This is a genomic window from Streptomyces sp. NPDC006476 (assembly GCF_040612015.1).
Lineage (GTDB): Bacteria > Actinomycetota > Actinomycetes > Streptomycetales > Streptomycetaceae > Streptomyces > Streptomyces griseorubiginosus_B.
Genome location: NZ_JBEXPK010000021.1, coordinates 1 through 57,671, shown reverse-complemented (window position 1 = coordinate 57,671; position 57,671 = coordinate 1). Strand labels below are relative to the sequence as shown.

47 protein-coding genes (1 of these 47 running past the window's edge) are annotated in these 57,671 nt (G+C 68.0%); 39 read left to right on the top strand and 8 right to left on the bottom strand.

Annotation, left to right across the window (positions count from 1 at the left end):
* The 10 genes from mrdA to ABZZ74_RS24230 form a co-directional block, all read left to right on the top strand.
* Positions 1 to 1,431 carry the 3' portion of a penicillin-binding protein 2 gene (gene mrdA / locus ABZZ74_RS24275; RefSeq protein ID WP_356768200.1) on the top strand. It extends 822 nt beyond the left edge of the window, so only the last 1,431 of its 2,253 coding nucleotides appear in the window; its start codon lies beyond the left edge, outside the window; the stop codon is at positions 1,429 to 1,431.
* Positions 1,428 to 2,627 (top strand): rod shape-determining protein RodA, encoded by a 1,200-nt coding sequence (gene rodA / locus ABZZ74_RS24270; protein ID WP_356768198.1) that lies wholly within the window; start codon positions 1,428 to 1,430, stop codon positions 2,625 to 2,627. Before mrdA ends, rodA begins: the two co-directional genes overlap by 4 nt.
* A gap of 86 nt (positions 2,628 to 2,713) precedes the next feature.
* Entirely contained in the window at positions 2,714 to 4,222 is a 1,509-nt protein-coding gene (locus ABZZ74_RS24265) for a CYTH and CHAD domain-containing protein (protein WP_356768196.1), read from the top strand.
* A 103-nt stretch (positions 4,223 to 4,325) separates the two neighbouring features.
* Entirely contained in the window at positions 4,326 to 6,305 is a 1,980-nt protein-coding gene (locus ABZZ74_RS24260; RefSeq protein ID WP_356768195.1) for a TIGR03960 family B12-binding radical SAM protein, read from the top strand.
* Positions 6,306 to 6,656: 351 nt separating this feature from the next.
* Positions 6,657 to 7,214 carry a hypothetical protein gene (locus ABZZ74_RS24255; RefSeq protein ID WP_356768192.1) on the top strand — a complete coding sequence of 186 codons (558 nt, stop codon included), beginning with the start codon at positions 6,657 to 6,659 and terminating at the stop codon, positions 7,212 to 7,214.
* Positions 7,211 to 7,999, top strand: a complete 789-nt coding sequence (locus tag ABZZ74_RS24250; protein ID WP_356768190.1) for a hypothetical protein — start codon at positions 7,211 to 7,213, stop codon at positions 7,997 to 7,999. Before ABZZ74_RS24255 ends, ABZZ74_RS24250 begins: the two co-directional genes overlap by 4 nt.
* Before the next feature lie 202 nt (positions 8,000 to 8,201).
* Complete coding sequence (locus ABZZ74_RS24245; RefSeq protein ID WP_356768187.1) at positions 8,202 to 8,690, top strand: hypothetical protein; 489 nt, start codon at positions 8,202 to 8,204, stop codon at positions 8,688 to 8,690.
* A gap of 771 nt (positions 8,691 to 9,461) precedes the next feature.
* Positions 9,462 to 11,609 carry an ATP-dependent endonuclease gene (locus tag ABZZ74_RS24240; protein ID WP_356768185.1) on the top strand — a complete coding sequence of 716 codons (2,148 nt, stop codon included), beginning with the start codon at positions 9,462 to 9,464 and terminating at the stop codon, positions 11,607 to 11,609.
* Positions 11,606 to 13,492, top strand: coding sequence for a UvrD-helicase domain-containing protein (locus tag ABZZ74_RS24235; RefSeq protein ID WP_356768183.1), 1,887 nt, complete (start codon positions 11,606 to 11,608; stop codon positions 13,490 to 13,492). The genes ABZZ74_RS24240 and ABZZ74_RS24235 overlap by 4 nt, the downstream gene beginning before the upstream one ends.
* Positions 13,493 to 13,675: 183 nt before the next feature.
* Positions 13,676 to 14,590: an aminoglycoside phosphotransferase family protein gene (locus ABZZ74_RS24230; RefSeq protein ID WP_356768181.1), complete on the top strand. Its 915-nt coding sequence runs from the start codon at positions 13,676 to 13,678 to the stop codon at positions 14,588 to 14,590.
* A gap of 3 nt (positions 14,591 to 14,593) precedes the next feature.
* Here the strand turns inward: ABZZ74_RS24230 and ABZZ74_RS24225 are convergent, their stop codons facing one another.
* Positions 14,594 to 15,970 carry a sporulation protein gene (locus ABZZ74_RS24225; RefSeq protein ID WP_356768179.1) on the bottom strand — a complete coding sequence of 459 codons (1,377 nt, stop codon included), beginning with the start codon at positions 15,968 to 15,970 and terminating at the stop codon, positions 14,594 to 14,596.
* A gap of 200 nt (positions 15,971 to 16,170) precedes the next feature.
* Between ABZZ74_RS24225 and ABZZ74_RS24220 the strand changes: the two genes are divergently transcribed.
* Entirely contained in the window at positions 16,171 to 16,725 is a 555-nt protein-coding gene (locus ABZZ74_RS24220) for an ATP-binding protein (RefSeq protein ID WP_356768177.1), read from the top strand.
* A gap of 314 nt (positions 16,726 to 17,039) precedes the next feature.
* Positions 17,040 to 17,345 carry a hypothetical protein gene (locus tag ABZZ74_RS24215; protein WP_356768175.1) on the top strand — a complete coding sequence of 102 codons (306 nt, stop codon included), beginning with the start codon at positions 17,040 to 17,042 and terminating at the stop codon, positions 17,343 to 17,345.
* Between the two features lie 407 nt (positions 17,346 to 17,752).
* On the opposite strand, the gene ABZZ74_RS24210 is transcribed toward ABZZ74_RS24215, so the two are convergent.
* On the bottom strand, positions 17,753 to 18,532 hold the full coding sequence (locus ABZZ74_RS24210; RefSeq protein ID WP_356768173.1) for a GntR family transcriptional regulator: 780 nt from the start codon (positions 18,530 to 18,532) through the stop codon (positions 17,753 to 17,755).
* Between the two features lie 165 nt (positions 18,533 to 18,697).
* On the opposite strand from ABZZ74_RS24210, the gene ABZZ74_RS24205 reads away from it, so the two are divergent.
* The 4 genes from ABZZ74_RS24205 (at position 18,698) to ABZZ74_RS24190 (ending at position 22,215) form a co-directional block, all read left to right on the top strand.
* The gene (locus ABZZ74_RS24205) at positions 18,698 to 19,045 is read left to right on the top strand and encodes a hypothetical protein (protein WP_356768171.1); all 348 of its coding nucleotides are present in this window, start codon (positions 18,698 to 18,700) and stop codon (positions 19,043 to 19,045) included.
* Entirely contained in the window at positions 19,045 to 20,346 is a 1,302-nt protein-coding gene (locus tag ABZZ74_RS24200; protein WP_356768169.1) for an FtsK/SpoIIIE domain-containing protein, read from the top strand. Before ABZZ74_RS24205 ends, ABZZ74_RS24200 begins: the two co-directional genes overlap by 1 nt.
* Positions 20,343 to 20,540 carry a hypothetical protein gene (locus tag ABZZ74_RS24195; protein WP_356768167.1) on the top strand — a complete coding sequence of 66 codons (198 nt, stop codon included), beginning with the start codon at positions 20,343 to 20,345 and terminating at the stop codon, positions 20,538 to 20,540. The genes ABZZ74_RS24200 and ABZZ74_RS24195 overlap by 4 nt, the downstream gene beginning before the upstream one ends.
* A gap of 304 nt (positions 20,541 to 20,844) precedes the next feature.
* Positions 20,845 to 22,215 (top strand): replication initiator, encoded by a 1,371-nt coding sequence (locus ABZZ74_RS24190; RefSeq protein WP_356768366.1) that lies wholly within the window; start codon positions 20,845 to 20,847, stop codon positions 22,213 to 22,215.
* A 201-nt stretch (positions 22,216 to 22,416) separates the two neighbouring features.
* On the opposite strand, the gene ABZZ74_RS24185 is transcribed toward ABZZ74_RS24190, so the two are convergent.
* The 3 genes from ABZZ74_RS24185 to ABZZ74_RS24175 all read right to left on the bottom strand — a co-directional run bounded on the left by ABZZ74_RS24185 (position 22,417) and on the right by ABZZ74_RS24175 (position 25,878).
* The gene (locus ABZZ74_RS24185) at positions 22,417 to 24,036 is read right to left on the bottom strand and encodes a recombinase family protein (RefSeq protein ID WP_356768165.1); all 1,620 of its coding nucleotides are present in this window, start codon (positions 24,034 to 24,036) and stop codon (positions 22,417 to 22,419) included.
* 217 nt (positions 24,037 to 24,253) lie between these two features.
* Entirely contained in the window at positions 24,254 to 24,412 is a 159-nt protein-coding gene (locus ABZZ74_RS24180) for a hypothetical protein (RefSeq protein ID WP_356768163.1), read from the bottom strand.
* Positions 24,413 to 24,792: 380 nt separating this feature from the next.
* Complete coding sequence (locus ABZZ74_RS24175; RefSeq protein ID WP_356768161.1) at positions 24,793 to 25,878, bottom strand: hypothetical protein; 1,086 nt, start codon at positions 25,876 to 25,878, stop codon at positions 24,793 to 24,795.
* Between the two features lie 242 nt (positions 25,879 to 26,120).
* Between ABZZ74_RS24175 and ABZZ74_RS24170 the strand changes: the two genes are divergently transcribed.
* The 8 genes from ABZZ74_RS24170 to ABZZ74_RS24135 all read left to right on the top strand — a co-directional run bounded on the left by ABZZ74_RS24170 (position 26,121) and on the right by ABZZ74_RS24135 (position 37,394).
* Positions 26,121 to 26,729 (top strand): alpha/beta hydrolase, encoded by a 609-nt coding sequence (locus ABZZ74_RS24170; protein WP_356768159.1) that lies wholly within the window; start codon positions 26,121 to 26,123, stop codon positions 26,727 to 26,729.
* Between the two features lie 66 nt (positions 26,730 to 26,795).
* On the top strand, positions 26,796 to 27,752 hold the full coding sequence (locus ABZZ74_RS24165) for a hypothetical protein (RefSeq protein ID WP_356768157.1): 957 nt from the start codon (positions 26,796 to 26,798) through the stop codon (positions 27,750 to 27,752).
* A 48-nt stretch (positions 27,753 to 27,800) separates the two neighbouring features.
* Positions 27,801 to 28,562: a TIGR03936 family radical SAM-associated protein gene (locus ABZZ74_RS24160; RefSeq protein ID WP_356768155.1), complete on the top strand. Its 762-nt coding sequence runs from the start codon at positions 27,801 to 27,803 to the stop codon at positions 28,560 to 28,562.
* 271 nt (positions 28,563 to 28,833) lie between these two features.
* Positions 28,834 to 32,880 carry an Rne/Rng family ribonuclease gene (locus ABZZ74_RS24155; RefSeq protein WP_356768153.1) on the top strand — a complete coding sequence of 1,349 codons (4,047 nt, stop codon included), beginning with the start codon at positions 28,834 to 28,836 and terminating at the stop codon, positions 32,878 to 32,880.
* A 205-nt stretch (positions 32,881 to 33,085) separates the two neighbouring features.
* Positions 33,086 to 34,153, top strand: a complete 1,068-nt coding sequence (locus ABZZ74_RS24150; protein WP_356768151.1) for a glucose-1-phosphate thymidylyltransferase — start codon at positions 33,086 to 33,088, stop codon at positions 34,151 to 34,153.
* Complete coding sequence (gene rfbB / locus ABZZ74_RS24145) at positions 34,150 to 35,145, top strand: dTDP-glucose 4,6-dehydratase (RefSeq protein WP_356768149.1); 996 nt, start codon at positions 34,150 to 34,152, stop codon at positions 35,143 to 35,145. The genes ABZZ74_RS24150 and rfbB overlap by 4 nt, the downstream gene beginning before the upstream one ends.
* Positions 35,142 to 36,032, top strand: a complete 891-nt coding sequence (gene rfbD, locus ABZZ74_RS24140) for a dTDP-4-dehydrorhamnose reductase (protein WP_356768147.1) — start codon at positions 35,142 to 35,144, stop codon at positions 36,030 to 36,032. Before rfbB ends, rfbD begins: the two co-directional genes overlap by 4 nt.
* 51 nt (positions 36,033 to 36,083) lie before the next feature.
* Positions 36,084 to 37,394, top strand: coding sequence for a VCBS repeat-containing protein (locus ABZZ74_RS24135; protein WP_356768145.1), 1,311 nt, complete (start codon positions 36,084 to 36,086; stop codon positions 37,392 to 37,394).
* 54 nt (positions 37,395 to 37,448) lie between these two features.
* On the opposite strand, the gene rfbC is transcribed toward ABZZ74_RS24135, so the two are convergent.
* Positions 37,449 to 38,042, bottom strand: a complete 594-nt coding sequence (gene rfbC, locus ABZZ74_RS24130) for a dTDP-4-dehydrorhamnose 3,5-epimerase (RefSeq protein ID WP_356768143.1) — start codon at positions 38,040 to 38,042, stop codon at positions 37,449 to 37,451.
* A gap of 49 nt (positions 38,043 to 38,091) precedes the next feature.
* A complete protein-coding gene (locus tag ABZZ74_RS24125; protein ID WP_356768141.1) occupies positions 38,092 to 40,122 on the bottom strand; it encodes a glycosyltransferase family 2 protein in 2,031 nt (676 codons plus the stop codon).
* A 347-nt stretch (positions 40,123 to 40,469) separates the two neighbouring features.
* Here ABZZ74_RS24125 and rplU point away from each other — a divergent pair, with 347 nt between their 5' ends.
* From rplU to ABZZ74_RS24070, 11 genes are all read left to right on the top strand, one after another.
* A complete protein-coding gene (gene rplU / locus ABZZ74_RS24120) occupies positions 40,470 to 40,790 on the top strand; it encodes a 50S ribosomal protein L21 (protein WP_004931419.1) in 321 nt (106 codons plus the stop codon).
* Between the two features lie 14 nt (positions 40,791 to 40,804).
* Positions 40,805 to 41,059, top strand: a complete 255-nt coding sequence (gene rpmA / locus ABZZ74_RS24115; RefSeq protein ID WP_023550764.1) for a 50S ribosomal protein L27 — start codon at positions 40,805 to 40,807, stop codon at positions 41,057 to 41,059.
* 135 nt (positions 41,060 to 41,194) lie between these two features.
* Entirely contained in the window at positions 41,195 to 42,616 is a 1,422-nt protein-coding gene (gene obgE / locus ABZZ74_RS24110; RefSeq protein ID WP_356768138.1) for a GTPase ObgE, read from the top strand.
* Between the two features lie 560 nt (positions 42,617 to 43,176).
* Complete coding sequence (locus ABZZ74_RS24105) at positions 43,177 to 44,673, top strand: bifunctional cytidylyltransferase/SDR family oxidoreductase (RefSeq protein ID WP_356768136.1); 1,497 nt, start codon at positions 43,177 to 43,179, stop codon at positions 44,671 to 44,673.
* A gap of 136 nt (positions 44,674 to 44,809) precedes the next feature.
* Positions 44,810 to 46,909 (top strand): hypothetical protein, encoded by a 2,100-nt coding sequence (locus ABZZ74_RS24100; RefSeq protein WP_356768134.1) that lies wholly within the window; start codon positions 44,810 to 44,812, stop codon positions 46,907 to 46,909.
* Between the two features lie 150 nt (positions 46,910 to 47,059).
* The gene (locus ABZZ74_RS24095) at positions 47,060 to 48,304 is read left to right on the top strand and encodes a glycosyltransferase family 2 protein (protein ID WP_356768132.1); all 1,245 of its coding nucleotides are present in this window, start codon (positions 47,060 to 47,062) and stop codon (positions 48,302 to 48,304) included.
* Between the two features lie 141 nt (positions 48,305 to 48,445).
* Complete coding sequence (gene proB / locus ABZZ74_RS24090; RefSeq protein WP_356768364.1) at positions 48,446 to 49,552, top strand: glutamate 5-kinase; 1,107 nt, start codon at positions 48,446 to 48,448, stop codon at positions 49,550 to 49,552.
* Positions 49,553 to 49,686: 134 nt separating this feature from the next.
* On the top strand, positions 49,687 to 50,163 hold the full coding sequence (locus ABZZ74_RS24085) for a hypothetical protein (protein ID WP_356768130.1): 477 nt from the start codon (positions 49,687 to 49,689) through the stop codon (positions 50,161 to 50,163).
* Positions 50,164 to 50,224: 61 nt separating this feature from the next.
* Complete coding sequence (locus ABZZ74_RS24080) at positions 50,225 to 51,511, top strand: glutamate-5-semialdehyde dehydrogenase (protein ID WP_356768128.1); 1,287 nt, start codon at positions 50,225 to 50,227, stop codon at positions 51,509 to 51,511.
* A gap of 102 nt (positions 51,512 to 51,613) precedes the next feature.
* Positions 51,614 to 52,207 (top strand): hypothetical protein, encoded by a 594-nt coding sequence (locus tag ABZZ74_RS24075; RefSeq protein WP_356768126.1) that lies wholly within the window; start codon positions 51,614 to 51,616, stop codon positions 52,205 to 52,207.
* A gap of 100 nt (positions 52,208 to 52,307) precedes the next feature.
* Positions 52,308 to 53,378 (top strand): hypothetical protein, encoded by a 1,071-nt coding sequence (locus ABZZ74_RS24070; protein WP_356768124.1) that lies wholly within the window; start codon positions 52,308 to 52,310, stop codon positions 53,376 to 53,378.
* A gap of 57 nt (positions 53,379 to 53,435) precedes the next feature.
* Here the strand turns inward: ABZZ74_RS24070 and ABZZ74_RS24065 are convergent, their stop codons facing one another.
* Entirely contained in the window at positions 53,436 to 54,545 is a 1,110-nt protein-coding gene (locus ABZZ74_RS24065; RefSeq protein ID WP_356768122.1) for a M48 family metallopeptidase, read from the bottom strand.
* Positions 54,546 to 54,672: 127 nt separating this feature from the next.
* Between ABZZ74_RS24065 and ABZZ74_RS24060 the strand changes: the two genes are divergently transcribed.
* From ABZZ74_RS24060 to ABZZ74_RS24045, 4 genes are all read left to right on the top strand, one after another.
* The gene (locus ABZZ74_RS24060; protein WP_133041023.1) at positions 54,673 to 54,834 is read left to right on the top strand and encodes a hypothetical protein; all 162 of its coding nucleotides are present in this window, start codon (positions 54,673 to 54,675) and stop codon (positions 54,832 to 54,834) included.
* A 109-nt stretch (positions 54,835 to 54,943) separates the two neighbouring features.
* Positions 54,944 to 55,096: a hypothetical protein gene (locus tag ABZZ74_RS24055; RefSeq protein WP_356768120.1), complete on the top strand. Its 153-nt coding sequence runs from the start codon at positions 54,944 to 54,946 to the stop codon at positions 55,094 to 55,096.
* Positions 55,097 to 55,176: 80 nt separating this feature from the next.
* The gene (nadD, locus tag ABZZ74_RS24050) at positions 55,177 to 55,863 is read left to right on the top strand and encodes a nicotinate-nucleotide adenylyltransferase (protein ID WP_356768118.1); all 687 of its coding nucleotides are present in this window, start codon (positions 55,177 to 55,179) and stop codon (positions 55,861 to 55,863) included.
* A 16-nt stretch (positions 55,864 to 55,879) separates the two neighbouring features.
* The gene (locus tag ABZZ74_RS24045; protein ID WP_356768116.1) at positions 55,880 to 57,580 is read left to right on the top strand and encodes a LytR C-terminal domain-containing protein; all 1,701 of its coding nucleotides are present in this window, start codon (positions 55,880 to 55,882) and stop codon (positions 57,578 to 57,580) included.
* Positions 57,581 to 57,671: the final 91 nt, after the last annotated feature.

Genomic DNA, 57,671 nt, shown 5'->3' with positions numbered 1-57,671 from the left:
AACACCGCGATGAAGAAGGCCCGCGAGCAGTTCGACTCGATCACCGGCGAGAACTACAAGGCCGACTCCGGTGCCGTCGTGGTGATGGAGGCCAAGACCGGCCGTATCGTCGCCATGGCGTCCGCGCCGACCTACGACCCGAACGTCTGGGTGGGCGGCATCTCCGCCAAGGACTACAAGCAGCTCACCGGCAAGGACTCCGACTACCCGCTGCTCAACAGGGCCATACAGGGTCAGTCCGCGCCCGGTTCGACCTTCAAGGTGGTCTCCACGGCCGCCGCGGTCGAGGCCGGCTACGCATGGGACGGCGGCTACCCCTGCACCAGCTCGTACTCGGTGGGCGGCCAGGTCTTCAAGAACTTCGAGGGCGAGAACTTCGGCCCGATCTCCCTCGGCCGCGCCCTGGAAGTCTCCTGCGACACCGTCTTCTACGGCCTCGCCGACCAGCAGTGGAAGAAGGACGGCGGCATCAACCCCAAGAAGGGCCAGCCCAAGGACTACTTCTACAAGGCCGCCCACCAGTTCGGCCTCGGCAAGGAGACCGGCGTCGACCTGCCCAACGAGGTCACCGGCCGCGTCCCCGACCGCCAGTGGAAGGAGTCCTACTGGAAGGCCAACAAGGACGCCTGGTGCAAGTCCGGCAAGAAGGACGGCAGCTACGTCGAGAAGATCGCCTACGAGAACTGCCTCGAGGGCAACAAGATGCGCGAGGGTGACTCGATCAACTACTCCATCGGCCAGGGCGACACCCTCGTCACGCCGATCCAGGAGGCCATGATCTACGGCGCGCTCGCCAACGGCGGCACCGAGTACGTGCCCACCATCGGCAAGGCGGTCATCAGCGCCGACGGCAGGACCGTCCAGGAGATCAAGCCCAAGGTCAAGGCCAAGCTGCCGGTCACCCAGGCCACCCTCAAGGGCATGGACAAGGCCCTCGCCGGCGTCATCACCAGCGGTACCGCCGCCTGGAAGTTCCAGGGCTGGCCCCAGGACAAGATCGAGCTGCACGCCAAGACCGGTACCGCGGAGGTCTACGGCAAGCAGACCACCTCCTGGCTCGCCACCTACTCCAAGGACTACACGATCGTCATGACGATCGCCCAGGCCGGTACGGGTTCCGGTGCCTCCGGTGAGGCCGTCCGCAACATCTACAGCGCCCTCTACGGCGTCCAGCCCGACGGCTCGATCGACAAGGGCAAGGCGCTGCTGCCCAGCCCGCAGAAGGGCCTGCCGAAGGTCAAGGCGGACGGCACGATCGCCTCCCCGAAGGTCGCCAAGGACCCCGTCAAGGACCTCCAGAAGGCCACCGAACAGAGCACCACCTCCCCGGACGGCACCCAGCCCGCCGGGACCACCCCCTCACCGACGGCCACCAACCGCACCACCCGCAGGCGACCTCGTAAGAGGGGGAGCCGGAGGATGCCGACATGACCGGAGCCAACAGCTTCTCCGTCTCCGGGTACGGGCCCCGGCCCGCGGGCTGGACCCGGCTGTTCGCCCGCGACTCGCTCACCCGCCGGCTGGACTGGCCGATGCTGCTGTCGGCCCTCGCGCTGTCCGGGATCGGCTCGCTGCTGGTCTTCTCCGCGACCCGCAACCGCACGGAGATCAACCAGGGCGACCCGTACTACTTCCTGATCCGGCACGTCATGAACACCGGCATCGGGTTCGCCCTGATGGTCGGCACGATCTGGCTCGGCCACCGCACCCTGCGCAACGTGGTGCCCATCCTCTACGGCATCTCCCTGTTCGGGGTGCTGCTGGTGCTCACCCCGCTCGGCGCCACCATCAACGGCAGCCGCAACTGGATCGTCCTCGGTGGCGGCTTCTCCCTGCAGCCCGCGGAGTTCGTGAAGGTCTCGATCATTCTCGGCATGGCCATGCTGCTCTCGGCCCGGGTGGACGCCGGCGACCGGCCCTACCCCGACCACCGCACGGTCCTGCAGGCGCTGGGCCTGGCTGCCGTACCGATCATGATCGTGCTGCTCATGCCCGACCTCGGCACGGTCCTGGTCCTGGTGACGATCATCCTGGGCGTGCTGCTCGCCTCCGGTGCCTCCAACCGGTGGATCTTCGGCCTGCTCACCGCCGGCATCGTCGGCTGCATCGCCATCTGGCAGCTGCACATCCTGGACGAGTACCAGATCAACCGCTTCGCCGCCTTCGCCAACCCCAGCCTCGACCCGGCCGGTGTCGGCTACAACACCAACCAGGCCCGTATCGCGATCGGTTCGGGCGGACTGACCGGCGCCGGGCTCTTCCACGGCTCGCAGACCACCGGCCAGTTCGTCCCGGAACAGCAGACGGACTTCGTCTTCACGGTCGCGGGGGAGGAGCTGGGCTTCCTCGGCGCTGGACTGATCATCTTCCTGCTCGGTGTGGTCCTGTGGCGGGCCTGCCGCATCGCCCGCGACTCCACCGAGCTGTACGGCACGATCGTCGCGGCCGGGATCGTCGCCTGGTTCGCCTTCCAGTCCTTCGAGAACATCGGCATGACCCTCGGGATCATGCCGGTCACCGGCCTGCCGCTGCCCTTCGTGTCGTACGGCGGCTCATCCATGTTCGCGGGGTGGGTGGCCGTGGGACTGCTGCAGTCGATCAAGGTGCAGCGACCCATGTCCGCATAGGACACCCCGTGTTGCCCCTGGGTCTGCCCGTCATTCATGTCCGATGGGCCCTGCCGCCGGGAGCGGAATCCCACTAGATTCAGGTCATGGCGGACACAAAGCGCGAGATCGAGCGAAAGTACGAATCCGACGACAGCGGCCTGCCGGACCTGACCGGCGTGGCCGGTGTCGCGGCCGTCATCGACAAGGGTGTCGCCCACCTCGACGCCACCTACTACGACACCGTCGACGAGCGCCTCGCCAGGTCCTCCATCACCCTGCGCCGCCGCACCGGCGGCTCCGACGCCGGCTGGCACCTGAAATTCCCCGTCGCCCCCGGCGTCCGCGACGAGATCCACGCCCCGCTGTCCGACACCCTCCCGCGCGCCATCGCCGGCCTGGTCCGCTCCCGGATCCGCGACGCCGAACTGCTGCCGGTGGTCCGCCTGCGCTCCGACCGCGACCTGCGGGACCTCGTCGACGCCGACGGCCGTCTGCTCGCCGAGGTGAGCATGGACGCCGTACAGGCCGAACGGCTCACCGACGCCGGCGGCAGCGCCCAGTGGACCGAACTGGAGGTCGAACTCGCCGACGACGGCGACCCCACCTTCCTCGACAAGGTCGACAAACGCCTGCGCAAGGCGGGCGTACGGCCCTCGAATTCCGCGTCCAAGCTGGCACGGGCGCTCGCGGAAACGGCACCCCGCGGCAAGAAGAAGCGCAAGCAGGCCGCGGCGCAGGCCCCCCTGACCGCCGGCGACCACGTCCTCGCCTACCTGCGCGAACAGCGGGACGCGATCGTCGAGCTGGATCCGGCGGTACGGCAGGACGCGTACGACTCCGTGCACCGCATGCGCGTCGCCACCCGGCGCATGCGCAGCGCCTTCCGCTCCTACGGCAAGGTCCTCGACCGCGAGATCACCGGCCCGCTCGGCGAGGAGCTGAAGTGGCTGGCCGGCGAACTCGGCGTGGACCGCGACCGCGAGGTGCTGACCGAGCGCCTCACCGCCGCCCTCGCCGAGGTGCCCCGCCCCCTGATCCACGGCCCCGTCCGTACCCGGATGCGCCTGTGGGCGAACGCCCGCCGCGGCGGCTCGCGCCGGAGGCTGACCGGCGTCCTGGACTCCAAGCGCTACCTCGCCCTTCTCGACGCCCTGGACGCGCTGGTCGACGCCCCGCCCCTGCTGAAGGCGGCCGGCGGAAAGCCCGAGAAGGTGATCTCCAAGGCCGTACGGAACGACTTCGGAAAGCTCACCGAACTCGTCGAACAGGCCGTGGCCCTGCCACCCGGCCAGGACCGCGACCTCGCCCTGCACGAGGCCCGCAAGAAGGCCAAACGGACCCGCTACTCGGCCGAGGCGGCCGTCCCCGCGCTCGGCGACCCGGCGACCGCCCTGCTGAAGTCGATGAAGTCCCTCCAGACCCTGCTCGGCGACCACCAGGACAGCGTCATGACCCGCCAGACCCTGCGCGAGCTGTCCGCCGTGGCGCACGCGGCGGGGGAGAGCTCCTTCACGTACGGCCTGCTGTACGGGCGCGAGGAGCGGCGGGCCGAGCGGGCGGAGACGGAGCTGCCGGGGATGTGGGCGTCGGTGAGGGACGGTGCGGAGGTCTGAACGTACGGAGGGATGCCCGGCCCGCGTTAGGCTAGATGGTCACCCCTGTCAGATCACTGCTGTCAGTCCTGTCAGATCCGTCCGACCCACGAAGGTTCGCGAGATGCCTGCCGAAGTCACTGCGGCCGCCGAGTCTGTGTTCCCGCAGCTCGAAGCTCTGCTCCCGCACGTGCAGAAGCCGATCCAGTACGTCGGCGGAGAACTCAACTCCACGGTCAAGCCGTGGGAGTCCTGTGACGTCCGCTGGGCGCTGATGTACCCGGACGCCTACGAGGTCGGTCTGCCCAACCAGGGCGTCATGATCCTCTACGAGGTGCTGAACGAGCAGGAGGGCGTCCTCGCCGAGCGCACCTACAGCGTGTGGCCGGACCTGGAGGCGCTGATGCGGGAGCACGGCGTCCCGCAGTTCACCGTGGACAGCCACCGCCCCGTGAAGGCCTTCGACGTGTTCGGCCTGTCCTTCTCCACGGAGCTGGGCTACACGAACATGCTCACCGCCCTGGACCTGGCCGGCATCCCCCTGGAGTCGAAGGACCGTACGCTCGACGACCCGATCGTCCTCGCGGGCGGGCATGCCGCCTTCAACCCCGAGCCGATCGCGGACTTCATCGACGCGGCGATCATCGGCGACGGCGAGCAGGCCGTCCTCGACATGACGAAGATCATCCAGGGCTGGAAGGCGGAGGGCCGCCCCGGCGGCCGCGACGAGGTTCTCCTCCGCCTCGCGAAGACCGGCGGGGTCTACATCCCGGCGTTCTACGACGTCGAGTACCTCCCCGACGGCCGTATCGCCCGCGTGGTCCCCAACCGCTCGGGCGTGCCCTGGCGCGTGTCCAAGCACACGGTCATGGACCTCGACGAGTGGCCGTTCCCCAAGCAGCCCCTGGTCCCGCTGGCCGAGACCGTCCACGAGCGCATGTCGGTGGAGATCTTCCGCGGCTGCACCCGCGGCTGCCGCTTCTGCCAGGCCGGCATGATCACACGCCCGGTCCGTGAGCGTTCCATCACCGGCATCGGCGAGATGGTGGAGAAGGGCCTGAAGGCGACGGGCTTCGAGGAGGTGGGCCTGCTGTCCCTGTCCTCGGCGGACCACTCGGAGATCGGCGACATCGCCAAGGGCCTCGCCGACCGCTACGAGGAAGACAAGATCGGCCTCTCCCTCCCCTCCACCCGCGTCGACGCCTTCAACGTCGACCTGGCGAACGAACTGACCCGCAACGGCCGCCGCTCCGGCCTGACCTTCGCCCCCGAGGGCGGTTCGGAGCGCATGCGCAAGGTCATCAACAAGATGGTCTCGGAGGACGACCTCATCCGGACCGTCGCCACGGCCTACGGCAACGGCTGGCGCCAGGTGAAGCTCTACTTCATGTGCGGCCTGCCCACCGAGACCGACGAGGACGTCCTGCAGATCGCCGACATGGCGACCAAGGTGATCGCCAAGGGCCGGGAGGTCTCCCGCTCCAACGACATCCGCTGCACGGTCTCCATCGGCGGCTTCGTCCCCAAGCCCCACACCCCCTTCCAGTGGGCGCCCCAGCTCTCGGCCGAGGAGACGGACTCCCGCCTCGAGAAGCTCCGTGACAAGATCCGCGGCGACAAGAAGTACGGCCGCTCGATCGGCTTCCGCTACCACGACGGCAAGCCGGGCATCGTCGAGGGCCTGCTCTCCCGGGGCGACCGCCGCATCGGCGCGGTCATCCGCGCCGTCTACGAGGACGGCGGCCGCTTCGACGGCTGGCGCGAGCACTTCTCCTACGACCGCTGGATGGCCTGCGCCGACAAGGCCCTGACCCCGCTCGGCGTGGACGTCGACTGGTACACCACCCGCGAGCGCTCCTACGAGGAGGTTCTCCCCTGGGACCACCTCGACTCCGGCCTGGACAAGGACTGGCTCTGGGAGGACTGGCAGGACGCCCTCGACGAAACGGAGGTCGAGGACTGCCGGTGGACACCGTGCTTCGACTGCGGGGTGTGTCCGCAGATGGATACGGCCATACAAATCGGCCCGACGGGCAAGAAGTTGCTGCCGCTGACGGTCAAGAACGCGGGTCAGGCGCCGTCTTCGAGCAGTCACACGCACTGACGTGGGTGAGGCACTCGATCGGGTGATTGAGGCGCTGGCTGGGGTGAGTGAGGAGGAGGTGGCTGCGCTGATGGTCACGACCGGTGCTCGGCGTCCGCGTCCGCAAGCACTGTTGGCCTCCTCCCGTACGCCCTTGCCCTCGCCTGGGAGTGGAGCGGCCATTCAGTCTGAGGTGGAGTGGGTCTGAAAGATGTCCCGGGCCTGCATGGCTGAACCCCTCCTCGCATGGAGGGAGGGGGGCATCATGTCCTGCTGTCGGCGATTCGCCCACAGGTTGCATATTGATCGAGTTGCCCACTGTGACTCTCTGGATCTATTCCTTTACTCAGATGTACCTCTTATGATCGCAACATGGTCGTGGCGGGCGAATGCACAGATGAGGTAGCAGAAAAGATCTTGGGTGCTTCCGTAAACGCCCAGCTCAATGCGCCGATTCAGTGGAAGTCCAAGAGCGTTCGCAAGGATGGACGACCATCACAGCTTGAAGGCAACGTGCCAGTCCGTAGCGACTTGCCGGAACGTTTTGATCTTCTGCTGCGGATCAAGGTGGATCTGCCATGGGAGTACACGCTCATCCTCAGGCATCTGCCTAGCGGTACTAACATTCGGCGTCTCGACGTTCGGGGTACGCACCGAGACCGAGCCGGTGAAGACTACATCTGTCGTACCCACAAGCACCGTTGGAGCGAGGCGCGCGGAAACAAGGACGTGTACGCACCCACAGACATACGGCACGATCCGGATGTCCCTGTGGATGCATCGCTGGCAGGTTTGGACGAGGAGTACCGTCGGGTCTTGCACGACTTCATGGGCGAGTGCAACATCGCGATCGGCTCTGGGTACACCTGGTATAGCCCGCCGGCGCCGCCCGACACGCTACCGCTTGAGGGACTGGAGGAGTATCCATGATTAGGGATGACTTGCTGCCCTCCTCGGTCCGTGATCAGCTCCCCGGATGGACAGTTGCCCCGGGCGGGAAGCCGGGAACGGTTGCGCTCACCGGAGGCCTGTTCTTCAGCGACGGTGATGGTGTCACCGTCCTCCTGCGTGTCTCCGGCGAGGAAGTTCTGGCCAGCGACGCTGGTGTCGCGGGCATGCGGTTGGTCGATGCCGGCGTAGACCTTGCCGGAGGACGTGCGGCCAAAGCCTGGGCAGAGATCCTCGATGGCTACCATCTGAAGGAGATCCACGGCCGAATCACGGGACGTCGTTCAATCCGTTGTGCTGGCGCGCTTGTAGCTGATGTTGCTGGAGCAGTGCTGTCCACAGATAGCTTGAGATGGCTCGCCCAGGGTGGGCGCGAAAGTCCCCTGGAGAAGTCCCTCTACGCCTTCCTCAACTCGGCCCACCTTGAATACCAGAAGCGTCCATCTGTGCGCCTCCCGCGAGGTGGCGAGGTGCGCCCCACTGCTCGTGTGAACGCTCCGAAGCGTGAGGTATTGGTACAGGCCGCGAGTAGCAAGCAAGCAGCGGAGCACGCTCTTGTCTTGGTGCAGCAGCTTGCGCGAGCCCGCTACTCCCTGGATCAGCGGTTTGTGCTCCTCGATGGCAATGTTGATCAGTGGAGCCCGGACCAGCTGGATCTCCTAGCCGACAATGCCTCGGTCGGTTTCGCCTCGGACATGCGTATGGTCGACGGCTTCCTGAGAGAAGGTAAGAACCCGCCCCGGCTCTGGGCGCAGACACCCGACTAAGGTGCTGGCATCCGTCCGACTGCTTTGACAGTTGGGTGCAAGTGGGCCCGACAAGCAAGATTCTCCTTGATACCAATGCCCCCTGTTGCTGAGGGCGTTGCACCCTGGGGGCGCTCCTCCGAGAGTTACAAGCCTGGCTCCGCAGCCGCCAGCCGTATATTCGAGTGTCCCCACGGGGGGCTGTCCTGCCAGAATCCGGGGCATGAGCGACACCCCCGAGCTGCCGTGGCCTGTACCCGACGAGCGCTTTCGCCACTGGGCTAGCCAGTTCGCTGACATGCACGACTTGGTCCGTGACCTCGTGATCCCGTGTGGTCTGCCCCAGGCTGCGGAAAGCGTCCTGACCACGGCACGCGAGCTGATCCGCATGAGCTATTACCGCTACGAGTTCATGATGATCGGCGCTGCAACCTCCATCATCGCCATCGAGACCGCCCTCACTGACCGCTACGGCAAGGGCACTCTAGCCAGCCACCTCGGGAAGGCTCGCGCTGACCGACTCCTCACTGAGGAGCAGTACGACCTCCTCGATAGCTACGGTCGGCCGATCCGGAACAGGTATGCGCACGGAGATCTCACCCATGCCGTGCTCACGCCGCCTCTGGCAATTGGGATGGTCCGTACATCGATTACGGTCCTCGCTAAGTTGCATGCCACTGCCCGTCCCGGGACCGCAGCTGCGAGCGAATGAGTACCTCAGTGTGGCCGCGGATTGACACGGCTATACAAATCGGACCCAGCGGCAAGATGTTGTTGCCGCTGACGGTCAAGAACTCGGGTCCGTCGCTGGCTTCAGATGAGCGAGGCACTCGGTCGGGTGATGGAAACGCTGGGCGGGGGAGCGAGGAGGAACTGGCGGCTACGCTGGCTACAGTCGCCGCCTCCGTCTCTCGTGTGTCGGCGCCGCCGGCATCTTCTCGAATACCGCTGCCGGGGACCAAAAGCACACCGCACGTCGTCTCCAGGGTGGGTTGGGCCCGAGCCGCTATAGGGCATCTGAGTCTCCGTCGGGGACATGCATTCGCGCCTGCAGGGAGGGCGAATAGCACTGTTACTTGTTCTTGTGCTCGCCGCGGCTGTGCGATAGCTGCGGGGAAGCAGGTCCGCCGGTTGTGGATTGCCCGACTGAGGTGACCTGCCGAGAGAGGCCAACTCTCCGGGCTTGGTGAACCGTCCTGCGGGGGAGCTTCCAGAGCCACAGATGATGCCCGGCGGGCTCGCTTTGGTCGCGATGGAGTGGCTTTGTTGGATACGGCACCGAACTGGTTCCAGCTCGGCTAGCCTGGTCGTCCTGTCCATAGGGAGGGCAGGGCAGATCGAGAGAAGCTGTTTCACTGGCGAGATTATCGAACGTCTGATCGAGTCGCGCGATGGGGCATCCGTAAAGCCCTCAGCGACCCCGAAGTAGTTGGTAACTCGACCGGAGATCCGTACTTAAAGGACAAACACGCCGGGGGGTTCCGTGCACATCAAGGCGTTTCGGGTTCAGAACTTTCGCCGGTTGAAAAATGTTCGAGTTGATCTCGACGAGAAGACGACGATCTTCGTAGGCGCCAATAATAGTGGGAAGACGTCCGCGACCCATGTCTTCCAACGCTTCTTGGACCCCAAGGTCAGATTTCAAATCTACGACTTCACTGCTGACTGTTGGGAGGTGTTTAACAGTCTCGATACTGCCCCAGCCAGTGCAGGTGTAGAACTACCAAAGATCTACTTTGACCTATGGTTCGAGGTGGACGACCATAACATTCACCGTGTGCTTGACTTGCTCCCGGGGCTCGATTGGGACGGGGAACCGGTTGGCCTCCGGATGGTGTATGCACCGAGAGATTCTGTCTCAGTTTTGGAGAACTATCGGAAGGCTCGCAAGGACAGGAAGATCGGCTCAGATGCCCCGGACGCCGCTTATAAGCCGTGGCCTATGGACCTGACGGACTATCTGAGCAAACGACTGACTAGCGAATACGAGATTAAGTACTACATCCTCGATGAGCGGCAATGTGACGCTGACTTGAATCCTAAACCTGGATATGAGCCGTTCTACTTGGGCTCTAGTTCCACTGGAGCCAGCGCGAAGGTCAGCGCACTCATCAAGGTTGATTTCCTAAACGCGCAGAGGCACCTTACAGATGCGGAATCGCACGGTCGAGCCGAGGATTTGTCGAGGCGACTCAGTAGGTACTATCAGCGCAATTTGCAGAAGTTTGAGACGGATCTGGAGGCGCTGAGCGCCATCGCCAATTCAGAGTCCGCTCTCAACGAGCACTTTGAGCAGGCTTTCGGTTCTATCTTCAAAAGTATTGAGCATCTAGGCTATCCGGGAGCTACGAATGCTGGGCTAGTGGTTAAGGCCTCCTTCAATGTGCAAAGCATGCTCAGCACAAGCGCTCGCGTACATTACATGCTACCTCCTATTAATGGCGAAAAGGCGCAAGTTCTACCAGATCAGTACAACGGTCTAGGTTTCAAAAACCTGATTTACATGGCCGTTGAGATTTTGGATTTTCATCACGCATGGGAAGACGTGGAAGGCCAGCGCCCGCCAGTGCACCTCATCATGATTGAGGAGCCAGAGGCGCATCTTCATGCGCAGCTTCAGCAAGTTTTCATTCGACGCGTATTTGAACTACTGCCCGAGGTGAAAGACGGGTTTCACACTCAAATGGTCGTTACCACTCACTCGTCACACATTCTTTACGAGAGTAGCTTCCAACCAATCCGGTACTTTTGTCGAGACAGCACCGACGGGGTTCTGCACTGTAGTGAAGTGAAGAACCTTTCAGATTTTTACAACGGAGAGGAAAAGGAAACGCGCGAGTTCCTCCAGCAGTATCTCAAATTGACCCATTGCGATCTATTCTTCGCGGACGCCGCTGTCTTGGTCGAAGGGAATGTTGAACGTTTGCTACTGCCGCTTATCATTGAGCGGCAGTTCCCTCAACTGAAGTCGTGTCATCTCACGATCCTGGAAGTAGGAGGTGCATTTGCGCATAAATTTCAGGAGCTGCTTGAATTTCTGAGTATCACAGCCTTGATTGTCACTGACCTGGATAGCATCGCGCCTTCCGAAGGGGACATTATTGAGCAGGACGAAAAGGGGCGCGTGTGCAAGACGAATGAACCTGGAGCTGTGACCTCAAACGAGACTCTTAAGCACTGGTTCCCGAAACTGTCGTCGATCGATCAATTGCTCGACCTGACGGACCATCAACGCGTGATCAGACGGGAGGGTCAGGATGTCGGCAATATTTGGGTTGCCTGCCAAACTCGACAGCTAGCCGAATGGGGCTCGGAAGCGGTTGAACTCGCCGGGCGAACGCTTGAAGAAGCCTTCGCCTTGGAGAACTTGCAGTGGTCTCAAGATTCCTCGCGCAGAGTCATCGGTCTCTACATCATGAAATCAAATCAAATGACTCTCCGTGAACTGCACGAGGCGATCTTCAAACGCGTCCGGAATCTCGATAAGACGAGGTTTGCTCTCGGCCTTATTGCCGAGCAAGACAGTTCCTGGAAGGCGCCACGATACATCTTGGATGGGTTGATTTGGCTCAGTAACCGTTTGTCGCCTACTCCAGTGACCATTCCTCTGACCACTGGGGAGGGTAGGTGACCGAGCGGCTTTCTGCACCGGACACCGCTGCCGACATCGAACTGCGGAGCCTTCTTGACGGAGATGAACTCGGATGCTTCGTTATGGTAGCCGGCGCTGGTTCTGGTAAGACGACTTCTCTTGTCAAGGCGCTAAACCACGTGGTGGTGAAACATGGCGCGCGCCTTAGAGCTCGGACTCAGCAGGTAGCCTGTATTACGTACACCGAGGTGGCTGCTCGGGAGATTCACACTGATGTAGGGAGTAGCCCTCTTGCCGCTGTCTCTACTATCCACAGTTTCCTGTGGGCTCTAATTAGTCCGTTCCAAACTGATATCGCGAAATGGGTGCGATGTCGCATTGAGAGCGAGATGCAAGAAATTAAGGAAAGGCAGGAAAAGTATTCGTCACGCACGCGAGATACCACTATCGCTAAGGATGCGTCTGCACTTAAAAAGCTTGGCACTCAACTTCAGCTCCTCAATGAAGTCAGCCGCTTTACCTATGGTACTGGTAGTGACTACGCGAAAGGGGTTCTCGGACATGAAGACATTGTGTCGATGGTTCCCGAGTTGATCTTGAGTAGGCAGTTGCTAGCGCGCATTGTCGCCAGCAAATATCCGTACATTTTTGTCGATGAGAGTCAGGATACTTTTCCAAACGTCGTCCAAGCGTTGAAGCGAGTTGCGGCTCAAGCACGTGGCGCCGTGGGGCTTGGCTTTTTCGGGGACCCTATGCAGCAGATATTCCAGCGTGGGGTGGGTGCTATACCTCTTGAGGAAGGTTGGAGGCGCATCGAGAAACCGGAAAACTTCCGAAGTTCGAGCAAGGTGCTAAGTGTTGTCAACCATGTGCGATCGGAGGCTGACGGTCTGGTTCAGGTACCCGGCCGCCCAGCGAACGAACAAAAGGAAGGGGAGTGCTTCTTCTTCGTCCTCCCTGCGGATGACCATCGAAGTGAACGTCTGGATCAGGTACGACTCTGGCTGAGTCGACACAGTAATGCTGGCAGCTGGTCCGCAGACTCGGCCGATACTGGTGACGGCGCGAAGGTTCTCATGATCGTCCACCGTATGGTTGCGAAGCGCATGGGATTCGAGCAGTTGTACGTCGCCTTTCACGACGGTGATTCGAAGAGTTTGAAGGATGCTTTCGATGAGGGGTCGGCTTGGCCGCTTAGGCCGTTTGAGGAAGTCATCCTTCCCGTATCTGCGGCCGATAGTGTAGATTCCCCGGCCGTGATTTCCCTACTGCGAGAGCGAGGAGGAGTGCTCAACGCGGAATCATCAGATTCTGACGTCAGGGAGAGTTTGAACCTTGCACGTGATGCTGTAGCGAAATTGCGTAAGGTCGTAGCCGACGCTGGTCCTGGATCTGTGCGTGATTCTCTTCGCCTTGCTGTAACTAGAAGGCTCGTAGTCCCGGATCCTCGACTCTCTGTCTACCTCGAACCAGAAGGAGTGCATTCAGAGGTCGTTTTGTCGTCGGAGGCCAGGGAAACGCTAGACGCATTCATGGCGTGTGACGTGACAGAACTCCGGTCATATTTCAAGTACATGCATCAGCAGTCTCCTTACGCGACTCAGCATGGCACTAAGGGTTCAGAATTTTCCAAGGTTGTAGTGGTCGTGGATGACGAAGAGGGGAGGTATAACCTCTACTCATATGAGAAGCTGTTCGGAATAAAGGACCTATCGGAAATCGACAGAAAGAATTTGGCTGCCGGTAAAGACTCGGTGTTGGAGCGAACAAGGCGTCTGCTGTATGTGTGCGTGTCGCGGGCGGTTAACTCTCTGGCGGTCGTTATTTTCGCTGCGGATGTTGCTGCTGCTCGGCAGGCTATTGAAGAGTCTAAAACCTTTCCTCACGGTCAGGTTCTCGCCGTGAGTGATCTAGCTCTGTAGTACTCCACTGTGGCGCTGAGGCCCTGAGATGCAACGTACAGCCGCTCCGTCGCTCCTCAGCCAACGCTCTCGCCGTAATGGCCCGCGCATGGGTACCGTCAGAGCCGTCCGGCGCGTACCGGGGTTGGTCACCCGTAGGCGTGCGCCGGTTGATCGCGCGCGACTAGGGGAGCTGGTACAGGCATGGCGGTTGACGCTGCTCGATGGGAAGAGGGGTTCACGTCGACAAGGGCTACGCGGGTGATGGAGGCCGCGTGCGGAGCTGCGGGACTCGATGCCAGAGGCGCTGAGCTGATCAGGCTTGGAGAGAACGCATTGTACCGACTGGCCTCAGCGCCGGTGATCGTTCGAGTGGCTCGTGGCGAACCGTGGTTGCCGAAGGCTCGTGTCGAGGTTGCTGTTGCCAGGTGGCTGGCCGCAGAGGGGTTTCCGGCGTCCCGTCTGGTTGACGGCCTGGACCAGCCCTTCCTAATCGACAGCCACCCCGTGACTTTCTGGCGCCTCATCGTGGAGGGCCAACGTAAGGCCACTTACGGCGAACTGGGTGGCATCCTGCGAGACCTGCACTCCATGACTGTGCCCGCGGGCCTGGAACTGCCTGCCTTCGATCCCTTTGACAAGCAGGAGCTGCGGATCAATAAGGCGCTGATCCCAGAGGATGACCGTATCTTCCTCCGCAAGCGCTGGCAGGAGCTGCGTGGGCAGTTCGAGGAGTTGAGGTTCGAGACTCCGAAGGGGCCGGTACACGGGGATGCTCACGTGCAGAACCTCATGGTGAACGATCGAGATGAAGTGATCCTGATCGACTTCGAGGCTTTCTGTTTCGATCACCCCGAGTGGGATCTGATGGTCACGGCAGTCGAGCATCACAGCCTTGGGTGGCAGAGCGACGAGCAGTACGCGGACTTCGTGCGGGCGTACGGGCGGGACTTGTACCACTGGCCTGGCTATGACACGCTCCGGCGGCTCCAAGAGTTCGGCATGACGACGTGGCTCATGCAGAACGTGCAGGAGAGCGAGGACACGGCGACCGAGTACCGCCGGCGCATCGCTGGCTTGCGCAACGACGATGCGCCGCGCGACTGGCGTCCCTGGTAGCTGCTACTCGTCCTCGTCGTCCAGGCGGGCGAGTGCTTCACTCACCTGCTCGTTGAAGGCGACGACGGCGGGGTGTGCAGCGTGTGCGCTGACCTCGGACTGGAAGTCAATGACGTAGCGTTGGAAGCGGGAGGACTGGAGAGAGTCGCCGCCGTCCACGGCAAGGCTCGCTGTGGTGACGGCGGCTTCCAGATCACCGTTCAGGAGCTGGCTCTGGGCGAGCACCATACGGCAGAAACCCAAGGTGCGGGCGTACTCCGGGTCGGTGCTGTCCACGGCTCGCTGTGCGTGCTCGACGGCTTCGCGTCCCATCTTCAAGTCCCGGAAGCAGTGACAGAACTCGCCCAAGAGTTCGGCGTCATCGAAGTAGCTGAGCCATGCCGGGTCGTCGGCGCTGTCGGCGCGCTCGAAGTGTCGTTCTGCTTGGTTCATAGCCTCTGCCGCCCCGGTCCGGTCGCCGGCGTTGGACAAGGCGCGGGCTTCCATCGCCCAGTAATTCGCCATGGCTCGCGGGGTGGCCCGGCCTTTGGCGCCCTCGACGGCTGAGCGGGCAAGCTGGATGGCTTGGGTGTGGTTGCTCAGGTAGTTGGCCTGGTGGCTCAGGTTGCCCAGGACGCGGGACCCGAACATGCGGTCATCGATGACCTGGGACAGCCGCAGTGTGGACGTGAGATAGCGGTGCGCAAGCCGGTGGTTGCCGACGTCGTACGCGGTCCATGCGAGCAACTGGGAGACCTCGGCGGCGGCCCCGAACAGTGCCGTGCCCACCTTCTCGCTGTAGCTGGCGTTTAGCAGGGGAAGGACCTCGTGGCGGAAGTAGTGGCGTAATGCCTTGTGGCCGTGGCCGCCGCCATACTTGAAGTCGAGCTGCATGAACATCGAGGCGGCATCCCTGATCGCGCGTACGTCGCGCATACCGACTCGTTGGTGTGCGGCCCGGTCGGCCTGGACGCCGTCGGGGCGGGCGATCATCCATGACAGGACGGCTGAGCTGAGGTCGGTATCGGCGATGATCAGTTGGTCTGTGGCGGGCTCGTCGGCGCGCTCCTGGGCAAGGTCGTCCAACATGGACAGGGCCTCCGGGACGGTGGTCGGGTAGCCGATCGGCTCCGGGGCTGTTGGCTGGGTGTGGTGGAAGAAGCCAAGGTCGCCTGGCGTGACGCGACGGCCCAGCTTGGCGCTCAGGGCGTCGGCCATGATCGCTGCCGTCTCCGGTTTGATTCCGGCGCCGTCTCGCCAACGCTGCACGGCGACATGTGTCGTCCCGAGACTGATCCCCCGCTGGGCGGCAGCGTCCTTCATCCGCTTAGCCAGCCCTTTGTTGGAGACCTCCGCCTCGTCCATGACCGCGATCAACTGGGCGTTCGTTTCTCGGCTCATGCTCCCCTGCCAACCCGAGAATTACGGCGAGTGTTCATCGTGTCACAGCAGTCTCGCGTTGGGGGGTTCATTCGTGAACCCCCTTCGCGTTTGCCGGTGTTCACGTGAACCCCCTGGTGAACGCTCCCGATCGGAGCGCCGACGCCGTGTACTGGCGTTGCACAAAGCAATCGGTGCTACGAGAGCTGGGAAGGGACGCGATGGACGCGGCGAAGACCAAGCATCTGAGCGGAGAGCTGGACGCCTACGCTCACTGGTTCGTAGCGCCGGATCCGGCTGAGGGCGGGCATTTTCTGGCGGTCACCCTGTTCGCCGAGTTCGATGACACGGCGAGGCTCGCGCGTGAGGTGACGGCGGTGTTCCTGCGGGGCGCTGGCGCGGGTGAACTCGTGGACGACGCTCAGTTGGTCGTCTCGGAGCTGGTGGCGAACGTTGTGAACCACACCGTTCCGGATCGTCGCCTCGCCCAGCCCGGTAGCTGCCGGCGCATTGACGTGACCTTCAAGAAGTACCCGAAGTGGGTCTTCCTGGGCGTCGCCGACGAAGACTCGACACCACCACTGCTTCCGGTGGGTGATGCGTTCCCTGCCGCCCTTGTCGGCGAGTTGTCGGAAGCAGTGCTGCCGGACAGTGGGCGTGGGCTGCTGATCGCTCAGCGGCTCGCCACGTCGGTCTGGTGGTCGCCGGAGGAACGGGGTGGCAAGACGGTGTGGTGCCGTTTCGACCTCGACCGGCCGGGCGTCTGCTCGGCCTGACAGACGCCGGGTCGTCACCCCTGTTCTCTCCTTCGCGATCGGGAGTGAGGTGGCGGCGCGGTTACTGGCTGGAGCCTGACCACTCCGGCCGAAGGGACGCGGTCTCTCGGACGACCCGGGGGCTCCCCTCCCGAGCGAGAGTCCGCGTTTTACATCCCCACATAGGCCGGGCCACCCCGTCAGCCCTGGAAAGCGAAGGGTGGCCCGGCTGGGAACACGGCGGTTCCCGGTGCCTGATGGTACCGGGGCCGCCGTGCTGCGTTTCGGCCCTGGTCCAAGGAAGTTGATGATCCGTTACCTAGATCAGGGCAGAGGTGGGCAAGGTGACCGGCTTCGGTGAGGACTGGCTGAACGATGGTCTCGACGCGCCGGGCGCGGACTCCGGGCTTTGGGTGGCTGGCGTGGGCTACATCGCCGGCTGGCGTGAGGCCCGTGAGGCTGCCGACCGGCTGAACCGTGCACTCCTGGGCGTGGGCCTGGAGCTGTCCGAGCTGCGGACCGTCGCCTCGACGAATGAGGACGGGCGCGGGGTGGTCCGGCTGAGCGGTTGGCCGGACGCCATGGATCGGCTCGCTCATCTCTTGGAGACGAGCGCGAGGGGCGCCGGTGGTGCGGTATGAGGCGCCTTCTCGCAGGTGAACGCTGCACGTGGGCACGTCGTCGGCTGGAGAGACTTTGGGCGGGAGCTGCCATGGGGCGAGTGAACAGGGGGCCTTACGCTCGCCAGCGGATCGGGCAGTCCTTGGACCTGCCCGCAATAGCCCGATCGGCCCCCTGTTCTTCGAGGCTCGCCCCATGGTGGCTGCCTAAAGTCTCGGAGGCCGTCGACCCCCAGCCCACCACGCCCCGGCCCGTGACGGCCGGTCGTCGCCTGGACTGCTTGGGCGTGCTGTGGTGTGGGGCGTGGGCCGTCCGGACGGGATCGGCGGCCACGCCGCACGCCCGGCCGGGGCGGCCGGGCGCCCCGGCGCGCCGCAGGCGCGCCCTTGAGGAAGTGAAGGCTGTTTCGACCGATTGCCGGTGCAGCTCAGGCCCGGGTGCGTCGGGTGGGCTGCTTGTCGGCGGTGATTCGGTAGGCGAGTTCGGCACGGTCGGCGCCGAAGCGGAGCTCTTCGAGAAACAGCGGGCGGTCGTCGGTGCCGTGTGCGGTGCGGGTCACGTGCAGGACCGGGGTCGCGTCGGGGAGCTTGAGCGCGGTGCGCTCGTCGGGCAGGGGCATGCGGGCACGGACCGTCTCCGTCCACGAGAGTGTGTGTCCGGCCTGGGTGAGTACCCAGTAGATCGCCGCGGCGGGCTTGCACGGTTCCTCACCGAGCAGCGGGACGGCCTCGGCGACCTCGAACGGGATCAGCGTGCGGTGCATGGCACGGGTCCCGGTGCTGGGGTCGATGAGCAGCCGGTCACAGCCGAACAGAGCTTCTTCCCCGTCGAGGTGGAGGAGTCGGCCGGTGTCCTTGGTGGTGTGCGTGCGGTAGGTGGTTGGCTCGTCGGCCTCCTGCCAGATGTCCCCGTTGGGCATGACGAACTTGCCCTCCGCCGTGCGACTCACCCTGCGCTCGATGGTCAGGCGGGGCTGTCCGCTGGAGCGGACGAAGCTGCCCTTGCCGTGCCGGACGTCGATGAGTCCTTCCGCGCGCAAGGCCGAGATGGCGTTACGGACGGTGGGGCGCGAAACGCCGTAGCGGGTCATGAGCTGGGCTTCGGACGGCAGCAGGGAGTCGGGCGCGAACTCACCCGACAGGATCGCTTCCCGGATCGCGGCGGCCACCTGCTGGTAGAGGGCTCCGGGGCGCTGGATCTCCGACATTCGGTCATCTCCCGGGTGAGGTCGTAGGCACGTCGCACGCGCGACATCACTCGTCAGCATAAGTAGTTGCACCCCTGCCGTACAGCACTTCATAGTCGTAACTCGTAAGGACAAGTGACGTCAGCATCGGAGCTGGCGTCCCAACTGGCCAAGGAGGCCACAGAAATGCAGTCCATTCCCGTGGACACGGCGCGACTGGGCGTACTGCGGTGCGCCATCGCGCCCGAAGCAAAGCTCACCAACTCCGAGACACAGGAGGTGAAGAGGGACCGGGACGGCAACCCGGTGTGGACCGTGGCGGTCACCGTGCGGCAGGACGGCCGCCGGATCTCGGTCATCGAGATCGCCGTCAGCGGTCAGCCCAAGGGCATTGAGGAAGGACAGATCGTCCGCGTCACCGGCCTGACCGCGTTCATGTGGTCGATGGGCGACCGGCACGGCGTCAGCTTCCGCGCCGACGCCATCACCCCCGTGCACGGAACCGCCGCAGGGGCAAAGGGTGGTGACGCGTGATGGGACCCATCTTGCTCGCCTTCGCGCTCGCGGTGCTGGCCTGGGTGCTCGTCGTCGGTGACCTGGTGCGCCGGCACCGCCCGGCCTGGCACTGGTACCTGATCGGCTACCCCGTCACCGTCTGCCGGGTGCTCGCCACCTGGCGCAGGATCGCTGTGCTCAACGACCTCGCCGTCTCCCGGCGTCCGGCGCGCGGGCTGCTCGGGGACCTGGTCGTCAAGGGCGATCCGCTGCGGCCGGTGGCACCGCGGATCTCCTTCCCCCGCGCCACCCGCATGGGCCTGACCCTCGTCGTGCGGCTGCACGCGGGACAGACCCCGGTGACGTACATGAAAGCGGCGGACGCGTTCGTGCACGCGTGGAAGGTCCACGCGGTCCGCGTCACCTCACCGGAACGCGGCCTCGTCCTGCTGACCGCGATGGCCAGCGATCCGCTGCAGCAGCCCGGCTTAGCCACCGCCCCCGCGGAGCTGCTGTCCGCGCTCATCGGCGCCCTGGAAACCGGCGGCGCCTGGGTGATGAACCTGCGGCTGGTGCCGCACTGGCTGATCGCCGGGGCTACCCGGTCCGGTAAGTCGACTCTGCTGGCGCGACTGATCACACAGCTGGCGACGCAGCCGGTCGCACTCGTCGGGATCGACTGCAAGGGCGGCATGGAACTCGGCCTGTTTACCGGGCGGTTGAGCGCGCTGGCGACTTGTCGCAGAGAAGCCGTTGCCGTGTTCTCCGCCCTGGTGGTCGACATGCAGGACCGGATGCGCGTGTGCCGGTCGGCCGGGGTGCGCTCGATCTGGGAGCTCCCGGACAAGCTCCGGCCGATACCGGTCGTCGTGATCGTCGACGAGATCGCCGAACTGTACCTCTCCGACGGCACCCGCGAGAGCAAGGCGGAGGCGGAGCAGTGCTCCACGCTGCTGCTGCGCATCGGGCAACTCGGGGCCGCGCTCGGCCTGCACCTGGTCGTCGCCGGACAGCGCGTCGGCTCCGACCTCGGCCCCGGCGTCACCGCGCTGCGGGCGCAGCTCGGCGGACGCATCTGCCACCGGGTCAACGATCCCGGCACGGCAGAGATGACCTTGGGCGACCTGAACAAGGACGCCGTGGCGGTCGCCCAGTCGATCACAGCGGAGGAACGCGGCGTGGCCGTGTGCACGGGCCCGGACGGTGGCTGGAGCCGCGCACGCTCCCACCTCACCCCGACCGAGGAAGCCGTAGCAACGGCCCGGAAGTACGCGGCCCTGACCCCGCACCTGCCCGCCCTCGACCGCGCGCTCGCGGTGCTGGAAGGAGACAACAAGTGATAAGCGAAGGAACGGCGTTCACGTTCGCGGTGATCTTCGGGATCATCACCGTCCTCCTCGTCCGCTCCCGCGACGTCCGCGCCTGGGAAGCGGTCTGCGTCGGCCTCTTCGGCGTCTACCTCGGCCAGACCCCCGTGGTCTTCACCATCCACGGCCTCGTCACCTGGCTTATCAGCGGCTTCTCCCACACCTGAGCAGAAAGGACGCACAGCCATGCCGATGCCTCGCGTGAGGTGCCCGAACTGCAAGGGCGACGGAGCACGCAAGACCTGGACCGGACGACTGCGGCGCTGCCGCGTCTGCCGGGGCACCGGAACCATCCGCTGACCAGTAACCCCACCCACTTCACCACCGAGAGGACAACCTCATGGACAACGGCGCACCACCACCCACCCACCGAGCCGCTTCGGCGGCCCACCCCGGAAGGTCACCACCATCACCCCTCAGTCCGAGACCACCTCGGCTGACCGGCGCGCCGCCCTCGACCGCGCGGCGCGCCTGAGTCAGCTGACCGAAGCAGACCGCGACGCCATCCGCATCGCCCAAGACCCGCAGTTCCCGCGCTGGCTGGAACAGATCACCGCAACCGGCGGCTGCTCCCACCCCGTCCACCTCTCCGGCTCCACCACCACCCTCGATGGCACAACCGGCGAAATCTTGACCCACTACGACACCCGCCATGAGCCTGGCGAACGTCTTCTTGTCCGCTGCCGCAACCGCCGCGCCACCGTGTGCCCGGCCTGCTCCCGACTCCACGCCGGAGACACGTACCACCTCGTCCGCGCCGGCCTCCTCGGCGGTAAGAACGTCCCCGCCGCGGTCCGCGACCGCCCCCGGCTCTTCATCACCCTCACCGCCCCGTCCTTCGGGGCCGTCCACCGAAGCGGGGAGGCGTGCCGTCCTCGACGCGACGGCGGCGTATGCGAACATGGACGTCCCCTCGGCTGCGGCACCGTCCACGCCCCGGACGCTCCGGCCGTCGGGCAACCGCTGTGCGCCGACTGCTACGACTACACCGCCCACGTGCTGTGGCACGCCCACGCTTCCAAGCTGTGGGACCGCTTCGTCATCGACGTCCGGCGGCGCCTGGCCTCCGCCATCGGCCTCGTACAGTCCCACTTCGCCCGGCACGCCCGGCTCTCCTTCGCCCGGGTAGCCGAGTACCAGAGGCGGGCGGCCGTCCACATCCATGCTGTCGTCCGCCTCGACGGTCCGGACGGGCCCGGAGAGGGACCGCCGGCATGGGGTACGGCTGACCTCCTCACAGACGCTGTGCGGGCTTCGGCCCGACGGGTACGGGTTGGAACGCCACACAGCCCGGCCGTTGGTGAGCTGACTTTGCGCTGGGGTGCTCAGATCGATGCCCGGCCCCTACGTACCGACAGCGACGGCCCGGACGATGACGCGGTGGCTGCGTACGTAGCCAAGTACGTCACGAAAGGCGCGAGCGACACTGGCGCCGGCACTGACTACCGACTCACCACCTGGGGCGAGATCGGGCTGGCGCCGGTGAGCGAACACGTCCGTGCCCTCATGCGGACCTGCTGGCGGCTGGGAGGACTACCCGAGTACGAACCCCTTCGCCTGCGCGCCTGGGTCCACACCCTCGGCTACCGGGGCCACATCCTCACCAAGTCCCGCGCCTACTCCACCACCTACACAGCGCTCCGCGCCGAACGCGCCCACCACCAGGGCCACACCGACCTACCCAACGCGATCAGCGAACGGCACTGGCGCTTCGTCGGTTCTGGCCACACCCCCGGCGCAGCGCTCATCGCCGCTGGCATTGCAGAGGACCTTGCCGAGTCCCGGCGGTTGGCTCTGCCCGCGATGCGAGAGGGGGGTGAGGCTCATAACCGTTCTGCCTGAACCTGACTCGAAACAGTGTGAGCGTGCGCCGCTTCTCAAGCGCTCCGACGACGGCCGGATGCCCCTGATACAAAGCGAAATCGTGATCGTCGACGATGACGGAACGGAAGAGCCGTTCGATCCCGCATCATGGTTCTCGTGACGAGGAGCCGCCCGCCCGGTTGCATGGGGGCGGCTCTGCTCGTATGGCTGCCAGAGCCGTCAGAATGCCTCGGCGAAGTCATCCTCTTTCATGATCAGCCGGTTTCGTACATCTTTGGGGATCATGAGCTTCATGTGGATGTGAGGGGCGCGAACCCCCTTCACCTTGCTCCGCTTGATCACGCATTTGACGCCGACCCTGAGCAGATCGGCGGCCATAGCCTCTATGCCGCCTTCTTCCCAGTGCTGCCGGAAGGTCTTGCCGTTGTGCACGGCTACCCATCGGTCTTTCGTGGACTCCGGATCGATGGCCCCCAACTGCTTGATGAGGTCGTCCAGCGTCTTCTCGGCCTTCTCCTTGGTGAAGCGGGTCTTCGTGAATCGGCCTCCGGGCTCCAAGCCCATCATGTAGTAGCTGATGGACTCTTCCAGCCGCTGTAGCTCCTTGCGGGCGTCGGCACCCTGGCGGTACTCGCGTGTCATGACCGGCTCGTCACCCAGGACCCTCAGCACGTCGTCCACGAGCTTGCCGTAGATCTCGTCGGGCTCAGGGGCGCCGTGTCCTCCGGCTTTGCACTTACCGCATCGCAAGTACGAGTACGACCGTCCATTGACGCGGTTCTTCTGCACGGTCATGTTCGAGCGGCAATCGTGGCAGATCAGTACACCGAGGAACTTCGTCGCGCCGCCGGGACGCCTGGTGGGTTGGTCCTTCGCCCTGTGGTCTAGGGCCTTCTGAAGGCTGTCGTACTCTCCTTCGGTAAAGATCGGGTTGGCTACACGGATGGGTTGAGCATCACTACCAAGGACGATCTTCGAGCGGCGTATACCTCCGTTCTTGTCCTCTTCCACCCGGTAGCCCATGAGGGCAGGGTTCCTGAGGCGCCGGAGCAACGTTGAGGCCGTAAGCCCTGGACCGCAGAGACCGGCTCGTACGAGAACCTTGGCCATGCGACGGGCTGACGCCGGCTTGGCCCGCATGGCGGCTTTCCGGCACCAGTGCAGTGCCCGATACGCATCCGGGTTGACGGCGAGTACGACCCGGCCGTCCTCGCCCTCCGCCGTCTCGTATCCATACGCGGGCTTGCCGACAAGCCACTCACTCTGAGTCTTTGTGTAGTCCCAGAGGCTGGCTACGCGTGTGCTCGTGTTGGCGGCCTCGATCTCGGCGATACCACCGATGATCGTCACCATGATCTTCCCTGCCGTGGTGGTCAGGTCGATTGAGTCGTTCTTGGAGACGAGGTTCTTGCCGTACTTCAGGCACCAGTCGATCACGGTGCTGAGGTCGCTGAGCCGCCGGACGAAGCGGTCCAGCTTCCAGAAAAGGATCTCGTCGAACTCTGGTGCCCGGTTGTTGAGCCATTCCCCGAGTTCCTTGCGCTTCCACGGCGGGACCTTCGTGGCTGACACATTGAGGTCGCTTGCCACGCCTACGACTCGACAACCGCGCTCCAGGGCCAGTTTGCGGAGATCGAGTTCCTGACGAACAGGTGACGTCGTGTCGTCGGTGAGGACGGAGAGCCGCACAGACAACAGGGCCCGCGGGGCGTCGTCGGGTAAGCGTGCCTCCGCCCTCTTCAGCTCCTCCAAGAGCGCTAAGTCCACCTCCGTCCACTCTGTCTCAACTGCGTACTGAGCGCGGTCAGTTGCCGCGCGGGTCCTCGTTCGCTTCCCCATGACCAGCACGGTAGCGGTTTTGGGTGCGTTGGTGAATGGCCGCAGATGGACACCCACATCCAGGTCGGCCCGACGGGCAAGAAGCTGCTGCCCTTGATGGTCAAGAACGCAGGTCCGACGCCCGCGTCCGGTGGTCACGCGCACTGACGTGAGCGGGCCTCTTGCGCGAATTGCTGAGGCCCTGGCGGGGCGAGTGAGGACATGTGTAAGCGCGGGGTCAGTCGGCGTGTCGTTGTCGTCCGACGTCGACGGCATGGAGCATGAGGCGGACCACGAGGCCCAGCGCCAGGAGGTCCAGCATCATTTGGGCGGTGACGACGAGTCCAGCGGCTTCGCTCTTGGCCGTGATGTCTCCGAAGCCAACGGTGGTGGCCACCGTTGCAGACCCGCAGGACCTGATCAAAGAGGCCGCGTCCGTCAGCCGTACGGCGGAAGGCGCCGACGGACACGCTGTCGCTGACAATCAAGAACGCGGGTCGTCGGCGCGGCCCTCAGGGCGTGAGGACGACCTTCTCGCAGTGGTCCTGCTTGTTCTTGAAGAGGTCATAGCCGGTCGGTGCCTCGGCCAGGGGCAGCCGGGGGGTGATGATCCGGGTGGGGTCGATCTTGCCCTGTTCAACCGGATCGGCAGAACGGTGGTTTGGGCCGCCGGCCCGCTGGGCCGAGCTTCAGCGCTCCGGCGGCGTTGGGTGCGGGTCCCCATCGTCCTTCGACGCGAAACGACCCTTTTTTCGATCGATCGGCTGATTTCCCCGGCTACTCACCGTCGTCCTCGAGCATGCGGCGACGTTCTTGTTCGCGCTTGGAGTAGGCGGCTGCCCGGATCGCCTCGTCGCTCTCCAAGCCCGATCCCAGCGCGCCGCCCACCGTGGCGACCGAAGCGACGAACCAGGACAGCGTCCAGTACTCCGTGGCGTGCAGCGGGGTTCGTGTCATGGAGGCGAACAGTCGGTCGTTGAGGATGAAGAGCGCCCAGACCAGGTTGATGACCGCCAAGCCCGCGTAGCACACGATCACCCCCATCCCCACGGTCACGACCGTCGAGGCGTTGTAGAGAGCCGCCCTCTTCCTCGCCTCCGGCGACACCTCATCCGTTCGATGCCACAGGTTCGCGTCCACGATCAGCCACCCGATCATGAGTGCGACGGACCCGACCATGGCGATCACCAGGCGTGGCGTGCTCAGGGAGGTGGCAAGGCTCCAAACGGTGGAGTTCACGGTGGCGACTGCCCCCGTGGCGAGTGCGGCGGCCAGGGCCTTCGAAAGACCCGGGACCAACCGCCAAGGCCGGTTCGCGCGGACCATGCCGCCGAGCACGGTCAGATAACCGCGCGGGCCGCTGACGACGTATCGGAGATCAGCGGTCTCCTCCTCGCCGATCTGGCCCGGGTGAATGGCAGCAAGGCGCCCGGCGAAACGTCCCAGCGACTTAGGCCGAGGAGGCTCTTCAGGCGTAGTGGCCCGCGCATCCGTCAAGCTGAGCACGACCTCTTCCACCGCCCGCAGGGCCCTTGTCCGAAAGCGCAGGCCGCCCAGCGATGGAAGGGACAACAGCGCCAAGCCATGGTCATGGCTCAGATCCATGACGAGCTTGCGCCCATGTGTGTGCAGTGGAAGATCGGTGAGAGCCACGACGATGTCCCAGTGCTCCGCACGCCCGCGGTCCATGATCCGGCGCGTCAACGTGGACAGGTCCTCGGTCCTCGCGGTGAAGGGCTCACTGAGCACCTCGACGTCGAACCGCCTCCCCTGACCCGACTTCTCGGCGAGCCGATCGGGGAGTATCCGGGCCATGCGCTGCGCGATCTCCGTCGGTGCGTCCGGATCCGCCAGGAGAGTCACTGCCGTAACGTCCTGCGACGCCTCCCGCAAGACCGGACCCCTCTCGTCGGCTGTCCTGGGACCACCAGTGCCCAGGATGACCACGAGGTAACGGCGGTGCCCCATGACGTGCCCAAGGGACGCGGTCGATCCGCACTGGCTGGACGGCGGGCAATCCCGTCTCCGGCATCAAGGACGAACTGTGAGCACCGCCCTCACGTGATGCGCCGAGTCGGGAGGCCGGCCGCCAGTAGCCTGCGGGGATGCCTGATTCATCGTCCTTCGGTGTCCCCACTCGCCACGCCGGCGCCTCCGACCGGGTCGCGGTCGTCGTTCCGGGGGTTGGTTACTCGCCCGCAAGGCCACTGCTGCACTTCGCTCGGGCCGTGCTGCTGAGGCACGGGTGGACGGTTCAGGAGGTGTGGTGGCGGATCCCCGGCGATTTCTCGGAGTTCAGCGTCGAGGAGCGGGTCGCGTGGGTGGAGGGGCAGGTCGCGGCGGCTGTCGAGGCGGAGGGCGGGGCCTGCGGGCTGCTGCTCGGGAAGTCCCTGGGCTCGCTCGGATCCGGTGTCGCGGCTGAGCGGAATCTTCCGGCGGTCTGGCTCACGCCCGTTCTGACGGTCGGGCATGTGGTGGGTTCCCTTCGGCGGAGTCAGGCGCCGACCCTCCTCGTCGGGGGGACCGCGGACAGGATGTGGGACTCGGGGGTCGTCGGCGGCTTGGGGCACGACGTGCTGGAAGTGCCCTCGGCGGATCACTCGCTCGAACTCGGTGACGACGTCGCGGGATCGGTGGAGGTGCTGCGGCAGGTCGTGGCACGGCTCGACGGGTTCATCGGCTCGCTCGGGTCCGGGGTGGCGCCGCCGCAGTGAGGGCGATGTCCGTGGTCCGCCGTTACCTGCTGCATCCGTGGCGCGCCCGGGCGCGTCTTTGCAGGTATGGATCTGGAGAAGCGGGCGCCGCAGCCTCGGGAACCCGAAGGCTGTCTCGTGGTGGCGCTTCGGGTGCCGGTGCGGATCGTCGTGTTCGTGCTGGTCGTGCCCGTGCGGATGGTGTGGGACGCGCTCGTCGTCGCCGGAAGGTTTCTGCGGGACACCGTGCTGCGGCCGGTCGGGCGGGTGCTGGCCTGGATCGGGCGGGCCCTGTTCGTATGGCCGTTCGTGGGGCTGTGGCGATACGTCGTCGTGCCGGTCGGGCGGGTGCTCGGGTGGCTCGGGAACGTCATCGTCGTGGTGCCCATGGTGTGGCTCGGTCAGTACGTGGTGGTCCCCGTCGGGCGGGCTGTGCGGGACGCGCTGGCGTGGGTGTACGCGCGCGTGCTGCTGCCTGTGCTGGTGCCGCTGGGACGGGCGGTGGTGTGGTGTGCGGCCGGGCTCGTACGAGGCCTGGGCCTGGTGCTTTCGGCGGTCGGGACCGTTCTGTACTGGGTCGGCCGGGTGCTGATCGTGCTGCCCGCCCTCGCGCTGTGGCGCTGGGTGCTCGCTCCCGTGGGCCGGGTCCTCGCCGTCGTCGGGCGTGAGGTGGGGGACGCGCTGGGGCACGCCTGGAGGGTCGCGGGGCGTGTCTCCCTCGCCGTGGGGCGGGCGCTCGGGACCCTCTTCCGGTGGATCTTCGTGGAGCCCGTGCGCTGGTTCTGGCGGACCGTGCTCACACCCGTCGGACAGGTCGTACGGGACGTCGTGCTGCGGCCCGTCGCCGCGGTGGCGCGCGGTGTGGGGCGGGTGGCGCGCGAAGGGCTGGCCTCGGCCCGCGAGTCGGTACGGCAGGCCCGGGCCGACGTCCGGCGGATGCTGTTCGGTGAGCCCGCGCGAGTCCCCTCCGTGGACCGGCGGGAACCTCTGGGCGCCGAGACACGTACTCTAGGTAGCAGTACGACCGCTCTCACGAAGGACTGAACGACACTGGGCAAGCGACAGCCCGAAGGCCCGCCGCCCGCACCCGCGGTGCAGCGCATCCGACTGCGCTACACCAAGCGCGGCCGCCTCCGGTTCACCAGCCACCGTGACTTCCAGCGCGCCTTCGAGCGTGCGTTGCGCCGTGCCGAGGTGCCGATGGCGTACTCGGCGGGGTTCACGCCGCATCCGAAGGTGTCGTACGCCAATGCCGCACCCACCGGCACGGGCAGTGAGGCGGAGTATCTGGAGATCGCCCTCACCGAGGCGCGGGACCCGGAGAAGCTCAGGGTCCTGCTCGACGAGTCGCTGCCCGCCGGGCTCGACGTCGTCGACGCCGTCGAGGCGCGGACCTCCGGTCTCGCCGACCGGCTGACCGCTTCCGTATGGGAGCTCAGGCTGGACGGCGTACGGCCCGAGGAGGCCGAGCGGGCCGTCACCGCCTTCAACACCGCCGGGGCCGTCGAGGTCCAGCGGACGACGAAGAACGGTGTGCGGACCTTCGACGCCCGCTCCGCGGTCGTACAGCTCGAAACGCATAGTGACGCGGCTGATAGGCCGACCGACCAGCCCTGTGCGATACTGCGGCTGGTTGTTCGGCACGTGACGCCTGCCGTACGACCCGACGACGTCCTGTCCGGTCTCCGCGCCGTGGCCGACCTGGCGCCGCCGGTCCCCGCAGCGGTGACCAGGCTGGCGCAGGGGCTGCTCGATGAAGAGACCGGCACGGTGACCGACCCGCTCGCGCCCGACCGCGAGGCGGCGACGGCCCTGGTGGCCGGTTCCGCTGCCGCCGCGAAGGCGCCGGCGTAAGGAAGGTCCCGCGAAGGACGGACGTCGTAGCGCCGCCCTCGTACTCGGGAGCCACCTGGGTCGGGCAGCGCACCGACCAGAAGACTTTCGCCAGGCCGTACCCAACAGGGTGTACGGAACCGGCGAGACAGGACACAGAGAGCTCCCGTGTGGCGCCCGCGCCCCGGACGGCGGCACCGCGCACAGCGCGAGCCGCGGACGTCAACGGCGATCGAGTCATCGACGCCGGACCAGGCGCGGCGCCCGGGAGCCTGACGGGAGACAAGCCCGCATGCTCGAACCGACCGAACCCACCGAGGGTTCCGAAGAACTGAACACCCCCAGCGACACCCTGCCGCCGCGTCGTCGGCGCCGTGCCGCTTCACGCCCCGCGGGACCGCCGGTCGCGGCCGCCGGGACACCGGAGGAGATCACCACGCCGGCCATACCGGCCGCCAGCGCCGAGAATCTCGTGGCCGAAGAGGTCTCCGTGGCCGAAGAGGTCAAGGAGGGCGAAGAGGCCGCTGAGGTTGTCGAGGCGGCGGAGACCGCTGAGACTTCCGGCACCGACGTGACCGCAGAGGAGCCCGAGGCTCCCGCGCCCGCCGCGCGTACGCGCCGCCGTGCGACCCGCCGGGCCTCCGCGCCCGCTGGGGCCCCCGCGTCGGCCGAGGCCGCCGAGGTCGCCGAGACCGTGGTGCCCGCCGCGCCGGCGCCCGTTTCACAGGAGGCCACGGCTGCTGCCCCCGAGCAGTCCGAGGCCGTCGCGTCCGATGACGCCGCCGCCCCGCCGCGCACGCGCCGCCGTGCCACGCGCCGCGTGTCCGCGCCCGTCGGGGCGCCGGCGTCCGCGGAGACGGCCGAGACCGTGGTGTCGGCGGATTCCGCCGAGGGCGCCGGCGAGGCCGCCGCGCCCGCGCAGGAGAGCGAGCCCGTCGAGGCGCCGGGCGTTGCCGAGGTCGCCGAGACGTCCGCGGAGGACACGGCACCGCGCCGTACCCGCCGTCGGGCCACACGCCGCGTGTCCGCGTCCGTCGCCGAAACGTCCGTTGCCGGTGGTACGGAGGCCGAGACGTCCGCAGCCGCCGCGAGCGCGGAAAGCTCGGTGAGCGCGGACACCGCCGGTCAGGCCACCGAAGGCTCCGCCGCCGCCGAGGCATCCGCCTCCCGCACCCCTGAAGCCCCCGCCACCCAGGCCGACGACGACGCCTCCCCGCGCCGTGCCCGGCGTCGGGTGGTCCGGCGGGCCGCCGGAGGGTTCTCCGAGCCTGCCCGGTCCGGCGAGACCGGTGAGGACGAGGAAGCGCGGAGGCCCGCTCGGCCCGCCGTGGCCGTGTTCCAGGCGCCCGTGTTCACCGAGCCGCAGTTCCAGACCCCGCAGCGGGCCGCCGCTGCCGCCGCCGCGGAGGCCGCCGAGGCCGTCGAAGAGGTCGAGGAGCCTGCCGAGGAGCAGCCCGTCGGTACGCGCCGTCGGCGTCGCCGCCGGGGTGAGACCGCCGAGGTCGAGACGCCGGCCGTCGTCGAGGACGACGAGACGGAGGAGGCCGAGGAGTCGGCCGAGGGCGCCGGTGACGGTGAGGACGAGGCCGAGGAGACCGGGTCGCGGCGCCGTCGTCGGCGCGGTGGCCGTCGTCGCCGTCGCGGCGAGTCCGCCGAGGCCGGGGGCGAGGACGAGTCGGAGGAGTCCGACGAGCTCGCCGCCGAGCAGGCCGCGCAGGACGCCGAGGACACCGCCGAGCAGGAGGAAGAGGACGACGACGAGGCCCACGACGAGGCCGGCGGGTCCAGCGCCAGCAGCCGCCGTCGCCGTCGTCGTCGCCGTCGCGCCGGTGACTCCTCCGTCGACACCGAGCCCGGCGAAGGCGACCCCGAGCGCACCGTCGTCAAGGTCCGCGAGCCCCGTAAGCCCTCGGAGCCGTCCGACGAGGTGCAGTCGATCAAGGGTTCGACCCGTCTCGAGGCCAAGAAGCAGCGGCGTCGCGAAGGACGGGAGCAGGGGCGCCGGCGCGTCCCGATCATCACCGAGGCCGAGTTCCTGGCCCGCCGTGAGGCCGTCGAGCGGGTGATGGTCGTCCGGCAGAGCGGTGAGCGTACGCAGATCGGCGTCCTGGAGGACGGCGTGCTCGTCGAGCACTACGTCAACAAGGAGCAGTCGACCTCGTACGTCGGCAACGTGTACCTGGGCAAGGTGCAGAACGTGCTGCCGTCGATGGAGGCCGCCTTCATCGACATCGGCAAGGGCCGCAACGCGGTGCTCTACGCCGGTGAGGTCAACTTCGAGGCGCTGGGCATGGCGAACGGGCCGCGCCGCATCGAGTCCGCCCTGAAGTCCGGGCAGTCCGTGCTCGTCCAGGTCACCAAGGACCCGATCGGGCACAAGGGCGCGCGTCTGACCAGCCAGGTCTCCCTCCCGGGCCGCTACCTCGTGTACGTCCCCGAGGGCTCGATGACCGGCATCAGCCGCAAGCTGCCCGACACCGAGCGTGCACGGCTGAAGACCATCCTCAAGAAGATCGTCCCCGAGGACGCGGGCGTCATCGTGCGCACCGCCGCCGAGGGCGCGAGCGAGGACGAGCTGCGCCGTGACGTCGAGCGGCTGCAGGCGCAGTGGGAGGACATCCAGAAGAAGTCGAAGAACGGCAACGCCCCCACGCTGCTGTACGGCGAGCCGGACATGACCGTCCGGGTCGTGCGGGACATCTTCAACGAGGACTTCTCCAAGGTCATCGTCAGCGGTGACGAGGCCTGGCAGACCGTCCACGGCTATGTGTCCCACGTGGCGCCGGACCTCGCCGAGCGGCTGCAGAAGTGGACCAGCGAGGTCGACGTCTTCGCCACCTACCGGATCGACGAGCAGCTCGCCAAGGCGCTGGACCGCAAGGTCTGGCTGCCCAGCGGCGGATCGCTGGTGATCGACCGGACCGAGGCGATGGTCGTCATCGACGTCAACACCGGCAAGTTCACCGGTCAGGGCGGCAACCTCGAGGAGACGGTCACCAGGAACAACCTGGAGGCGGCCGAGGAGATCGTCCGCCAGCTGCGGCTGCGCGACCTCGGCGGCATCATCGTGATCGACTTCATCGACATGGTGCTGGAGTCCAACCGGGACCTGGTGCTGCGGCGCCTGCTGGAGTGCCTGGGCCGGGACCGTACGAAGCACCAGGTCGCGGAGGTGACCTCGCTGGGCCTCGTACAGATGACCCGCAAGCGGGTCGGGCAGGGGCTGCTGGAGTCCTTCTCCGAGACCTGCGTCCACTGCAACGGCCGCGGTGTCATCGTCCACATGGAGCAGCCGTCCTCCGCCGGTGGCGGCGGCAAGCGCAAGAAGCGCGGCCGGGGTGGTGACGGGCACGAGCAGGAGCACGTGCACGAGACCGCCGCGGTGGTCGTGGAGAGCGGCGAGGCCGTCGAGCCGGAGATCGAGACCGCGGCGGAGATCGCCGCCGAGGCCGCCGAGCCGGTCGCGCTGCCCGCGCCGGTCTTCGAGCCGGACGAGGAGCTGTACAGCAGCGTCGCCGAGGCGGAGGCCGCGGTGTCCCGTGGTGGCCGCACCCGGCGCCGGGCGAGCCGGCGGGCTTCGGCCCCGGCGGGCGCGCCGCAGGGTCGGACCCGTCCGGAGACGGAGCGGTCCGACGCGGCCGACGGCAAGGGCGCCGGGCGCGCCGATGCCGTCAAGGCCGCGTCCGACACCGAGGTGGCCGACGTGCCCACCGCCCAGGTCGTGCCGGCCGAGGTGGAGGCCGAGCGGCCCGTGCAGCCGGAGACGGCCGCCGAGGCGCAGGCCCGGCCCGTCGCCGCGGAGGACCCGGTGGTCGGTGCCGAGCCGGCCGAGGAGGCCGCGCCCAAGGGCCGTACCCGCCGTCGCGCCACCCGCAAGGTGTCGGCGCCCGCCGGTTCGCCGGCCGGGGCCGAGGCGGCGGTGGTGACCGTCAGCGAGACCGCGACCGCACCCGCGGCCGAGGCTCCCGCGGCTGCCGAGCCGGAGGTCGAGGCGCCCGCCGAGAGTGCCGCTCCGGCCCGTCCGCGCCGCCGTGCGGTGCGCAAGGAGACTGCGCCCACCGCGCCCGAGGAGACGGCCGTCGTGGTCGTCCCGTCGGCCACGGAGGCCCCGGCCGCCGAGGAAGGCGCCGGGGACACGGCTCCGGCCAAGAAGACGGCCCGTAAGACGGCCAAGAAGGCCACCGCGAAGAAGGCCGCCACCAAGAAGACGGTGGCCAAGAAGACGGCTGCGAAGAAGACCGCCGCCAAGAAGACGACCGCCAAGAAGGCGGCGAAGAAGACGGCGGCCGCCGAACAGCAGCCGGTGTCTTCCGTCTCCACGGAGGCGGACGAGGGCTGACAGCCCGGCCTGCCGACAACGCGATCCGCCCCCGGTCCGACGACCGGGGGCGGATCGCGTTTGTGTGGTTTCTGACGCCCCGGTCAGTACCCACGGTGAACCGGAGGAGTGCGGGCAAGGTTATGATGCTTCTCAAAGTTAACCTTAAATTCAGACAAGTTGGGCTTTTCGGTCCAGCGAAGAGTGCAGTGATGGGGACCAATAAGTGAAGGCTCTCGTGCTATCCGGGGGAGCGGGCACCCGTCTCCGTCCGATCACCCACACCTCGGCCAAGCAGCTGGTGCCCGTCGCCAACAAGCCGGTGCTGTTCTACGGCCTCGAGGCCATCGCCGAGGCCGGCGTCCGCGAGGTCGGCATCGTCGTCGGCGACACCGCGGACGAGATCCGCGAGGCGGTGGGGGACGGCTCCCGGTTCGGGATCGAGGTCACCTACATTCCCCAGGAAGCACCGCTGGGCCTCGCGCACGCCGTGCTCATCGCCCAGGACTTCCTCGGCGACGACGACTTCGTCATGTACCTCGGCGACAACTTCATCGTCGGCGGCATCACCGGCCTGGTGGAGGAGTTCCGCGCCGAGCGGCCCGACGCCCAGATCCTGCTCACCCAGGTGCCCAACCCCACCTCCTTCGGTGTCGCCGAGCTCGACGCCGACGGCCGGGTCGTGGGCCTGGAGGAGAAGCCGAAGGTGCCCAAGAGCGATCTGGCGCTCGTCGGCGTCTACCTCTTCACCCCTGCCATCCACGAGGCCGTCCGCTCCATCGAGCCCTCCTGGCGCGGCGAGCTGGAGATCACCCACGCCATCCAGTGGCTGATCGACGACAAGCGCGACGTCCGCTCCACCACGATCTCGGGCTACTGGAAGGACACCGGCAACGTCACCGACATGCTGGAGGTCAACCGCTCGGTCCTGGAGACCGTGGAGCCGGTGACCGAGGGCACGGTGAGCGACGACAGCGAGATCATCGGCCGGGTGCGCATCGAGGCCGGCGCGCGCGTCAGCGGCAGCCGGATCGTGGGCCCCGTCATCGTCGGCGCCGGTACGGTGGTGGAGAACGCGTACATCGGCCCCTTCACCTCGGTCTCCGAGGACTGCCGGATCGAGGACAGCGAAATCGAGTACTCCATCGTGCTGCGCGGCTCGTCCGTGACCGGCGTGCGCCGGGTGGAGGCCTCGCTCATCGGGCGGGACGTCGAGGTGACGCCCGCTCCCCGTAACCCTTCGGCCCACCGGCTCGTGCTCGGTGATCACAGCAAGGTGCAGATCTCTTCATGACATCCCCCGCCACCCGGATCCTGGTGACCGGCGGTGCCGGTTTCATCGGCTCGCACTACGTCCGTACGCTGCTCGGCCCCGAGGGCCCCGGTGATGTCGCGATCACCGTGCTGGACAAGCTGACCTACGCGGGCAACCCGGCCAACCTCGACGAGGTGCGCGAGCACCCCGGCTTCTCCTTCGTGCAGGGCGACATCTGCGACGTCGAGCTCGTCGGCAAGCTGATGGCCGAGCACGACCAGGTGGTGCACTTCGCCGCCGAGTCGCACGTGGACCGCTCCATCGACGGCGGCGCGGAGTTCGTCCGGACGAACGTGGTCGGCACGCACACGCTGATCGACGCCGCGCACCGGGCCGCGATCAAGACCTTCGTGCACATCTCGACCGACGAGGTCTACGGTTCCATCGACGAGGGCTCCTGGCCCGAGACGCACCCGCTGCAGCCCAACTCGCCCTATTCCTCGGCGAAGGCCTCCAGCGACCTGATCGCGCTGTCGTACCACCGCACCCACGGCCTGGACGTGCGGGTGACCCGCTGCTCCAACAACTACGGGCACCACCACTTCCCGGAGAAGGTCATCCCGCTGTTCGTGACCAACCTCCTCGACGGCAAGAAGGTCCCGCTGTACGGCGACGGCGGCAACGTCCGCGACTGGCTGCACATCGACGACCACGTCCAGGGCATCGAGCTGGTGCGCACCAAGGGCCGTCCCGGTGAGGTCTACAACATCGGCGGCGGCACCGAGCTGTCCAACCGCGAGCTGACCGAGCTGCTGCTGAAGGCGTGCGGAGCGGACTGGGACACCAGCGTCGAGTACGTCCAGGACCGCAAGGGCCACGACCGCCGCTACTCCGTCGACTGCACCAAGATCCGTGAGGAGCTCGGCTACGAGCCCCGCAAGAGCTTCGAGCAGGGCCTCGCGGAGACCGTGCAGTGGTACCGCGACAACCGCGCCTGGTGGGAGCCGCTGAAGGAGCGGGCGGCCCTGTGAGCGGCGACCGCACCTGGCTGGTCACGGGCGCGGGCGGAATGCTGGGCCAGGACGTCCTGGCCCGGCTGGCCGAGGCCGAGGAGACGGCCGTCGCGCTGGACCGCGCGGCCCTGGACCTCACCGACGCCGACGCCGTCGTCCGGGCGCTCGAGGAGCACCGGCCCTCCGTCGTCGTCAACTGCGCGGCCTGGACCGCAGTCGACGACGCCGAGACCCGTGAGGACGAGGCGCTGCGGATCAACGGCGACGGCCCGCGCCACCTCGCCGAGGCCTGCGCCCGCACCGGGGCCGTGCTGCTGCACGTCTCCACGGACTACGTCTTCGCCGGCGACGCCGACGAGCCGTACGCCGAGGATGCCCCCACCGCCCCGCGCAGCGCGTACGGCCGCACCAAGCTGGCCGGCGAGCAGGCCGTGCTGAAAAGCCTGCCGGAGCGCGGCTACGTGGTCCGCACCGCCTGGCTCTACGGCGCCGGCGGCCCCAACTTCGTCCGTACGATGATCAAACTGGAGGGCGTCAAGGACACCCTCGACGTCGTCGACGACCAGCGCGGACAGCCCACCTGGAGCGCCGACCTCGCCGCGCTGCTGTACGAGCTGGGCCGCGCCGCCCTGGCAGACGTCGCACCGGCCGGTGTCTACCACGGCACCAGCTCCGGCGAGACGACGTGGTTCGGGTTCACCCGGGCCATCTTCGAGCGGCTCGGCGCCGACCCCGAGCGGGTCCGTCCGACCACCAGCGAGGCCTTCGTACGCCCGGCTCCCCGGCCGGCCTACAGCGTGCTGGGCCACGACCGGTGGGCCGCGGCCGGCATCACGCCGATCCGTGACTGGCGGGAGGCGCTCACCGAGGCGTTCCCCGCGCTGCTCAAGGCCGAGCGGGGCTGACCCTCTCCGTTCCTGTGCAACCTCGGACCGCCGTCGGCGGTCCGAGGTTGCATGAAAAGAGCGCTTGGCGCCGTCGCTGTCCTGCTCCTGCTGCTGTCCGCCTGCGGTTCCGTCGGTCCGGACGGGGGAAAGGCACGTCATCCCGGGGTCCGGTCCGACTTCGACGGGGACGGGTACGGCGATCTCGTGGTCGGTGACACGACCGCGACCGTGCACGGGAAGTACGCCGCCGGGTACGCGGCCGTCCTGCGCGGGTCGGCCCACGGCCCCCGGATCAACAAGCCCCAGGTCGTCACCCAGGACGACCTGGGCTTCGGCAAGGCGGGCGAGGGCGGCGCCTTCGGGAGCCCGGGCACCACGGTGACCGCCGACCTCGACGGCGACGGGCGGGCCGATCTCGTCACCCAGGCGGGCCGCAGGACCCTCTTCGTCGTCTGGGGGAGCGACAAGGGGCTGTCCGGCGCCGCGGCGGCCCGGCTGACGGGCTCGGCGCCCCTCGCGGGGGACGTGAACGGCGACGGACACACCGATCTGGTCGTCGGCGAGGGCGAGGTCGACGACAACGCGGTACGGATCCTGCTGGGGCCCTTCAGCCGCGAGGGCACACCGCGCCGTACTCTCTCGCTCGATCTGACGCCGAGCGATCAGCACTACGCCGTCGGGGTGCCCGCCGCCCTGGGGGACGTCACCGGCGACGGCAAGGACGACCTGCTGGTCAGCTGGTCCATCCTCGCGGACTACGCGCCCGTCGCCCGCGCCACCGTCCTGTACAAGGGGAGCGCCGACGGAAACCTGGTCAAGGGACCCCCGCTGCCCGACGGCTTCTACGGTTCGTCCCTGCGCACGGCGGACGTGAACCACGACGGCCACGACGACGTCGTGGCCGGACTTCCCTGCGAGATGCTCGGCGACGAGATGGTCCCGGAAGGGGGCAGCCGGCTGTCCGTCCTGTACGGCGGGACGCTGAAGACGTCACGCATCACCGAGAAGACCGCCGGCCTGCCGGTCGGCGGCCCCTTCATGCCCTGCACGTTCGGCGCCGCACCGGCGGTCGGGGACACGGACGGCGACGGATACGCCGACGTGGTGTTCTCGGTCCGGCCCCGGACCGGGCCAGAGGAGCTCATCGTGCTCAGGGGGAGCGCCGGGGGGCTGACCACCCAGGGGGCGCGAGCGGTGCCCGGCGGTTCGGCGGTGCTGCTGTACAGCCACGGGGACAAGAGGGCTGAACTCGTGGTCGCGGACCGGGGACAGATCCGGGTGTGGCGCGGCGGTTCCCTGTTGCTCGCGTTCACCCCCTCCGAGCTGGATCTCGGGCCGGGTATCAAGAGCGGGTACGGCGGTGCCTGGCCGGTCGGCTGACCTGCGCAAGGGGGCCTCGCGGACGGATCCGCGAGGCCCCCTGGGGTGGCCGGCTCAGCCGCGCAGCTGCGCGTAGTAGGCCTGGCAGTCCTCGTACGACGGCAGCAGGCCCTGGGCCTCCGCCTCGGCCAGGGTCGGCGCCGCGGCGTCCTTGTCGGACAGGACGGGCGTCAGGCCGGACGGCCACTCGATGCCGAGCTCCGCGTCGAGCGGGTGGATGCCGTGCTCGCGCTGCGGGGCGTACCCCTCGGAGCACAGGTAGACGACCGTCGCGTCGTCGGTCAGCGCCATGAAGGCGTGCCCGAGCCCCTCGGAGAGGTAGACCGCGTGGTGGTCCACGTCGTCCAGACGCACCGCTTCCCACTGCTTGTACGTCGGTGAGCCGACGCGGATGTCGACGATGACGTCCAGCACGGCGCCGCGTACGCACTTGACGTACTTCGCCTGACTGGGCGGCACGTCCGCGAAGTGGATGCCGCGCAGCGTGCCGCGGCTGGAGACCGAGCAGTTGGCCTGGGCCAGGTTCAGCGGGTGGCCCAGGGCCTTCTCGAACTCGCCCCCTTTGAACCACTCGTGGAAGCTCCCGCGGGCGTCCGGAAAGATCTTCGGTTCGAGTATCCAGGCGCCGGCGATGCCGAGCTCCCGCATGGTGATCACATCCTCTTGCTTGTTCGCCGGGTCGAGACCGTGACGCCGGTCAGCCGACCAGCTTCTTCGCCAGTCCCCGGAGCTTCTTGCGGGCAGGCGAGGGCAGCCGGCGGACGACGGGGCCGCCGACGGCGCTCAGCCTGCGGCGGACGTTCTCCTTGCGCCGCCTGGCCAGCGCCGTGCGCACGAGCTGCGGGTCCACGACGGGCAGATCGCCGCTGATCTGCACCTTGCCGTTGCCGCGGACCGTCACCTCGCACAGGTCGAGCGCCTCGTTCTTCTCCCCGTCCAGCTTCGCCGAGAGCCTCCACTCCCCGGCGGGGACGCCCGCCGCCCGCTCGGGCAGCACGATGTGCCCGCGCTCCGCGACCGGACGGACCTCGCCGGGCAGCGTGTAGGAGCGGCCGCTGTCGGAGGTCAGGACCAGGTCGGTCTTGTACGGGGCGGTCACCGCGCGGGTGAACAGGTCGAGCCGGAGCTCCGGCCGCTCACCGGGCATCCGCTGCACGGGGCGGTTCTCCAGGTACGTGGCCAGCCTCTTGCTGCGGCGGTCCACGTCGAGGGTGAGGTTGCCGTGCGGGTCGGTGAAGTACGGGATGACCGCGCGGGAGGGGGAGCCGAGGAGCGCCGGGCGGCAGTCCTGGTCGACGTGGGGCGCGCGGTCGGCGCCGAGGCGGGCCTTGCGGACCACGCCGAGGCCGCGGACCGGCACCCAGATGTCCCAGAAGCCGCGGGATACCGGACCGCGGCCCTTGACGCCCTGGGGGCTGACCTGGCCGGTGCCGCGCAGCACGACCTCGCACACACCGTCGCCCAGGTCCTGTACGGCGGCCGTGTACTTCGCGGCGCACGGCCACTCGACCGCGGTCTCCCGGTTGCGCAGCGACATCTCGGCCTTGAAGCCGTCCAACTCGTCGGTGACGTCGACCAGTTCGCCCTCCCCGAGGTAGCCCTCGGTGAGGTCGGGGTGCAGGTGGAGCCGGTCGTCGCGGCGCAGCAGCCGCAGCGGCTCGGCGTCGTCGCCGACGACCAGGCGGGCGCTGACGGTGACGGCGAACTTGCCGTCGTTCTGCCAGGCGACGTCCTCCAGGCGGGCCGCGCCCTTGATGGAGCTCATCAGCCGGGCGAAGCGCACCAGGCCCTGCCGGTCGTCGCGGCGCAGCAGGGTGGAGCGGACGCGGGCGAGCGCCCCGAGCCCGTTGTGCACACCGTCGGTCATGTAGGTCTCGGCCAGCGGCTTCACGGCGTCGACCATCTCGTCGAGGTAGGCCTCGTCGTACTTCAGGACGCTGGGCTCGCTCAGCCGGCCGAGCATCTCCACCCGGTAGAAGCGCCGCAGCAGCAGGTCGCGGAAGTCGCCGGGCTCGGTGTTGGCGACGACGACGTCGAGGACCTCGCGGAGGTTGCCGTAGTAGCCGGAGGGGACGATGCGGGCCGAGCCGGCGTTGTTGCCGTCGTCGCGCTTCGAGTAGTAGTAGCAGGTGTAGCTGCCGAGGATGGAGACGACCTTCGCGGGGAAGTAGGCCTCCATCATGTACAGCTGGTCCTCGAGGCGCCGCTTGCCCTCGGGGTAGGCGATCTTGTTCTCGCGCAGGAACTCCGTGCGGAACATCTTGTGCGGGGTGAGGCTGTCGTACAGCGGGGCGTTGTGAATGGTGCACTTCTCGCGGTCCACGCGGAAGACACCGTGCGGGACGCCGCGGAAGTTGCTGGCCACCTTGCCGATGACGATGTCCGAGCCGTTGCGGTGGCCCATCTCGTAGAGCCGGCGCAGGGCGTCGGAGGCGAGGTAGTCGTCCTGGTCGAGGAACTGGACGTACTCGCCCTTCGCCTCGCCCACACCGATGTTCCTGGGCTTACCGGGCCAGCCGGAGTTCGGGATGCTTATGACCCGGAAGTGGGGGTGCTCCTTCGCCAGGGCCTCGAGCTTCTCCGGGGTGTCGTCGGTCGAGCCGTCGTTCACGAACAGGACTTCGAACTCGTCGGCGGGCAGGGTCTGCCGCACCAGTGAGTCAATGCAGGGCTGGATGTACTTTCCCGGGTTGTACACCGGGATGATGACGCTCACCTTGATCGACATCTGCTGTACCTGTCTCCTGTCCGGAAGCCCTGCGTAGTGTGGCCACGATGTGTACGGCCAGTGGCCTGTGGGTGTATGTCTGGGGTCACAGCGTAACGGCAGCCGATCCGGGTAGACGCGGCGGCTGCCGGCGCCCCGGACCGCCGTCCTTCCGCCCCGTCCGGACCTGGTTTGACCGTCTCAGGCGCGTCCCCGTACTCTTGACCGTCGGCGTGTCTGTGGACAAGGCCACGCCACATCCCCGTAAACCTCTTCCTCTGTAGCACAGAGTGCCGCGGAGAGGCTGCCCGCGCGCCGGACGGCTGGACTGCGGGGGTGCCGTTCCCGAGCGAGAGAGTGAGATCCGCGTGTACGCCATCGTGCGCAGCGGTGGCCGCCAGCACAAGGTTGCTGTCGGCGACATCGTTGAGGTTGACAAGATTTCCACTGCCAAGGTTGGCGACACGGTCGAGCTCTCGACCCTGCTCGTTGTCGACGGCGACGCCGTGACCAGCGACCCGTGGGTGCTGGCCGGCATCAAGGTCCAGGCCGAGGTCGTGGACCACCACAAGGGCCAGAAGATCGACATTCTGCGCTACAAGAACAAGACGGGTTACCGCCGTCGCCAGGGCCACCGCCAGCAGTACACGGCGATCAAGGTCACTGAGATCCCCGCGGCTGCGAAGTAAGGGACTGAGGAGAGATGGCACACAAGAAGGGCGCATCGTCCACCCGGAACGGTCGCGACTCGAACGCCCAGCGGCTCGGCGTGAAGCGCTTCGGCGGTCAGGTCGTCAACGCGGGTGAGATCCTGGTCCGCCAGCGCGGCACCCACTTCCACCCCGGCGCCGGCGTCGGCCGTGGCGGCGACGACACGCTGTTCGCGCTGCAGGCCGGTGCGGTGGAGTTCGGTACCCACCGTGGCCGCAAGGTCGTGAACATCGTTCCGGTCGCCTGAGCCCAGGCTTGGACGCCCAGGCTTAGACACAGACCGAACGCTTCGCGAGGCGGACCTCACTTCCCGTGCGGGAAGGCGGGTCCGCCTTTCGCGTGTTACGTAAGAGACATCCCCGTTCTTCTGGAGGCACCCCCCATGACCACCTTCGTGGACCGCGTCGAGCTGCACGTCGCCGCGGGTAACGGAGGCCACGGCTGTGCCTCCGTCCACCGTGAGAAGTTCAAGCCGCTCGGCGGACCCGACGGCGGCAACGGCGGACGTGGCGGCGATGTGATCCTCACCGTCGACCAGTCCGTCACCACGCTGCTCGACTACCACCACTCCCCGCACCGCAAGGCCACCAACGGCAAGCCCGGCGAGGGCGGCAACCGCTCCGGCAAGGACGGCCAGGACCTGGTGCTGCCCGTCCCGGACGGCACCGTCGTCCTCGACAAGGCGGGCAACGTCCTCGCCGACCTGGTCGGCCACGGCACCTCGTACGTCGCCGCCCAGGGCGGTCGCGGCGGGCTCGGCAACGCGGCGCTGGCGTCGGCCAGGCGCAAGGCGCCGGGGTTCGCGCTGCTCGGCGAGCCGGGGGACCTGCAGGACGTCGTCCTGGAGCTGAAGACGGTCGCGGACGTGGCGCTGGTCGGCTACCCGAGCGCGGGCAAGTCCTCGCTGATCTCGGTGCTCAGCGCGGCCAAGCCGAAGATCGCGGACTACCCCTTCACCACGCTGGTCCCCAACCTCGGTGTGGTCACGGCCGGTTCGACCGTGTACACCATCGCGGACGTGCCGGGACTGATCCCCGGAGCCAGCCAGGGCAAGGGCCTGGGCCTCGAGTTCCTGCGGCACGTCGAGCGGTGCAGCGTGCTCGTGCACGTCCTGGACACCGCGACGCTGGAGTCCGACCGTGACCCCGTCTCCGACCTCGACGTCATCGAGGAGGAGCTGAAGCAGTACGGCGGGCTCGACCGGCGGCCGCGGATCGTCGTCCTCAACAAGATCGACGTACCGGACGGCAAGGACCTCGCGGAGATGGTGCGGCCGGATCTGGAGGCCCGTGGATACCGGGTCTTCGAGGTGTCCGCGGTCGCCCATCTCGGCCTGCGGGAGCTGTCGTTCGCGCTCGCGGACCTGGTGGCGAAGGCCCGGGCCGCGAAGCCCAAGGAGGAGGCGACGCGCATCGTCATCCGTCCGAAGGCCGTCGACGACACCGGCTTCACCGTCACCCGCGAGGACGAGGGACTGTTCCGGGTGCGCGGCGAGAAGCCCGAACGCTGGGTGCGGCAGACCGACTTCAACAACGATGAGGCCGTGGGCTACCTCGCGGACCGGCTCAACCGGCTCGGTGTCGAGGAGGAGTTGATGAAGGCCGGGGCCCGCGCGGGCGACGGCGTCGCCATCGGCCCCGAGGACAACGCGGTCGTCTTCGACTGGGAGCCGTCGATGACGGCCGGGGCGGAGATGCTGGGCCGGCGCGGCGAGGACCACCGCTTCGAGGCCCCGAGGCCCGCGGCACAGCGCCGCCGGGACCGCGAGGCGGAGCGAGAGTTCGACGACTTCGAGCCGTTCTGAGCGGAGCCTGCGTGACCGGGGCGCCCGGCCCGCGATGAGGGGCGCCCCGACCGGCTGGTGGAGCGGTGGGCCCGGGCGGCCGGGACCGAGCGGGTCACCGTCGTCGTGGTGGACGACCGCGACCCGGGCCCGGGAATCCGCTCCGGCCGGTCCCCTGCACCGCCGATCGGTCCCTCACCCTTGCCGAGACCGAAATGCTGCGGAATCTTGACAAGGAATTCCGCGGCAATGGTCTCCCGGACGAGCTGTATTCCAGACTCGTACGAAACGGCGCGGTGACGCATATGAAGAATTCGTGCAGCCCCACCCCGCTCGGTCGGGCCCCCGCCGAGGACCGGCGCCGAGGTGGCGGCCCGGATCACCTGTATGGACGTACGGGTCCTGTGCCGTTACTCACAGCAATTCCGCGGGCGCTCTCGGCGGGGTTCCGGCGGTCACCAGCACTGCAAGGTGAATGCCAGGTAGCGCGTACATATGCAGTGAAGGGCGCTCACCTTGCACAGCGGTAACCGCAAGTGGGACCATTTCCCCGTTCCCTGTCGCCCCAAGGTAGGTCCTCTGTGTCCCAGCACATAGCCAAGCCCCGTACCACCGCAGTGATCCTGGCCGGTGGTACCGGCCAGCGGGTGGGTCTTTCGATCCCCAAGCAGCTGCTGAAGATCGCCGGCAAGGCAGTCATCGAGCACACCCTGACCACCTTCGAGAAGGCGGACTCGATCGACGACATCATCGTGCTGATGGCGCCGGGCTACGTGCCCGACGTCGAGAAGATCGTCGCCAAGGCCGGGTTCACCAAGGTCAAGAAGATCATCGAGGGCGGTTCCACGCGGAACGAGACCACCGAGCGCGCCATCGAGGCCCTCGGCGAGGGTCTGGCGCAGGGCGAGGACCTCAACGTCCTCTTCCACGACGCCGTACGCCCCCTGCTGTCGCAGCGCGTCATCGACGACTGCGTGGTGGCGCTGGAGCGTTACGAGGCCGTCGACGTGGCCATTCCGTCCGCGGACACCATCATCGTGACCCGCACGCACGGCCAGGACGGCGAGTTCATCACGGAGATCCCGGACCGCTCCCGGCTGCGCCGCGGCCAGACCCCGCAGGCCTTCAAGCTGTCCACCATCCGCCGCGCCTACGAGGTCGCCGCCGGCGACCCCAACTTCCAGGCCACGGACGACTGCTCGGTCGTGCTCAAGTACCTGCCGGACGTGCCGATCCACGTCGTCGCGGGCGACGAGTACAACATGAAGGTCACCCAGCCGGTCGACGTCTTCATCGCCGACAAGCTCTTCCAGCTCGCCTCCACGGCGGCCCCCGAGCAGAACGGCGACGAGGCGTACCGCCAGCTGCTCACCGGCAAGACCGTCGTCGTCTTCGGCGGCTCCTACGGCATCGGCAAGGACATCTCCGAACTCGCCGCGTCCTACGGCGCCACGGTGTACCCGCTGGGCCGCTCCACCACCGGCACCCACGTCGAGAACCCGGAGGAGGTCGACGACGCGCTGTCCAAGGCGTACGCGGAGACCGGCCGGATCGACTACGTCGTCAACACCGCCGGTGTGCTGCGCATCGGCAAGCTCGCCGAGACCGACAACGCGACCATCGAGGAAGCGCTGAAGGTCAACTACCTGGCCCCGGTTCAGATCGCACGTTCGAGCTACAAGTACCTCGCCGAGACCAAGGGCCAGCTGCTGCTGTACACCTCCAGCAGCTACACCCGCGGCCGCGCCGAGTACAGCCTGTACTCCTCGACCAAGGCCGCGATGGTGAACCTCACCCAGGCCCTGTCCGACGAGTGGGCCGGCGACGGCGTCCGCGTCAACTGCATCAACCCGGAGCGCACCGCCACGCCGATGCGCACCAAGGCCTTCGGCCAGGAGCCCGCGGGCTCGCTGCTGTCCTCCGAGGCGGTGGCGCGCACCTCGCTGGACGTGCTCCTTTCCGAGCTCACCGGCCATGTCATCGACGTACGCCAGCAGGACCCGACGGCGGGTGCCGCCGAGGCCACCGGCTTCGAGCAGGCGCTGGCCTCGGTGTTGGACCGTCAGGACGGCGTGTAATAATCGACCACAATTAGCCTTCCGTTATTCAGGCCTCTGCTTTCCGGCGTTAATGCAGTGCATTGACCGGGCGTTCGCAGGGGCCTGAATCCGTAAAGAACAAAACCGGCACTTCCCCTCCCAGAGCAGGTTTTACGTGATATCCACCGCTATTCGCGTCGCCCGGGTGGGCAGCGCGTCGGAGCTGGCCGCGGCGGTCCTCCTGATGCTGGGCTTCCCGGCGATCATGGTGGCCGCGCTCATCCCGAGCGTCTACGCCTTCGCGGCAGCGGCCGCCGTGACGTACCTGGCCGACCACTACCTGCACCGCAAGGGCAGCTATCTGGTCAACCGGCTGAGCAAGGTGAGAGCCGGTCTCTCGATCCGCTTCCTGATCCGGGAGCTGCTGCTGATCCTGCTGCTGGCCCGGCTGGACCTCGCGAACAACCTGATCTACTACGGCGCGATCGGCTGCTTCATCGCGTTCTACGGCCTCCAGGCACCGCACGGCGCCGTGGTCACGCTGATCCGCAACCGCCGCCGGATGCCGGTCGCCACCCGCAACGTCGACCTGAAGTCGCGGATCAACATCCCGGACGCGCCGCCGCTGGGCCTGCTCGACCGGTCGGCCGAGAAGATGCTCCACCTCGACCTCGCGGCCGTCGTCGGCATACTGATCTCCGCCGAGGCGGGCTCCTCCGTGGCCGGCTTCATCGGCATCGGCCTCACCCTCGGCCTGGGCAGCCTGTACGTCCTGGCGCTCCTGCCGTTCGTCCGCGGCGGCAAGATCCCGCCGAACGCCGACAAGGTCCTGGTGGCCGTCGACGACTGGCTGCGCGAGTACAAGCCGGAGACGGTGCTGTACTTCTCCGGCTCCAAGGACTCCGCCTACCAGGTCAACATGTGGCTGGAGACCATGGAGCAGCTGGACTCCCGGCCGTTGATCATCCTGCGCGAGCGGGTCATCCTGCAGAACCTCGCGCCCACCACGGTCCCCGTCATCTGCGTGCCCGGAGGGGTGCACCTGATGAACATGGACCTGTCCACGGTGCGGGTCGCGCTGTACGCCGCGAACGTCGGCAAGAACATCCACCTGCTGCGCGTGCCCACCATGAAGCACGTCTTCATCGGTCACGGCGACAGCGACAAGCTGGCCAGCGTCAACCCGTTCAGCAAGGCCTACGACGAGGTGTGGACCGCCGGCCGCGCGGGCCGCGACCGCTACGCCATCGCCGACGTCGGCGTCCGCGACGAGGACATCGTCGAGGTCGGCCGCCCGCAGCTCGCGCCGATCCGGGGCTGGGAGGGCGTGCCGGAGGGTCGCATCCCGACCGTGCTCTACGCCCCCACCTGGGAAGGCTGGGACGGCGACCCGGGCAACACCTCGATCATGCTCGCCGGCGAGAACATCGTGAAGAAGCTGGTCAAGGCCGACCCGCCGGTGCGTGTCCTGTACAAGCCGCACCCCTTCACGGGCACGGTCCTACCGAAGGCCGCCGCCGCCCACCGGCGCATCGTCGCCCTGGTGGAGAAGGCCGCCGCCGAGCGCGCCGCCGACTCCCGCTTCACCGCCGACACGGCCGGGCAGGAGAAGGCGAAGGCCGACCTCGCTCGCATCGAGGCCCGGATCGCCGAACTGGTCGGCGCCGGCGGCGACAAGGCCGACGAGGCCGAGGCCACCCGGGACGGCGTCGTCGACGTCGCCCAGTACGAGGAGGTCGCCCGGCTGCGCGGCGAGTGGAACGAGGCCTACTGGCGCTCGTTCCCGGCGTGGGAGCACCGCGTCATCGAGGGCGCCGAGCCGCGCCTGTTCGACTGCTTCAACGTCTCCGACGCGATGGTCTCCGACATCTCCTCCGTCGTCTCCGACTTCATCGCGAGCGGCAAGCCGTACGCGGTCACCGACTCCGCCGAGCTGGGCGTGGAGGAGTTCAAGCGGCAGAACACCGCCGTGCGCGCCGCGGTGATCCTCAACAACAAGGCCGCCCAGATGGGCGAGCTGCTGGGCGCCGTACGCGATCCGAAGGCGGACCCGCTGGCCGAGGACCGCAAGGAACTCAAGCAGTACCTACTCGGTCCTGACGAGCCCACCTCCATCGAGCAGTTCAACACCGCGGTGAAGGAGCTGGCCCTCAAGGCCGACACCCGCAACCTCGGCCAGGAGTCCCGTGCCTCCGCGGCCGGAACCCCCGGCGCCGACGAACTCTCGGACGCGCTGTCCGCCCCACAGCCGGCCCCGCAGCCGCCGACCGTGTGAAACAGGTGAGAAGGGCCCGGTTTTCGAGGAGTGATCCTCGAAAACCGGGCCCTTCTTACGTATGTCCAGGCAACCGCCCCGAGCGGTCGTCCGTCTAGAAGATGACGAACGAGCCGACTGAGGGGGAACTTCCTGTGACAAGGGGGAAACGTGACCGTGGCGCAGCCTGATGTGAGCGTCGTCATCGGGGCCTACGAGGCGATGCCCTACCTGGTCGAGTGCCTCGCGTCCGTCGAGGCCCAGACCATCGGGGCTGAGCGGATCGAGGTCATCGCGGTCGACGACGGCTCGACGGACGGGACGGGGGACTACCTGGAGCGGTTCGCCGAGCGCGCGGCCATGCCGGTCACCGTGATCCGTCAGCACAACTCCGGCGGCCCCAGCGGCCCGCGCAACGTCGGTCTCGGCAAGGCCGCCGGGCGGTACGTGTTCTTCCTGGACGCCGACGACCGGCTCGGTCCTGAGGCGCTCGAGCGGATGGTCGCGGCGGCCGACCGCAACGGCACGGACGTGGTCCTGGGCAGGATCGAGGGCATCAACCGCTCGGCGCCGCGGATCGCCTGGGAGACGCTGGAGCGCACCGACGTCTACTCCTCCAGCATCAAGTTCACCCTGAGCGCGCAGAAACTCTTCCGCCGCGCGCTTCTCGAACGGCACGGAATGCGCTTCGACGAGTCGCTGTGGACCGGCGAGGACGCGCTGTTCACCATGGAGGCCTATCTGCGGGCCGACGGCGTCTCCGTGGTCGGCGACCACACCTGCTACTACCTGGTGGGCCGTGACGACGGCAAACACGTGACGAAGACCGGGAGTTACACCCTGCGCTTCGACTCCGCGCGCGCCCTGATGAACCTGATCGCCGAGTTCGTGCCCGCGGGGGAGCGGCGTGACGCGCTCATGGTGCGGCCCTTCCTGATCACGCTGCTGCCGCAGTTCGGGCCGAAGTTCCTCAAGGACAGCGAGCAGGTCCGTCGGCACAAGTTCGAGCTGGCAGAACCGCTGATGAAGCAGTTCTGGACCAGCACGGTCGCCGGGCGCCTCAAGGTCGAGGAGCGAATACGGCTGCACCTCGTCGCCGAGCAGCAGCCCGAACTCCTCGCCGGTTTCCTGGAGTTCCTGAGGGCGAAGAAGCAGCCGGAGGCGGTCCTCGAACGCAGGGGCCACCACGTCTACTTCGCCTACCCCTACTTCCGTGAGGCCTCGCTCGGCATCCCCGACTCCCTCTACCGTGCCGCCCCCCGCGAGGCCCGAGCCGTACCCGGCTACCGGGAACACACCGCGATCTCCCTCCTGCGCCGAGCGGTGGGCAAGGCCCGCCGGGCGATGAGCCCCCGGCCCACCCCGACCGAAACCCCCCGAACCCCGACGCCGGGCGGCACAGCGGCGGCGGCCTGACGCCGGTCGTCCGCACCGCGTGGCGTCTGTCCGGGGACTGGACCGACGCGCGGCGTGCGGCCCCCTTCGCGTAGATTGCGTGGCGGGGAGACCCGAGTGCGCGAGGGGACGGACAAGCAGGTGGCAGGGGTAAGGCAGGGCGTGGCTCAGGCCCGCAGGATCGTCGTCAAGGTGGGCTCCTCGTCGCTGACCACCGCCTCCGGCGGCCTGGACGCCGACCGGGTCGACGCGCTCGTCGACGTCCTGGCCAAGAGCCGCAGCGGGGGAGAGAAGGAGATCGTGCTGGTCTCCTCCGGCGCCATCGCCGCCGGCCTCGCCCCCCTCGGCCTGCGGCGCCGCCCCCGCGACCTGGCCCGCCAGCAGGCCGCCGCCAGCGTCGGCCAGGGCCTGCTGGTGGCGCGCTACACCGCCTCCTTCGCCCGCTACGGCGTCCGCGTCGGCCAGGTCCTGCTGACCAGCGACGACATGAGCCGCCGCGCCCACCACCGCAACGCCTCCCGCACCCTCGACAAGCTCCTCGCGATGGGCGCGTTCCCGGTCGTCAACGAGAACGACACCGTCGCCACCGACGAGATCCGCTTCGGCGACAACGACCGTCTCGCGGCCCTGGTGGCGCACCTCGTCCACGCCGACCTGCTGGTCCTGCTCTCCGACGTCGACGGCGTCTACGACGGCGACCCGGGCAGACCCGGCACCTCGCGGATAGCGGAGGTGCGGGGTGCGGAGGACCTCGCCGGAGTGGAGATCGGCAGCGCGGGCAAGGCCGGCGTCGGCACCGGCGGCATGGTCACCAAGATCGAGGCGGCCGGGATCGCCGCCGCGGCCGGCATCCCCGTGGTCCTCACCAGTGCCGTGCACGCCGGCGAGGCGCTGTCCGGCGGGGACACCGGGACCTACTTCCACATCACCGGCAAGCGCTCCGCGGACCGTCTGCTGTGGCTCCAGCACGCCTCCACCCCGCAGGGCTCGCTCACCCTGGACGACGGCGCCGTACGGGCGGTCGTCGAGCGCCGCACGTCGCTGCTGCCGGCCGGAATCGCCGCCGTCGAGGGGGAGTTCGTCGCCGGGGACCCGGTGGAGCTGCGGGACGCGCAGGGACGCGCGGTGGCCCGCGGGCTCGTCAACTTCGACGCCAAGGAGATCCCCCAGCTGCTCGGCCGCTCCACCCGTGAGCTCGCCCGCGAACTGGGCGCCGCGTACGAGCGCGAGGTCGTACACAGGGACGATCTGGTGCTCCTGCACCCGTAATTAGCCCGAAACGTCCTCCCCCGGTGGTGGACGTTCCGCAAAAGCGTCACGTGGCGGCTCCGGGCCTGCTCAACTTTGTCTCAGGGACACCTTCCGCGCGAGCACTGCTCGACCCTGGGAAAAAGGAGGCCGTCGTGAGACGAGTGCGCCCTGGGACGACGTCCCGCGGTGGCACCGGCGGTACCGGGGGCGCCTCCTCCCGCGCGGCCGGCGAGGAGCGGGCCCTGACCAGCGTGGCGGCCGGCGACCGGTACGAGGAACCGGCCGATCTGCCGCGCCTGTGGCATGTCACGCTCAGCGTCTCCGGCGCCGAGGTCCCCCTGGCGGAGGTCCGGCGCGGCCTGGAGCAGCTCGCCCACGACCACCCCTTCCTTCTGACCAGCAGGTATGCGGGCGACCACGCGGAGATCCGGTACTGGGAGGAGGCCCGCGACCTGCACGACGCGGCCGCGGTCGCCCTGCGGCTGTGGGGCGAGCACCGCCGCACCGCCCAGCTGCCGCCCTGGGAGATCGTCGGCCTGGAGGTCATCGACCGCGAGACCTACCACCAGCGCCTCGCGGAGGGCTACGGCCCGCCGCCGGCCTCCCCTGTCGGAGTTCACCCCTTTTGAGACCGTCTCGGGGTTTGGGATAGAAGGTGGACGGCCCCGTCCGGCGCACTAACCTTTCCTCATGACCACGCTTTCGCCGTACGACTCCATGTCCCCGGTCACCCAGGCCGCCTACCGCGCCAAGGCCGCCGCCGCCGACCTCGCCCCGCTGCCGCGCGCGGTCAAGGACGACGCGCTGGGCGCCGTGGCGGACGCCCTGGAGGTCCGTACGAGCGAGATCGTCGAGGCCAACGCCAAGGACATCGCCAAGGCGCGCGAGGCCGGCACCAGCGAGGCCATCATCGACCGCCTCACGCTCACCCCGGAGCGGGTGCGCGCCATCGCCTCCGACGTGCGTGACGTCATCGCGCTGCCCGACCCGGTCGGCGAGGTCGTCCGCGGCTCGACCCTGCCCAACGGCATCGACCTGCGCCAGGTGCGCGTGCCCCTCGGTGTCGTCGGCATCATCTACGAGGCCCGCCCCAACGTCACCGTGGACGCCGCCGCCCTGTGCCTGAAGTCCGGCAACGCGGTCCTGCTGCGCGGCTCGGCCTCCGCGTACGAGTCGAACACCGCCCTGGTGCGGGTCCTGCGGGACGCCGTGGGCGGGGCGGGGCTGCCCGCCGACGCCATCCAGCTCGTGCCCGGCGAGAGCCGCGAGAGCGTCCGCGAGCTGATGCGCGCCCGGGGCCTGGTCGACGTCCTCATCCCGCGCGGCGGCGCCTCGCTGATCCAGACCGTGGTCAACGAGTCCACCGTCCCCGTCATCGAGACCGGCACCGGCAACTGCCACGTCTACGTCGACGCGGCGGCGGACCTCGACATGGCGGTCGACATCCTGATCAACTCCAAGGCCCAGCGGCCCAGCGTCTGCAACGCGGCCGAGACCCTGCTGGTCCACCAGGACATCGCCCCCGAGTTCCTGCCGCTCGCCCTCGACGCCCTCGCGGAGGCCGGGGTGACCGTGCACGCCGACCCGCGGGTGCAGGCGTACGCGAAGGACACGAAGGCCACCGTCGTCGAGGCCACGCCGGACGACTGGGACACCGAGTACCTGTCCTATGACATCGCGGCCGCCGTGGTGGACTCCCTCGACAAGGCCGTCGAGCACATCCGGCTGTGGTCGTCCGGTCACACCGAGGCGATCGTGACGACCTCGCAGCAGGCCGCCCGCCGCTTCACCCAGCTGGTCGACTCCACCACCGTCGCCGTGAACGCCTCGACCCGCTTCACCGACGGCGGCCAGTTCGGCTTCGGCGCGGAGATCGGCATCTCCACGCAGAAGCTGCATGCCCGCGGCCCCATGGGCCTGCCGGAGCTGACCAGCACCAAGTACATCGTCACCGGCGACGGGCACATCCGCCGCTGAGGGAGCGGGTACCCACCGGCGGGGCATATGCGCCCGGCACGCGACCGCGCCGCATGAGAGCCGTCTCACCCAGCGGATGAATTTCCCTACCGTCTGCCCAAATTGACCCCCCAGGTCTACTCTGGATCCGTGCCGGAGGACGTGGGGGGCACGCCGTTCCCTGACGGCTGGGAGCCCGACGACGACCACGACCGCGGAGTGTCGGACGAAGAGTTCGCCTCCGTGGTCTTCGACGAGGCCTTCGTACGGGCGGCCGTGGTCCACGAGCCGACCGCCGTCGAACGCCTCCTGGCCGCCGCCCAGGCCAGAGCCGAGGCCTCCGAGGCGGAGGCCCGCCGTGCCCACGCCCGCGGGGAGCGCTACGAGGACGGGTACGACCCCTCCGGTTTCGGCCATGACCCCGACTTCGACGACCTGGACGACACCGACGTCCTCGAGGGCCGCTACGGCGCCCCGGGGACGTACGGCAAGAAGGTCAACTGGCACCGTCCGGTCGCCTGGATGCTGGCCATCGTGATGGGCGTCGGCATGGTCGCGCTGGCCTTCACCGCGGTCTACCGGGGCGCCTCCTCCAGCAACCGGGACCAGGTGCCGCCGCCCGCCTCGACGGGCGTGGAACAGGGCAGCGCCGCCCCGCCCTCCGCTTCCGCCGACACCTCCCCGCCCGCGGTCTCGGTGATCCCGCGCACTCCCTGAGCGGCCGCTTCGTGGGCTACGCCGGTTCTGGTGAGAACCTGTCAGAAGTTGTCGCGCACCAGGGCGTTTACCGGGGCTTCCCAAGACCTACCCTGAAAGTATGGGCGGGCCTGGAGACCCACCTGAGGGGACACCCGAGGGCGCCCCCGGAGGTGGAGAGGACGAATACCGATCCGTCGTCTTCGACGAGTCGTTCGTCCGCGCTGCCCGCCTTCAGGAGTTCTCCGCGCAGGAGCGCATGGCTGACCACGCGCCCGCCGTACGGCGCCGCCCGCCGCTCCACCGGGGCCTGTCCCGGCAGGCCCTGATCCTGGTTCTGCTGATCGCCGTCGCCTTCGGGACGGCGATCTACATGGGGGTACGGCACCCCTACCAGACGCCCGCCGACCGTCGGCCCGTCGAGCCCCTGCGGATGACGGTCATACCGCTCTCCCCGCAGGGCAAGGTGCCCGGGGCGGCCGATCCCGAGTACCTGTTCGCGCACAGCCCCGCCGCGCAGTTCCGGGTCGGCGCCGAGGGCATACCGCTGCCGCCCACGCGCCGCACCGCGCACTTCTCCGACAGCCAGGTGGTCGCCGCCCTGACCACCGCGAAGGACTACATCGTCCGCTCCTCGCTCTACCCCGAGGTGATCGGCGGCCAGGACGTCCGCTCCGTGCGCGTCATGCTCGACGGCGACCAGCTCGACCAGTTCGACCAGAGCTTCGCCCGCCCGACCGCCGACGGGCGCCATCAGCCGACCGGCTGGCTGGTCCGCTTCGACCAGACCCGCGCCGAGCTCGCCGACCCCAGGATCCGCGTGGAGGGCAGCCTGCAGGCCGCCGAGACCGACTCCGCCACCCTCGAGGTGACCGCCGACCACACCTTCGTCTACGCGCTGAAGCCGACCGGCTCCGCCGCGAAGGCCCCGGCGTCCCTGTTCACCGTCCGGCGCGAGCTGCACTTCCGCTTCGACCGCGACGACCTGCGGCTGCGCCAGGCCCAGCTGACCGTCTCCTACGTCCAGGCCGGGCCGCTGTCCTGCGCCGAGGACTCCACCAACCACCTCCACCCGCTGCTGGCCGGCCAGACCGCGAAGTCGGGCGGCCCGGCCGGCACCGACCCGTACGCGACGGGCGGCACGACGGCGCTCTGCGGCACGCTCGCGACGAGCGCGCTGCCCAAGGTCTGAGGGGGATGTGAACGGGCCGACGGGGAGTCTCCACCCCGTCGGCCCCCTCCGGTCCGGTCAGTCCTCGGTGCGCGGCGGAGTGTCCGTCGGCGGCTCGTCCTGCGGTCGGTCCTCGCCCGCTGCCGGGCTCGTGAATCCGTCGAAGCCGCGCCGTACGCGGCCGCCCAGGCCCCCCGCCCCGCCGGCGATGTCGCTGACCAGCTTCATCAGCGGGTCCTTGGAGCTCTTCACATTGCTGGCGTAGCTCGCCGCCGACTCACGGAAGGAGTCGGAGACCGAGGTGTCCTTGTCCTCGTCGCGGCGCGGGTAGTGGCCGTCCATGATCCGCTGGTAGTCCCGGGTCTCGGACCACTTCTTCAGCTCGGCCGCCCGGATGGTGGTGAACGGGTGGGAGCGCGGCAGCAGGTTCAGGATCTTCAGCACCGAGTCGCGCAGATCGCCGCCCGCCTCGTACTCGTCGGCCTGCTTCAGGAACGCGTCCACGTTCATCTCGTGCAGGTGGTTGCCGCCCGCGATCTTCATCAGACCGCGCATCGAGGCCTTCAGGTCCTGCCCCACCAGCAGCCCCGCCCGGTCGGCGGACAGCTCCGACTTGCGGAACCACTCCCGCAGCGCCGTCACGATCGCCATGATCGCCAGCGTGCCCAGCGGGATCCAGGCGACCCGGATCGCCAGGTTCGTCAGGAACAGCAGGATCGTGCGGTACACCGCGTGCCCGGACAGCGCGTGGCCCACCTCGTGGCCGATGACCGCCCGCATCTCCTCCTCGTCGAGCAGCTCGACGAGCCCGGTGGTGACGACGATGATCGGCTCGTCCAGGCCGATGCACATCGCGTTCGGCTGCGGGTCCTGGTTGACGTACATCGGCGGGACCTTCTCCAGGTCCAGGATGTAACAGGCGTCCCGCAGCATGTCGTTGAGGTGGGCGAACTGCTGGTCGGACACACGCACCGAGTCGGACAGGAACAGCAGCCTCAGGCTGCGCTCGGGCAGCAGCCCGCTGAGCGCCTTGAAGACCGTGTCGAAGCCGCTCAGCTTGCGCAGCGCCACCAGCGCGCTGCGGTCCGCCGGGTGCTCGTACGCACGGGAGGAGATCCCCGGGAAGCGCCGGCGCTGCCTGCTCGGTACGTGCTCGTGTCCGTTGTGCTCGTGGCCGTCGTCGGACATGTCTTCCCCCACATGCGTGTAGTGGCCCTTTGCGGACCCTTGTGCGGCCCTTTGCGCCCCCGAAGCAAGGCCCAGCCTAGGCGGAGTTACCGTGGACGGGCACCACACCGAAGGAGAGTCCCGCACCATGGAGCACATCCCAGCAGCCGCCTGGCTCGCCGCGGCCGCCAGCGCCCCCCAGCACCAGGGATCGGGGTATCTGCTCCGGGTCGTACTGGTGGTGATGATCCTGGGCTGCGCGTTCACCGGGTGGTTCCTGCTGCGGGGCTACAAGCGGAAAGACGACTGAGGACCGTCCGGAGTTCCCCGACGCAGGAGTCGGCGTGATCGCCGCCACGGCCCCCGCTTACGATGGGCCGACATCTTTATCCCCGCCTACCGGATAGGTCCCGCCGAAGATGAGCCTCCACACCACCGCCGCGCACCTGGCCACCCTCGCCGAAGAGGGCGGCAACCACGACAGCCTCAACCCGGCGATCACCGGCGGCGGCGCCCTCGTCGTCCTGCTGCTCCTGCTGTGGATCACCACCCGCTTCAACCGCGACCGCTGAACCTGTCGTCCCCCCGAAGCGGGGCATCCCGGACAGCCGCCGAACCAGGCGCTCAGGTCGGGCCGGTAGGGTCTGCACGCATGGGAGAGCAGGACATGCCTACCGGTCCGGCGAAGGACACGTCGAGCGGCACCGAGACCCGTCGGCCGAGCGGACCGGTCATCGGACCGTCGAACCCCGGCAAGCGCCGCCTCGGTGTCATGGGCGGAACGTTCGACCCGATCCACCACGGGCACCTCGTGGCGGCCAGTGAGGTCGCCGCGCAGTTCCACCTGGACGAGGTGGTGTTCGTCCCGACCGGCCAGCCCTGGCAGAAGAGCCACCGCACGGTCTCCCCGGCCGAGGACCGCTATCTGATGACGGTCATCGCCACCGCCGAGAACCCGCAGTTCTCGGTCAGCCGCATCGACATCGACCGCGGCGGCCCGACCTACACCGTGGACACCCTGCGCGACCTGCGGGCCCTCAGCCCCGACACCGACCTCTTCTTCATCACCGGCGCCGACGCCCTCGGCCAGATCCTCACCTGGCGCGACTCCGAGGAGCTGTTCTCCCTCGCGCACTTCATCGGCTGCACCCGCCCCGGCCATCCCCTGACCGACCACGGCCTCCCGGAGGGCGGCGTCTCGCTGGTGGAGGTTCCCGCGCTGGCCATCTCCTCCACAGACTGCCGTGCGAGAGTCGCCAAGGGCGACCCCATCTGGTACATGGTGCCGGACGGCGTCGTGCGCTACATCGACAAGCGCGAGCTGTACCGCGGCGAGTGAACCGAGAGGGGCACCGGTGAACGACCGATACGACGCGGGCTACGGCGGCGACCAGGACAACCAGTACGAGCTCGTGGGCTACGACGAGTACGGCCGGCCCGTGTACCGGCAGGTCGCCCCGCAGCAGGCGCCCCAGCAGCCGTACGACCCGTACACGCAGCAACAGGGCTACGGCTACGACCCGTACGCCACCGGCCAGCAGCAGCCCCCGGCGTACGACCCCTACGGCACCGGCCGGCAGCAGTACGCCCCGTCCTACGACCCGTACGGCGCCGGTACGGCCCAACCGGCCGCGCCCGCCGCCCCGTACGACCCCTACGGGCAGAGCGCGAGCAGCGGGCAGCAGCCGCGGGTCGCCGAGCAGACCGCCCACATTCCGCAGCAGGCCGGCCCGGCAGAACCCGAACGGGACGACACCGAGGCCCCCGCCGAACGGGACTACCGCACCGAGCAGTTCGCCTTCGTCGAGCAGCCCGACGGTGACTCCGAGGACGTCATCGACTGGCTGAACTTCACCGAGAACCGCACCGAGCGCCGCGAGGAGGCCAAGCGCCGCGCCCGCAGCCGCCTCGTCGCCCTCGTGGTGGCCCTGGCCCTGGTCGCGGTCGGCGGCGTCGGCTATCTCTGGTACGCCGGGAAGCTGCCCGGGCTGTCCAAGTCCGGCGCCAAGAAGGGCACGGCGACGGCCGCGGGCGCCCAGAACCGCGACGTGATCGTCGTCCACCTGCACAACACCGCGAAGGGCGGCACCTCCACGGCGCTGCTCGTCGACAACACCACCACCAAGCAGGGCACCACCGTGCTGCTGCCCAACTCCCTCTCCCTGACGGACGACACGGGCAACGCGACCACGCTCGCCAAGTCCGTCGACGACGACGGCTCCTCCGGCACCCGCGACGCCCTCGACACAGTCCTGGGCACCAACATCGAGGGCACCTGGCGGCTGGACACCCCCTATCTGCAGAACCTGGTCGACCTCGTCGGCAACATCGACATCGACACCGACGCGGACGTGCCCGACCCGAGCGCCAAGAAGAAGGGCAGCGCACCCCTCGTCCACCGCGGCAAGGACCAGACCCTCAGCGGCAGGATGGCCGTCGCCTACGCCACCTACCGCGCCTCCGGGGAGGCCGAGAACGCCCAGCTGGAGCGGTTCGGGCAGGTCATGCAGGGCGTGCTGCGCAAGATGTCCTCCGACCCCTCGGGCGCCACGACGACCGTCCAGACCCTCGCGCAGATCCTCGACCCGTCGCTGACCGACAAGGATCTGGGCACCTTCCTCGCCAAGCTCGCCGACCTCGCCAAGGAGGGCGACTACAAGACCGCCCTGCTGCCCGTGCAGAACGACGGCACGCTCAGCGCCCAGGCGAGCGCAAGCGTGGTCAAGGACGTCCTCGGCGGCACCGCCAAGAGCCCCGACCAGGGCTCCGCCGTCCGGGTCTCCGTGCAAAACGCCAGCGGTGTGAAGGACAACACCGAGAAGACCCGCGTGACGCTCGTCAACGGCGGCTTCACCTTCATCGACGGCGGCACCTCCGCCAGCGCCTCGGCCACGTCCAAGGTCGTCTACTCCGACACCGCCGACAAGGACAACGCCACCGAGGTCGCCAAGACCCTGGGGCTGCCCACCAGCTCCGTGAGCAAGGGCCAGACCGGCGCGAACGCCGACGTCTCGGTGGTCCTCGGCAAGGACTACAAGCCGTCGTCGGCCTCCTAGTAGCGTGTCGCTGCTTAGTTCCGGTGTGTGGGGCTGAAGGGTCGGCGTCTGGCAGATTTCCCTGCCTCTGCCTGATAGGACGGCGTTCATG

Coding starts and splice junctions, on each gene's coding strand:
- rodA (WP_356768198.1), top strand. CDS start 1,428: ATGACCGGAGCCAACAGCTTCTCCGTCTCCGGGTACGGGCCCCGGCCC.
- ABZZ74_RS24265 (WP_356768196.1), top strand. CDS start 2,714: ATGGCGGACACAAAGCGCGAGATCGAGCGAAAGTACGAATCCGACGAC.
- ABZZ74_RS24260 (WP_356768195.1), top strand. CDS start 4,326: ATGCCTGCCGAAGTCACTGCGGCCGCCGAGTCTGTGTTCCCGCAGCTC.
- ABZZ74_RS24255 (WP_356768192.1), top strand. CDS start 6,657: ATGGTCGTGGCGGGCGAATGCACAGATGAGGTAGCAGAAAAGATCTTG.
- ABZZ74_RS24250 (WP_356768190.1), top strand. CDS start 7,211: ATGATTAGGGATGACTTGCTGCCCTCCTCGGTCCGTGATCAGCTCCCC.
- ABZZ74_RS24245 (WP_356768187.1), top strand. CDS start 8,202: ATGAGCGACACCCCCGAGCTGCCGTGGCCTGTACCCGACGAGCGCTTT.
- ABZZ74_RS24230 (WP_356768181.1), top strand. CDS start 13,676: ATGGCGGTTGACGCTGCTCGATGGGAAGAGGGGTTCACGTCGACAAGG.
- ABZZ74_RS24225 (WP_356768179.1), bottom strand. CDS start 15,970: ATGAGCCGAGAAACGAACGCCCAGTTGATCGCGGTCATGGACGAGGCG.
- ABZZ74_RS24220 (WP_356768177.1), top strand. CDS start 16,171: ATGGACGCGGCGAAGACCAAGCATCTGAGCGGAGAGCTGGACGCCTAC.
- ABZZ74_RS24210 (WP_356768173.1), bottom strand. CDS start 18,532: ATGTCGGAGATCCAGCGCCCCGGAGCCCTCTACCAGCAGGTGGCCGCC.
- ABZZ74_RS24205 (WP_356768171.1), top strand. CDS start 18,698: ATGCAGTCCATTCCCGTGGACACGGCGCGACTGGGCGTACTGCGGTGC.
- ABZZ74_RS24200 (WP_356768169.1), top strand. CDS start 19,045: ATGGGACCCATCTTGCTCGCCTTCGCGCTCGCGGTGCTGGCCTGGGTG.
- ABZZ74_RS24185 (WP_356768165.1), bottom strand. CDS start 24,036: ATGGGGAAGCGAACGAGGACCCGCGCGGCAACTGACCGCGCTCAGTAC.
- ABZZ74_RS24170 (WP_356768159.1), top strand. CDS start 26,121: ATGCCTGATTCATCGTCCTTCGGTGTCCCCACTCGCCACGCCGGCGCC.
- ABZZ74_RS24165 (WP_356768157.1), top strand. CDS start 26,796: ATGGATCTGGAGAAGCGGGCGCCGCAGCCTCGGGAACCCGAAGGCTGT.
- ABZZ74_RS24155 (WP_356768153.1), top strand. CDS start 28,834: ATGCTCGAACCGACCGAACCCACCGAGGGTTCCGAAGAACTGAACACC.
- rfbB (WP_356768149.1), top strand. CDS start 34,150: ATGACATCCCCCGCCACCCGGATCCTGGTGACCGGCGGTGCCGGTTTC.
- ABZZ74_RS24135 (WP_356768145.1), top strand. CDS start 36,084: ATGAAAAGAGCGCTTGGCGCCGTCGCTGTCCTGCTCCTGCTGCTGTCC.
- rfbC (WP_356768143.1), bottom strand. CDS start 38,042: ATGCGGGAGCTCGGCATCGCCGGCGCCTGGATACTCGAACCGAAGATC.
- ABZZ74_RS24125 (WP_356768141.1), bottom strand. CDS start 40,122: ATGTCGATCAAGGTGAGCGTCATCATCCCGGTGTACAACCCGGGAAAG.
- rpmA (WP_023550764.1), top strand. CDS start 40,805: ATGGCACACAAGAAGGGCGCATCGTCCACCCGGAACGGTCGCGACTCG.
- obgE (WP_356768138.1), top strand. CDS start 41,195: ATGACCACCTTCGTGGACCGCGTCGAGCTGCACGTCGCCGCGGGTAAC.
- ABZZ74_RS24080 (WP_356768128.1), top strand. CDS start 50,225: ATGACCACGCTTTCGCCGTACGACTCCATGTCCCCGGTCACCCAGGCC.
- ABZZ74_RS24070 (WP_356768124.1), top strand. CDS start 52,308: ATGGGCGGGCCTGGAGACCCACCTGAGGGGACACCCGAGGGCGCCCCC.
- ABZZ74_RS24065 (WP_356768122.1), bottom strand. CDS start 54,545: ATGTCCGACGACGGCCACGAGCACAACGGACACGAGCACGTACCGAGC.
- ABZZ74_RS24060 (WP_133041023.1), top strand. CDS start 54,673: ATGGAGCACATCCCAGCAGCCGCCTGGCTCGCCGCGGCCGCCAGCGCC.
- ABZZ74_RS24055 (WP_356768120.1), top strand. CDS start 54,944: ATGAGCCTCCACACCACCGCCGCGCACCTGGCCACCCTCGCCGAAGAG.
- nadD (WP_356768118.1), top strand. CDS start 55,177: ATGGGAGAGCAGGACATGCCTACCGGTCCGGCGAAGGACACGTCGAGC.